Raw genomic sequence first — 51,396 nt, forward strand, 5'->3', positions numbered from 1 at the left:
TACTTATCCTGACTGATTTTCGTCCTCTTTGCAAAAAACTGGGATGCTCCCCTTAGAATCTCGCTGTAAATATCAAACTGACGAAGCCTAAAAACGTCTTCACTTTCTTGAATTTTTGAATCATATTTCTGTTTTGTGAACTTTTCAAAGAGGTCAAAAAATTCATAGAAGGCATTTCTTTCAGTACGACAAAGAAATAGAATTATCACAGCCCAAGATGGAGTCGTATTAGTTTTTGCTCTTTCTTGCATCCACTTGTCAAATCCTTCCATTGGGTAGCCTTCTGGAGTTAATCCTAAGTCACTTAATTGATTTAAATACCCAGCTATAAAAAAATCAAGGCAAGTAATTGATGGCTTATCTATGTATATGACTGGGTTATCTTTAACCTCTTGGAGAAGTCTAGATAGATTCCTCATATTGATTACTCCAATTGAATTTAGCGAGTCGGGTATGTTAGCCTACGGCATAACACACCTTACTCGCTACTTAACCACTATTTTGGTATACTTCTGAACTCTTGTTCTTATTCAAGTATTCTTCAAACAATTCAAAAAATTTCTCTAGTGCCTCATACTCGTCAACAGAATAGAAAAGAATTATTTTAGACCATGACTGACCTGAGTTAATTCCATATTTTTCTTGAACCCATGATTGAAATTCTTCAAATTCCCTTTCTGGCTCTGTTGGGGGAACACCAACCTCTTTTCGGGCTAGACTGTATCCTCGCAAAACCATATCAAGTTTAGTAATTGAACTACTGCCTAAATACATTCCTGGCCTTTTCTTTAGACCACTTAGAATCTCGTTGTAGATATCAAATTTACGGAAACTCAAATCTTGACGAAGCCTTAAAACGTCTTCACTTTCTTTACTTTTTGAACTATTTTTCTGCTTTAAGAACTGATCAAATTCTTCAAAGAACCTATAGAAAGCAATTCTCTCAGTTCCCGAACCAAAGAGAATTATCCCAGCCCAAGATTGACTCACATTAGTTTTTGCTCTTTTTTGTATCCAATCTTGAAATCCTTCCATTCCAGAACCTTCTCGATCCAATCCTAGATCCACTCGACCATCTAAATATCCATTTAAGAATGAATGAAGACAAATAATTGATGGCTTGTCTAGATACATGACTGGGTTATCTTTAATCTCTTGGAGAAGTCTAGATAGATTCCTCATATTGATTACCCCAATTGAATTTAGCAAGTAGGCTGTGTTATGCCGTAGGCTAACGCAGCTTATTAATACTCTCTACTTAACCACTATTTTCGTCTACTTCTAAATTCTTATTCCTATTTAAGTATTCTTCAAACAATTCAAAAAATTTCTCTAGTGCCTCATGCTCGTCTACAGAATAGAAAAGAATTATTTTAGACCATGACTGACCTGAGTTAATTCCATATTTTTCTTCAATCCATGATTGAAAACCTTCAAATTCCCTTTCCTGCTCGGTTGGGAGTACGCCAACCTCTCTTTGAGCTAGACTGTATCCTCGTAGAAGCATATTTAGCTTAGTAATAGAATTATTACCTAAGTACATTCCAGGTCTTTTCTTGATACTACCCAGAAGCTCATAGAGAGGGCGTACAGAAATTATCAAATCATTCCCAAAATAGTTAAGACTTCTTCCCTTCTCATCTTTTTTTGAACCCTCGTCATCTTTTAAAAACCTTTCAAACAGTTCAAAAAAACTATAGAAAGCATTTCTCTCACTCCCACAGGAAAATATAAGTATTCTAGCCCATGATTGTGAAACATCAGTTTTTTCTCTTTTTTGTATCCACTCTTGAAAACCTTCAATTTCAGAACCTTCTCTATCTAATCCCATCTCAGAGCGAGTACTTAAATACCCGATTAAGAATGAATCAAGACTAGTAATTGATAGCTTCTCTAAATACATGACTGGATTATCTTTAATATCTTGAAGCAGTCTAGTAACATTACTCATATTGATGACTCCAATTGAATTTAGCGAGTAGGGTGTGTTATGCCTGAGGGTACGGCATCTTAATACTCTCTGCTTATTACCGATTTTTTTGAAGAACAAAACTGCCGTAAATTATAGATAGTTCAAAGATGTCTGTGGTAATTACAGCAGCTTTCTTATGGGATTCTGCACCGATAGAAAAGCCGATGAGATCAGCTTCTAGTTCATGTACTTCCTCTGAGTCATGCACACTCCACCTTATGTCATGACAGTCCTGAAAAACTAGCACATAAGGCAAACGATCCTCGGTAGGATCATACACACATTCAACTGATACTTTGTTTCCCCATAAAGACATATTTACACTTGTAATTAGCGATGTCAAACCACCAAGTTTAAGTAAATGATAATCGTCCGGCATATTAATTACTCACCATTTCTCCAGTACTGTGTGTTCCAGGTATTTGATTACCAAATATCCAACTGATTTAAAAAAAGATTTATCGTTAATCGCATTAGTTTTAACTCCTTACAGCCCAAACTAAAATAGGTGCAGTTTACATCTAGCTTGTCTGATAGGAGTCGAGAGTAAGGACAGTAAAAATACGAAGATTTAGCAGCTATTTTTTAAAGATTGAACCAAGATAAAAAGGTAAAACAATTAGCTATTAACTCTTAAACTTGGCAGTGGATATGATTGAGTTTGCTTAAAATCGGCAAAGTCACAGATTGAGTTAAATGGGCAAAAGCGGCAGTGAGAGCCAGGATTGGGAGGAAAAATTTTACTGAAATTAGTAGTTTCTTCCTGATACTTTTGCAAATCGTGCTGATGCTTGTGGGCAACATTAGCTAACTCTAATTTTAAGGATTCTAATTCACTATTATTGATGCTAATTAACTCTGACTTTTTACATATTTCTAAATTATAAAATGATGCAACCGCTTGCCGTCCTGGATAAAGATAACGAGCAGCTAATAAATAAACTAATGCCTGTCGTCGGTCAAAAGCCGACTTACCAGTTTTGAAATCTAAAATATGTAAAGTACGATCAGATTCAATGAAAACGCAGTCCATAGCCGCATATAAGCGAAAGCAATAATCTTCTTGTTCAATTACTATTGGTTTAGGAAAGCCTTCATCGCCTGGAGTTAATTGGATAATATCTTTATCCAAAAGCAACGGAGCATCGTGATATTTTTTCAAAATTTGCAAGACGCGTTGCTGGACTTGATTGCTTGAGTTGCCTAATTTCAGTAACTGTGCAACTCTTTCTACACCATCTGCTTGCTTCAACAGATGCCTGTGATGATGAAACTCATAAACACCTTTTTGGGCGAGTATCCCAATCCGCTGGGGTGCGGTGGCTTGCGCTAACAGCGCTTTGACCTGTGGTTCGTGTTGCCGTGCTTTGATAAACCCCCGTCTCATCTGGCAATGCCAGCGTTCTTGCCCGGTTGCTGGGGCAACTAGAGACCAAAGGTGATAACTGGCAAAAGGTCGATCGGGGGTTGACATTGCTCAGAAACAGTGAGAGAAAATACGATGGGGAGAAGTTTAACCTAAGGGCTTCCTTAGAAAAGAACTTCGGAGAATACTTGCTGCTACAGACGCTTTGCGAGAAGCTTTAATAGTACTGATAATGTACGGGAGCAAGTGGCAAAAATGTCCAGCAAAATAAAATTTGGCACCGATGGATGGCGAGGGATTATTGCCGATGACTTTACTTTTCCCAATGTGCGGAAAGTAACAAGGGCAATCGCCACTTACTTAGAAACAGCCTACACAAAAGATAGACCAGTACTTATTGCCTACGATACTCGCTTTTTAGCTGACGAGTTTGCCCAAACAGCGGCCCAAGTCCTGGCAGACTTGGGTTGGACTGTTAAAATTACTGATCGGGATTGCCCTACACCAGTAATTGCCTACAACGCCCGCCACCTAAATTCCGCTGGGGCGTTGATGTTTACTGCTAGCCATAATCCAGCACCCTACTGTGGAATTAAATATATACCCGATTATGCTGGGCCTGCCACTCCAGAGATTACTGATACTATTGTGGCAAATATCGAAAGTGCATCGGATGAGTTGCCTGGGAGCAACCCATCGGGTTCAATTTCTATTTTCGATCCCAAACCAGATTACCTGCAATTTATCTACACCCTACTTGATGTAGAACGGATTAAAAGTGCTAATTTAAAGGTAAAGTACGATGCGCTCTATTCTACCTCTCGCGGCTATTTAGATGAAGTTTTGCAACATAGTGGCGTTCAGTTAGAAAGTTTCCACGATTGGAGGGATGTTTTATTTGGGGGTGGGATGCCAGAACCCAAAGGAGAACAATTAGTTGAGTTAGTGGAAGCAGTAATTCGCGATCAAGCTGATTTGGGCTTGGCAACGGATGGAGATAGCGATCGCTTTGGTATCGTTGATGAACAAGGAAACGTCCTTACTCCTAATACTGTGCTGCTACTCCTAGCACGTCATTTAATCAAAAACAAAGGTAAAACCGGCGCTATCGTCCGCACTGTCGCTACAACCCACCTGCTGGATAATTTCGCTGCTAAAAATGGGCTGCAAATTTACGAAACAGCAGTTGGTTTTAAATACATCGGCGAAAAAATGCGGGAAACTGCTGTATTAATTGGTGGAGAAGAATCAGGCGGTTTGAGTATTATCGGGCATATTCCCGAAAAAGACGGGGTTTTAGCCGATATGCTGGTGGCAGAAGCGATCGCCTATGAAGGCAAACCTCTGAGTCAACTTGTCAAAGAAGCGATCGCTGAAGCCGATGGTCCACTTTACAACAACCGTCTTGATTTGCACCTCACAGAGGCGCACAAAACCGCCGTCATCGATTCCTTTACTAAAAATCCACCTACAGAGGTAGCAGGAATTAAAGTCAAGGAAGTCGGGCGTAAAGACGGTATTAAGCTGTATTTAGAAGAAGGTAGCTGGGTTTTACTGCGTCCTTCTGGTACAGAACCACTGGTGCGCGTCTACCTAGAAACCAACACTCCCGAAAAACTCACCCAAATCGCGCAAGAGTTAGAGAGTGTCATTGCTAAATTAGAAGCAGTAGTTTAATCACTCAGAGTTAGAAGTCAGAGTTATGAGTTAGGAGTTAAGAGTTGTAAATTAGCAATTCTTAACTCCTAATTTATAACTTCGAGCAAAATGTGAATTAATAACTCCTCACTTCTAACTCCTGTACAGACAAAGATTTTTCGCGTCTACTTTTATCAAAGTATGAAAATTGCTCCTTTTTTGACATCTCTAGTTGTAGTTGTTTGGGTAATAGCGATCGCAATTATTTCAGTCCAAAATGCCACACCCGTATCGTTAAAATTCTTAACATTCCAATCGATTCAGATACCAATGGGTTTAGTGCTAGCTTTCAGTGCCGGTATAGGGTTAATTGGCATGGCACTGCTGCAACCTCTCTGGGGACTTGCTAGTTTTGGCCAGCGTAATTCTCGATTGGAAGAGGATGCCGAATTTTTTGTTGACGATGAAGATTTTTGAGGACTGAATAGCTGTGCAGCACCAAAACATTATTACAATCGAACCAGGAAAACGAGGAAGTAAGCCTTGTATTCGAGGAATGCGAATTACTCTATACGATGTTTTATCTTATCTTGCTTCTGGCATGACCTCCCAAGAAGTGCTTGATGACTTTCCTTATTTGACACAAAAGGATATTTTGGCTTGCCTAAGCTATGCAGCTGATCGAGAACGGCTATGAGTGAAACTTATACAGCAGATTTTAATTTGTGGATTGAACAGACAGCCCAACTATTGCGATCGCATCGCTGGCATGAAATTGATGTGGAACATCTGATTGAAGAGGTTGAAAGTTTGGGCGAAAGTGAACGGCGGGGTATTGCTAGTCAACTAACTCGCCTACTGTTGCATCTGCTCAAATGGCAATATCAACCTCAGCGTCGCTCAGATAGTTGGCTGGATTCCATTACTGATTCTCGCACCCAAATTGAGTTAGCTATACTCGATAGTCCTAGTCTTAAAAGCTATCTTACAGAGCAGCTTGAGGAAAGCTATCAAAGGGCACGTCGCCAAGCAGCCAAGCAAACAGGGATACTTTTATCCGTGTTTCCAGTAGAGTGCCCATATTCTGTAGAGTTAGTGTTGGATGAAGACTGGCTACCGGAAGCAAGCGATATTTGGTAATGTCCATATTAATTAACCCATTGCCAAACTCTAATAAGACTATTTGCTACTGCAACTAAAAGTTTTCCGTCTTGGCTGAATGCTATTGCATGAGTTCTACTATGACGAGATTGAAGTTGTTTTGGATATTTGCAAATCATTTGTCCTGTTTCAGTCTCATATAGATATACAGTCCCGTTTTCATCTATGCTCGCAAGTAACTTACAGTCAGGACTAATTGTAATTGCATCAATCTTCTTATCGTGTAACTTTATAAATTTTAAATGCGGTTTTAATGCATTTATTAAATTTTCATGAGATGTATTCCATACTTTTATTGTTTTATCGTTACTACAACTTGCCAAAATCAACCCATTGCTAGAAAAACAGATATCCATAATTTGTTCTTCATGTGCTGACAATTTACATAATAAATACTGATTTGATATTCTCCAAAAACTAATATTGTTATCTTTTCCCGCAGTAGCTAAAATTTCACCTCTAGGATGAATTTTAATTGAATTGAGATTAGTTTTGACATCTATAGTGAACTCTATTTCACAGTCAGGTAGTTTCCAAGCCTTGACCGTTTGATCTGAACTACCACTGAAAATCCGCTTACTATCAAAGCTATAAACTAAAGAATATACAGATTTTGAGTGCCCTGTTAAGGTCTTAAGTAGACTTTTTGTAGTAGAGTCCCAGATTTTAATAGTTTTATCATCACTTCCGGAAGCAAAAAAATTATTATCAGCGCTTAAAGCAAGAGCAGTAACATCTCCGCTATGTCCATCACCAGTTTGTCTTCTAGTACTTGTAACAAAATATTGCAAAGTTTGATTTTCCAAATCCCAAAAATTGATGTAATGGCAACTATCGCCTGTTACGAGTGTTTTGTTAGTTCCGCTAATTATAAGACTGCATATATCTCCACCTTGAGCGTGAATTTTATACTCTTTCCACTGCAAATTGTTTATAAATTCTAAGTGTTTCAGGCAATTCTTTAAACCACTACCATGAAGTAAGTCCTCTATTTTAATAGTAATAAAATCTCCGTATTTATCGAACTGGAAATGAATTTCATTTGCATTAATTTTATCTTTAATAATTTCTGTAGTAATAAATCCTGCCATCACAAGTCTATATTTCGATTCAAACTCATTAAAAATTGGAATTTCCCAATGTTTTTCATGAATCAAGACACATGCCAAAACCTTGTTTTTTTCTATTTCATCTTTAGAAAACTTCCATTGAGCATTAATGTTGCCATATCGAGTTTTAACTTGCATTCCAATATTTTTATTTGAATTAATCTTAAAATCAACTCTCCCATCGCCGTTAGGGAGAATTTCATAACTTACTGAAGTTATATAGTTTCCAAGAGAGTGCTTTACAGCAATTTCCCCCAACTTTCCTTTTAGATGATTAGAGAAATTCACACGAGCATTATTACTCTGATGTTTAAATTTATCAACCATTTTCCAAGCAAACTCTCTAGCATCTCTTAATTCATCCAATAAAATAATTTTTAATTCACTATAATTTCCTTCATATCTAGAACATAACAATTCATCATCCTGATTTGTATTGAGTCTTTGAATGAACTCAATTTGTATTTCTCTCAAAAGATTAGTAGTATTCATAAAATTTAAAGGATTTTTTATGTGTTACAAACTTATGCCAAAGATTTGGCTTTAGCAGAGTTAAGGAAACTGTCAGAAATAAAATCTGCAACTGAGTATATTAATCAATCAATACTCCTGACAGTTTTTTCAGCAAAAATAATTGCCAAGTTTGGGCAAAAAAGCACTGTTTTTTTAAAGTTTACTTGATAAAATTTCAACCCAAACTTCCAGGATCAACACCTAGCGCATTCAACTTTTCAATTAACATTTTTACCTGTTGTTCTGCTTCCACACGTCGCTGTTCTTCAAAAGCTGTGCGTTCTTCCGCTTCCCTGATGCGTTCTTCTGGTGTCAACAATTTTTGCCCTTCCTCGTCATACCAGTACAGCCACTCCCGCACTATACCTTGATAAATTCCCCGTTCTCGTCCAATTCCTAAACCAATCTCTGGTAGCCAAATAGGATTTCCTGACATTAAAATATATTCCCCATCAACTAGGCGATACACCTCCAAAGGCGGCTTTTTACGCCGAAAGGGACTATATACAACGTAGTACAAAATTCCTAATTCTTTGGCATACAATTCTTTCTTGCTGCTATATTCTTCCCGATATATTTGGGAAACAACTTCTAGTGCTAAAATCGGCAGTTTATTTTCTTCCCACAGCACATAACTCAGGCGCAAGTCCTCATCAATGAAGCGTTTAACTCCTAAGCTGAGAAACCCATCAGGGACAATGGCTGGTTTATCTGGGTTATAATAAATACCCATCTCAACACCAAAGAACCAATCCCAGCGATCACACCAAACCAAAGCCAGTGTCGTTTTCAGCAAGCCGGGAATTAAATTTTGGAGTTCATTATCCACAGCGGTATCATCTGAGTCGGGTAATTCTTCGGAAGATGGCAAACAATGTAGCGGATTGTAGTTTAACATGAGCGGTTTTGCCAAATCTTATTTTAGATAGATTGTAGGTAATCTATTGATGTGCGATCGCAGCGCCAGAATAAAGAACCATTTTTAGCGACGCCGATAGCGTACCCCTACGGGGAAGCAAGCTACGCGCAGCGTCTCGTAGAGAAGCGTTAGCGAGTCTTCTCCCAAGGGGAGACGCCAAGCGCGAACGAGCGTCATAGCCCGTCGTAGACATCGCCTGTGGATCTTTTCTCAGTATTCACAGACTTGTGATTGCAAAATTTTACATTAAAGTCATGATTTTTCGGTACTGACTACCAGAGTCTCTAACTGACAATAGCAAAAAAGTGCGGAATATTGTTCAAATCAAACATTTCAGAAGTCACAGAGTATTCAATTTCATGGTGAATCTGGTGGCTGGGCTGACTATCCATACCTACTAGGAGAAAAATACTTCTAAAATAATAGGTAGTTACGAATTTGAAGAGATAGAATGAAAAAAGTTTTTGGCTATTGATGATGTGTTTTGAGACCAAATTAATATTGTCTAAAAAGGTGAGTAAACCTTCTTAGCATTAGAAAAAAATAGAAGGATTTTGAAGATTTAAACTAAAAAATTGACTTATGTCATTTATTTGTGAGGCTGCTCAAAATTTTTTTCTTTCTGTGCTTTGCGTTCTTCTCTACGAGACGCTGCGCGTAGCTTGCTTCTCCGTAGAAGTATGTGGTTCGTTCCTCATATAGTTTGGTGCATCTTCATACAGAATTGGTATTAGCGATCGCCTCCAAGCAATGTACATCAAAAAAGGGCAGGTAGAAAACCCGCCCTCAAAGTAATAAATATTTCAACTAAATTAGCGATCGCAACTTAATTACCAATTGACGGCGCACTCAAAGAAACCTTTAGTGTTTCGTCTTTTTGCTGTGCTAATGTCGGCACGGAATCACGCAATCTTGCTGTCAATTGTACAGTTGTGGCGTCGTACATTTGAGTCAGCAACTTCGGATAGAAACCAATACCAATAATTGGCACTAACAAACAGGCAATGATAAATACTTCGCGGGGTTCAGCATCTATCAAAGCTTGGTGAGAAACTAATTCCTTATTCTCTTCTCCGTAGAAAATTTCCCGCAACATCGACAGCAGATAAATTGGAGTTAAAATTACTCCCACTGCCATCAAGAACACCACAATGACTTTGAAGGTAGAGCTATAAGCATCGCTAGTAGCAAAACCGACAAACACCATTAATTCTGCCACAAAACCGCTCATTCCTGGCAATGCCAAAGAAGCCATTGAACAGGTGGTGAACATGGCGAAAACCTTCGGCATTCTCTTACCGACACCACCCATTTCATCCAACATCAGGGTGTGTGTGCGATCATAAGTTGCGCCAACCAGGAAGAATAAACTCGCCCCAATTAACCCGTGGGAAACCATTTGCAACACTGCCCCACTTAAACCCAAATCGGTGAAGGAGGCGATACCAATCATCACAAAGCCCATGTGAGAAATTGAGGAGTAGGCAATTTTTCGCTTCAGGTTGCGCTGGGCAAAGGATGTCAAGGCAGCGTAGATGATATTAACTACCCCCAAAACCACCAATACTGGTGCAAAAAAAGCGTGGGCATCGGGGAGCATTTGGGCATTCATCCGAATTAAGGCGTAACCACCCATTTTCAGGAGAATACCTGCCAATAACATATGCACAGGGGCTGTAGCTTCACCGTGGGCATCAGGTAGCCAGGTGTGCAAGGGAATAATCGGCAACTTGACGGCGTAGGCAATCAGGAAGCCAGCATAGAGGGCAAGTTGGAAATTCAGGGCGAAGTCTTTTAAGGCGAGCGATCGCATGTCGAACGTCACCGTATCGCCGTAAAATCCCATTGTCAAGGCAGACAGCAAAATAAACAGCGAACCGCCAGCGGTGTATAAAATAAATTTGGTCGCTGCATATTGCCGCCTTTTACCTCCCCAAATCGACAGCAGAAAGTATATCGGCACCAGTTCCAGTTCCCACACCAGGAAAAATAACAGCATGTCCTGGACAGCGAACACGGCAATCTGACCGCCATACATCGCCAAAATCAAGAAGTAAAATAGCTTGGGCTTGAAGGTAATAGGCCAAGCTGCTAAAATCGCCAGCGTGGTAATGAATCCAGTCAAAATAATTAGGGGCATGGATAAGCCATCTGCCCCTACTGACCAATTCAAATCTAGTTGGGGTACCCAGGGGTAACTCTCCACCAACTGCAAACCTGGATTGGAGAAATCATACCTAGTATAAAAAGCATAAACAATTAGTGCAAAATCTATCAGCCCTACGATCAGGGAGTACCAGCGCACTGTTTTGCCTTCTTTATCAGGAATGATGGGAAGAAGTAGCGACGCCGCTATCGGAAACAGAATAATCGTCGTCAGCCACGGAAAATTAGCTGTATTCATCACAATTCGTCTGCTATCAAAATCATGTTTAGCAAAAAGTCACTAGTTATTAACTAACAGCTTTTTCGGGATTTCGTCTTCCTCGTTAGGTTGATTTAATTAAATTGGCAATCTCCCATTTTTTCTCTTGAGAATCTTTTTTAACAGTTGCGGGTGCGGAATGTGGGTTGTGATACTCCCAGTCAAGTCAAAAATTTACCCTAAAAAAGCCGCTAGATTAGAATTTTAGCGATGCGATCGCATAGCCCAACCTATCGCTAAAAATACACGATGCTGTTTGGTGGTTGTTGAAAAAAGCAATTTGGTGCAAAAAAGCATCACAGGAGAAATAACCATAATGATAATCGCACAAATTGAAAGTCAAATTCGTTATGTCACCAACATAGATGGAGAAACAACAGATGTACTCGTCCCTGTAGAACTTTGGCAACAGCTTATAAGTTCCATAAATTCTGATAACGTCAGTGGTTTAGCTTGGATTGATGAACAAGAGTCAAAAGCACAAATATTAGCCGAACTGCAAGAGTCAGTGCGACAAGCAGCAGTAGGACAAACTTTCCCAGTTTCAGGCTTTGGGACTACAGTAGGCGATTTGATTGAGTTTTTTTAGTAAAATAGACAGAGAAAGTTGATAAAGGAAATTCGATTATGTCATCTCCAGCGATCGCTACTGTAATTAAGATGATGGAATCTTTATCTGAAGATGTGCAAGAAAGAGTTGCAGAACATCTCCGAGAGTACCTGGAAGATTTGCAAGATGAATTAAAATGGAATAAATCATTTAAGAAAACTCAACAACAACTGATTGCATCTGCCCAATCTGCTAAAAGAGAGATTGCAGAAGGACTTGCAAAACCAATGAACTATGAAAAGTTATGAAGTCTGCAAGTCTTCCTTCTTTTTGGGATAAATATCAGTGTCTTGACAAGCAAGTTAGACAGAGTGCAAGAAAAGCTTATCAGTTATGGAGAGAAAATCCTTTTTATCCGTCTTTGCATTTCAAATGTATAAATAACGAGGAGAATATTTGGTCTGTCAGAATAACTCGTAATTATCGAGCAATTGGGGTTTTGGAGGGTGATACAGTTACATGGTTCTGGATAGGTAGCCATGACGATTATGAGAGTTTTTTCTCATAACATGATCGCTATTTTATTTACCACTTATAAGAAAGTTCCATATTTTAAATATTAGTAGTTTTTCTTGATCCTGAAAATCCTTAAATGTCAATTCAATAAATAATGTAATAGAATTGAGCGCGACCGTTTTCTAGGTATTTTAGACCTTCACTTCTGACAAGGGTGCAAAAACCTGTGAGGTTAACGGCATCATTGAGAACGCGGAAGTCAGCTTCCATAACTTGTCTTCGCTTTTTAATAGAGAAGGCGCGATCGCTCGTGATCGCATATCATTTATCTACTGTGTAGTCTGTCTCCCATAGCAATAACTTCATGCCTTTCTCCGATTTCACTAATCCTTACCAAAATCCGGCTAACATACCACAGAAGTATCGCCAGCATATAAATCTACAGAAGTTATTTAAAGCTGATGGTTCTTATGTGCGTCCAGCAGAAGACCCTGTAACGATGTGGGCACTTCAGATTTTAGTAGAAGAGTACGGTGTTCCACTAGAGGCAATGGAACTAGAACTAAATTCAGATTTTGCCGAGGGAACTTATCAAAGTGGGCGACGCTATCAAGGACGGGCAGACCTTGTAGTTTACGATGACCGTTATGCTGATTCTGTAGGTAATTTGGATGTAGCCTTCATTATGGTGGAGGCTATGGAACCAAGTAAAAAAGTTGGCGGGACTGAGGGCGAAGGTTGGGTTGATCATCTTAACCGACTCAATGCTTACATGAGTGCTTCACCATCTGCCCGTTATGCCATTTTAACCAGTGGTAAACATACAGTAATTTATCGTCGTGACCTTGAATATCCAAGAAAGTTAGAAATAATTGGTGATTTACAGAAGTATGAAAGCGCCCGTGAAGCCGCAAAGCACAGTTTTTATACTGTAATCCTTAATCCCAGTGAACCAGATGGGATTCAAACAGGACTCACGCCCCTAACCCGTGATAGGTTTCGGGAGGTTTTGGGAGATACGCGTTCTGGTTGTCACTCAATTCTGAGAGATAACGAGGGTTTGCAGCCACAAGAAGCCGTTGATGCAATGGTTAAATTCTTGTTTGCTAAGTGGTATGACGAACAGGCAACAATTGACTTGGTAAAGCAAACAGGAGAATCACGGGCTTATGTATTTAGTGTTAGTAATGAAACTGACCCAGAACGTTTATTAGTTCAAGTAAGAGACACTTTTGAAAAAGCGAAGCAGTGGGAACGAGAAACACTAGCGAAAAAATTTGGTGATGATTTGGGTGTGCGTTTGGCTTTTAATGAGGCTGATGTGCTGCAATTCAAGCCTCACACCACAATGGAAATCGTCAAGCGTTTACAGCCTTGGAGTTTGCGAAAATCTTCAGCAGATGTCAAAGGTGGAGTGTTTGAGGATTTTTTGAGTAAGACTTTCCGCGATGATTTGGGGCAATATTTCACACCTACACCAGTAATTAATTTAATGGTGGGAATTTTGCAACCTACAGTAAATGATTATGTAGGTGATCCTGCTTGCGGTTCAGCGCGGATGTTGACGCACGTTTTGGATTATGTGCGTAAGCAGGAGTATGCAAAAGCAATAGCAAATAATGGTGGTAATCCTGAAGGTCTTAATCCTGAAGAACCAACAGAAGAGTTTATCAAGTTTCGAGATAATCATTTATTTGGTGCTGAATATTCTCGAAATGTGATGCACATAGCGCGAGTTAATACTTTAATGAATGGCGCACAATATGCCGATTTGAAGGTAATGGATTCGCTGGAGCGATTGGGTAGCATTACAGGAGGAATTACAGAGGGGCTTCCAGAACGTCCTGGGTTTTATCTGGGAGGGTTGACGATGATTTTAACTAATCCTCCATTTGGTTCTAAATTAACAAATGAAAGTGTTTTGAAGGACTTTGCTGGACGAGATGGGGTGACAAAAAAAAAAGGCAAGGTTGTTAAAACTGTTCTGCAAGAAGTAGCTTTTTTAAATCGTTGTTTGGAATATCTTGCACCAAATGGAAAGTTAGCAATTGTTTTACCCGATGGAGTGTTGGCAAACAGTTCAATGCAGGATGTTAGAGATTGGATTTTACGCTGGGCTAGATTGAAGGCAATTATTAGTTTACCACAAGCTACATTCGCGCCTTATGGTGCGGGTGTGAAAACTAGCGTAGTTGTTCTACAGAAGCGCGAGATACCTTTGATAGCCGAAGGTCAGCTAGAACTTGGTCAGGAAGTTACGGAATCTGATGAGGATTATAAAGTTTACATGGCACGAATTGATGATATTGGTTATGACGCTAGAGGCTTGCCAACAAACTTAGACGAAACTCAAGATATAATTACTAATTTTACGGAACGCATGAAGTAGTGGTCATGGAACAGATTGTTAAACTTGTGTATAGTCTAAATCAATCTAAACGTTGGGACTATCGATTTCATCAAAAAAAGTTTAGTGATTTAGAAAATAAATTAAAAAAAAGTTCTTATCCGCTTTATTCCATAAAGCAAATTACTGAACAAGTTATTGATGGGACTCATATTACACCCAAATATACAGATAGTTCTGGTGTTCTCTTTCTAATGGCCAGGAATATTAGACCTTTTGAGATTAATTTGGATAATGTCGCGTACATAACCCAAGAGGAACACAAAAAAATAATTAGGTGTAAACCTGAGCCTGGAGATGTTCTTGTAACTAAAGATGGAACAATTGGAGTTGCATCTGTAGTACCCGACTATCTACCAGAGTTTAATATATTCTTCAGTCTAATAAAGATACGACCGCTTTCGATTTTAGATCCGCAATATTTTTCTGCCTTCTTGAATAGCGAACTAGGTCAACTACAAATAGATCAACAAATTAAAGGTTCTTCAATAACTCATATTCATTTGGAAGATATCAGACGACTTAAAATTCCTCTTCCTCCTAGACCTATTCAAGACCGTATTGCTCAAATCATGCAGGATGCTCACAACACATATCGAAATAGATTAAAAGAGGCTCAACAACTAGAAGCAAATGCTAAAGATTATGTTTTACATACACTTGGTGTGAATTTGTCACAAATTGAGGATGTAAAACAGTTCATTATTCCAAGCACTAATTTGATAAGACAAAGGTTTGATGTTTTATACCATACTTTTCATACTCTAGCTTTCTTTGATGGCTTTTCAAAAGAGTTTAATTTAATTCCTTTAGGAAAAATAATTGAAGATGATTCTTATGGAATATTAACACCTGGAGATGTTTATTCTTATGAACATCCCATAACTTATATTCGTGTTACTGATATGCGCGAAAATATGCAGATTAACTTTAAAGAGTCAGTTAAAGTTCCTGAAGAATATTATCGTCATAAACGAGCACGTCTTCAAAAACATGATGTTATTTTAGCTATAAAAGGAGCATCAATTGCTTCTAAGAAATCAGTAGCTTTTGTTGAAGAAAATTTATCAAACACAATAGTTAATGGAACTATTTTTCGTTTTCAAGTAAAAAAAGAACATAATCCTTTCTATGTTGCCGTGATGCTTGACAGTGAAATATTAAAAGGACAAATTCGCAAACTTCAAATTTCAAACAATGCTGTTGCTTACGTTGACAAACCATCTATCAAGATGCAGACGACCATTTAAGATTTATTGCGTCGAACTATTCCCAATGGAGGTTTTGAGATTATGTTTGAACCACCAAATGATGTAAAAGAAGACTTGAATATTTAACAAAATTTAGGGGGTTTAAATCCCCTACTAATTGATTTCTGAATTCTATTCTCGACCAATCCAGTACACAGGCTTACGTTTGTGATGTGCTATAGCTAGAATCCGAATTAAATCATCATCAACAACACGGTATAGAAGTGAATAAGGAAATTTAGGCAGAATCAGCCGACGAACAAATCCTCGAACTACTACACCAGCAGCAGGATAACGCATAAGGAGATTGATTGCACCTTCTACTTCTGTCAAGTAATCTAGCCCTAGCCCCTGATTTTGTTCCTCGTAATAACTTGCGACATCAACCAGTTCTTGCTCTGCCAATGGATGAAATACAATTCTTTTCATTGTAAAGATGCACGAACTCGTTGAAACAATTCTTCAGCCGGAATACCAGTAATTTGATTGGTGTTCATATCTTCATCACGCTTCTGGGCTTCTTCAGCCCAACTAGCCGCAATTTCTTGATCTATTCCACTTTCTTGACCCAATCTTTCCAGTAATCTTGCTAATAAAATCACTTGAGAATCTTTTGGAAGTGCAAGAACTTCGGCTTCAAGCTGTTCAAGGGTCATAGTGAGTACCTAAACTCTCTAGTACAGTACCTCTTATTTTACTGGAAGTACAAACCATAAAACCTCAACAGTTAACACTGCTGAGGAATTCAAGCTAAAAAAAGGAGTCTAAATTAGACTCTTAAAAAACTTAGGGGCGGACGATCGCCCACCCCTATGAAAATCAGGTAACACCAAAGACAATCACTAAGCCCAAAACCGCCCCAAACACAATCAAGGCATAGAATTGAGCGCGACCGTTTTCTAGGTACTTCAGACCTTCACCACTGACAAGGGTGAAAAAGCCTGTGAGGTTAACAGCACCATCGACAACGCGGAAGTCAACTTCCATAACTTGTCTAGCTAGGCGACGCAAGCCGAGGACAAAAACCCGATGGTAAATGTCATCAAAGTACCACTTATTGAGGGATAATTCGTAAAGTGGTTGGATTTTAGCCGCGATCGCAGCCGGGTCAATCTTATGGCGCAAATACATCAGCGAAGCCAAAGTAATCGCAATCAAAGAAATTCCGACTGAGGCACCCGCCATAATATAGAATTCCGTCGGATTGAACTCGGAAGCCTTTTCTATAACTTCGGAGAGAGTTTCGCTAGGAGGAAAGATAAACTCTTCAAAATAATTGGCGTAGGGAGTTCCCACCAAACCAATCAAAATCGAAGGCACAGCCAACAGTGCCAACGGCAGTGTCATCGTCCACGGCGACTCGTGGGGGGAGTCGCTGTGATGCCCGTGGGAGTCATGAGAGTCATGAGAGTCATGATGCTCACCAGTTGCCGCCAATTCTCCTTTCTTCATCGCCCCAGGCCCAAAATTCGGGACTGGTTCTTCTGACTCTAATTCCAGGACAATTGTCGCCGCAGCCTTCTTGAGTTTTTGCTTGATTTTCTCGTCATTACCCCGGAATTCGCCTTCAAATGTCGAGAAATACATCCTAAACATATAGAAAGCAGTAATCCCGGCAGTTAGCCAGCCGATAAACCAGAGAAGTGGGTTAGCCTCAAAAGCCTTCCCCAGAATTTCATCTTTTGACCAGAAGCCAGCAAAGGGCGGAATACCAGAAATTGCCAAGCAACCAATCAAAAAGGTAATTGACGTGATCGGCATGTACTTCCGCAGTCCACCCATTAGCCGCATATCTTGCGCTAAAGCGGGGTCGTGACCGACGACACCTTCCATGCCGTGAATTACTGAACCTGAACCCAAGAATAGCATCGCCTTGAAATAGGCGTGGGTCATCAGGTGGAATAGTCCAGCACTGTAGGAACCTATTCCCATTGCCATCACCATGTAACCGAGTTGGGAAATGGTGGAGTAAGCCAAGCCCTTTTTGATGTCGTTTTGGGTAATCGCAATGGTTGCCCCCAAAAACGCCGTAAACGCCCCAGTAAAGGCAATGACGTTCATTGCGGCTGGGACGTGTTCAAATACTGGGTACATTCGGGCAATCAGGAAAACACCCGCTGCCACCATCGTTGCCGCGTGAATCAAGGCAGAAATGGGGGTGGGGCCTTCCATTGCATCTGGTAGCCAGACATGGAGGGGGAATTGGGCTGATTTCGCCACTGGCCCTAAGAAAACTAAAATCGCAAACAGGACAGCGAGAAAATTGCTGATAGAACCTGATTCGACAAGTTGGGCGAGGCGATCGCCCATGACATTAAAATCAAAGCTTCCTGTTGCCCAGAACAGCCCCAAAATGCCGAGTAAAAGACCAAAGTCGCCCACGCGGTTGGTCACAAACGCTTTTTGAGCGGCATCTGCTGCTGACTTGCGATCGTACCAAAAGCCGACCAGCAAGTAGGAACACATCCCTACCAGTTCCCAGAATATATAAATCTGTACTAGGTTGGGACTAACCACCAGACCTAACATTGAGGAGCCAAACAAACTGAGATATGCGTAAAACCTCACGTAACCTGGATCGTGAGCCATGTAGCCATCGGTGTAAACCATGACTAACAAGGCTACCGTTGTCACAATCACCAGCATTAGGGCTGTCAGGTGGTCAATAGTGTAGCCCATGTTCAGGTGAAAATTACCTGCTGCCGCCCACTCCAAGGTGCGGATATAAGGCGCGTGTCCTTGAATTTGACTCCATAGCAAGGCAAACGACAGCCCCATCGCTGCTCCCATTAGGGAGATAATCACCACAGCGTTAAGCTGCCGTAGGCGGTTTGTCACCTGATTCAACGAGATTAACCCTAGACCGACCAGCATTGCCCCAAAAAGAGGTAACACCGGAATCAGCCAGGCATACTGATAGATTACTTCCATCACTGACGCCTACTTTTAGAATTCATGACTAGCGTGTCGGAACTGTTAATAATTGTGACACACACCCTTTAGGATAAAATAACCCACCCAAGAGTGATTGGGTGGGGTGTTAAGCATGGTTTTAGATTTCGTCACTGGTCATTGGTCATTAGCGCTCTTTTTTTACTCTCATTAGAGAATATTTAAAACATTGTTTCTCCGTGCTTGGTTCCAAACAAGGATTTTTTGGCAATGCTTATCAAGCAAGGCTTTGAAAAAGATTCCAGGTCAGCCTCTTACTTTTTCTCTACTCAGAGACATAAAAGAACGTTAGTCCTAATGCTCAATGCCAATCAAGCAGACCGATACTCTAAGTCAGCTGTTTTCGGACTTTTGTAGATTTCTGGGCAACTCCTGTAACTAGCTTTAATGTCTTCTAAAGCTAGACGTAAATCTTCTCTGCCGCCAAAGCTTTCCAAACGATGCCGAAGAGTGCCATTTTCAATCAATAGTAAGGTTGGTAGTGACTTTAGCCTATAAGTAGTAGACAATTTAAAATTTTGATCGGCATTAATCCCAACTAATTTAATTTCTTCCCCACATTGGGCTTGAAATTGCAACAATAGCGGGTGGATAATCCGACACAAGCCACACCAAGGTGCTTCAAAGTTAACTAAAACAGGAATAGGAGATTCTAAAACTTCTTGAGTAAATGTCTGCTCACTAACCGACAACACCATGACGCCTCTTGGATTATAAGGTTTTTATATTAAACTACCTATCAGCACTGAAGTGAAGGATTGGTAAGTCGTTAACTGTCGATAGATGCTTTCAGGAACCAAATCTCAGGACACAGAATAATTAGGCAAAAATTGAGCGCGTTGATGTGTCTCTGACAAAAAAACCAGCGCGACTCTCACGGTGGCTTTTTTGGATGTTAGACTCCTGATTGCCGTCTCCACCTGTGAATTTCACTGAATTGCCATTTATTCCCGAGGAAAAGCAACTGACCAACTACCAATATAAAATCTCAAACTAACTGAACGCACCTCCACTGAATAGCTGTTTGAACTGATCGTACATTGATTCGGGGCAATTGATAAGGTAAAATTCCCATCTATTTTGGATTTTATGCTGACACTGGGGATCGCGTGAACTACCTACATTTGGGCAAGCGGGAAATGTAGGTTTCCCAATTCATTGGCAACAGCCTCGGCAGTAGTAGACTTGTGCCCATAACGCTTTGGTCTGACGTTGCCTCCAAGGGCAGTATCGTTGGTTCCCAACGACAAGATCCGCAAGCCTTCATTTCTGATAAGAATTGCCGCATTCACATCTCTGTCATGGTGTGTATTGCAGTGAGGACAAAGGAAAGAACGCACACCTGAGTCCATCTTAGGAATTGGCAATAAGCTATTAGAATAGAGATGATTTTGACGTTAGCTGGATATTGAAGAGACTGTCTACCGTGCCTAGTTTTAAAGGTTGGGTATTTAGTCAGACCATCAAAGAAGTTGATAAAAGCTTGAGACAGATTTAAACAGGATTGCTGCAAAGATTAGGAATAACGTTCTTTGAGCCATTTATACTCAACTTTCCAAACTAGAATCTGTTTCTTCATGTCGTAAGCTGACAAGCCCTTACCCGCCTCTTTGTAAGTCTGAGACTACACTTAGAGACTGATTCCAAACCCAGCGAACACAGCTATAGGCTTGTACCAAATGAGCTTGCTGGGCTGTTGTTAGGTAAAATCTGACTTTGACCGCTCTCAACATGAATCGACCTGATTACGCTTGAGTCACCATGATAATATCTCTTCCGCCAACAATCAAGACATTTGTTCATCTCCTCATCCACCTCCTTGATTGTCAAGAGCTACGCTTGTTGATTCATTCGGGGGGTGGAATCGTCGTCTCAGGCGCATTAAATGGAGCAGTGCGGTGAGCCAGACCCTAACAGGGGGTTTCCCGACTTGTCCCTTGCGCGTCTCCCTTAGGAGAAGCGACTGGCGTTAGCGCAGCTAAGGCCAGTCAGACGCTACGCACAGTCGCCTTAGCTGGGCTACCCTTGCGTCACCAGCATCACCCGTAAGGGTCTTGGGGAAATCCCATGAGTGACTACCGTCTCATCACCTCCCTTTCCTGCGGAAGGCTACCGCGAACGGGTAGGCGAGAGGCTTCTGCTCTTTAAGCTAAATTTCCCATCTGATCCTACTAGTTGCTTCCAGCAACAGAGGGTGCGACCACCATAGCAAAACTATAAAAATAGTGACTCCCAAATAGGCAGGGCGGATAAATTCCTGCCATTTGATAGATTGACGGCCGTCAATAATTGCTTTGAAAGGAATAATTGAAGTCCGTTGTTTGGCAATTTCAAAGGATTCCCCATAGCGATCGCTCAGACGGCGATCCCCGTGCCAAACTCCAAACAAGTGATGTAACACCAATCCAATGGAAGTCACAAGGGTAAAGGTAGTACCCAGCCACAGAGTATGGGCAACACACCAAATTATTTGTCCTACCATTTGAGGATGACGGGTAATCCGAATAATTCCTGTTTCGTAGAGATGAACTTGGGGCTTTTGAATGGCAGCAACTTCTAGTAGATTGAAGGTAGCAGGATATAAAAACAAGAACGAGATCGCTGACAGCAGCCAAACAAATTCTCGCACTCCTGGCACCCCTTGTACCTGCCAAAGTTGCAAACCATCATAGCGGTGCCCAAAAAAGTAAATAATTAATATCACAGCCAACGTTAGGCTGACTAATGCAAAGAGAATGCGATAAAGCCTTGGGCCAATGTATTTTTCTGCCCAAGGGCGCAAAGCAGCGCCTCCACTATGAGCGATCGCAAAAACTATTTGTAACCCCAGTATGACAAAATGACTAGGTGTCAACCAAGAAATCAGCAACATATACACGGGTGAAGTAATTTAAAGAAAATTGAATTCAGTACAACCAATACCACAAAGTGTTAAAAAGGGGACTTGAGTCAAGATGTTGTGCTACTGTCTTTTTCAAATTAAGCCTTCAAGTTTAATATGCAACAAATCATGCCTAGCTGATTGCTGCCAAACCTGATTTATTGTGTGCATCCGCTCCTTTCAAAGTTTGTGGGTTGAGCCTTATGTCTGACCTTCCTTTCACTTTAGATCAGTTACGTATTTTAATAGCGATCGCCCAAGAAGGAAGCTTCAAGCGCGCCGCTGATAGTCTTTACGTCTCCCAACCTGCCGTCAGCTTGCAAGTCCAAAATCTCGAACGACAGCTGGATGTCCCCTTATTTGACCGTGGCGGACGACGCGCCCAATTAACCGAAGCAGGGCATCTACTCCTTAGTTACGGTGAAAAAATCCTCAGCCTGTGTCAGGAAACCTGCCGCGCGATCGAGGATTTACAAAATCTCCAAGGCGGTACTTTGATTGTCGGTGCTTCTCAAACCACTGGCACTTATCTTTTGCCCAAAATGATTGGGATGTTCCGACACAAATATCCAGATGTGGCAGTGCAATTACACGTCCACTCCACTAGGCGAACTGCTTGGAGTGTCGCTAACGGACAAGTTGATCTGGCAATTATCGGCGGTGAAATTCCGGGTGAACTATCAGAATCTTTAGAAGTTCTTCCTTACGCTGAAGACGAACTAGCGCTAATTCTACCTGTATTTCATCCCTTAGCCAAACATGAAAAAATCCAAAAAGAAGAGCTATACAAATTACAATTCATTGCCCTAGATTCCCAATCGACTATCCGCAAAGTAATTGACCAAGTGCTAGGACGCTGTGAGATTGATACAAGACGTTTTAGAGTTGAAATGGAACTAAATTCCATTGAAGCAATTAAAAATGCTGTGCAATCTGGTTTGGGGGCTGCCTTTGTTTCAACTAGCGCGATCGCTAAAGAGTTACAAATGGGTGTTCTGCACTGTGCCAACATTGAAGGCGTCGTCGTCAAACGGACACTGTGGCTGATTTTTAATCCCAATCGCTATAGATCCAAGGCCGCAGAAGCTTTTAGTCGGGAAATTTTACCTCAGTTTGCTAATCCTGGATGGAATCAAGATGTGTTAACATTGCCACAAAAAAACATAGTGGTAACTACATTAGATATAGGAACGCCCACCTCCGGCGAAGACTAAAATCTGGCGATTAGTCTTTGAAGTTCTCTACCCTTGTTTTGAGGTCGCCGCTGCGCGTAGCTTGGCTTTTGAGTAGGGTTCCGGGAATAGTAACCAGACCCTTTCTACCAGACACGCTCTCTACGCGGACTACGTTGGCAGAGCCTCTGGTAGAGTTGAGGCTGCGCTATCGCCATCAGTCGGCACTCATACTTCTTTTTTTGTCATTTGTTCTTTGTTTTTTTTGTAAATGACCAATGACCAAATAATTCGTAATCCCCTACGGGAAGGCTGCGCTTACGTAATTCGTAATTATTACCTCATAGCTGTTCGCGCAGCGTAGCATAGCAAGCTAGGGGTTTGACATCAGGAAAAAAGTTTCTTGTTCTTTATAAATAAATTTAGTCGCTCTGTAACCTGAATGAATTACGAATTACATAGCTTGCTTCTCGCCAGAGGCGAGTATTATCAATTACGAATTATTTTGACTAATGACTAATCAGGAAAATGGAAGTTTACTGTACTCGTCCACGTTGCCCACGCCCACAAAACTATTTTGCCGATTTAGATGATATTACGACGCTGAAAACAACGCAGCAAAAGTACTGTACTACCTGTGGTATGCCACTGCTGCTAGATGGTCGATATGTGACAATTAAGCTGCTGGGAAGAGGGGGGTTTGGAGCAGCATTTTTGGCACGCGATCGCCGAATTCCAGGAATGCGTCAATGCGTAGTTAAGCAGTTTCAACCAGCGGGTAATTTAACTTTAAATCAACTGCAACAAGCACAGATAATGTTTGAGAGAGAGGCAGAAGTTTTAGCACAGCTTGGTAACGATCACGAGCAAATTCCTGACTTGTTTGCCTTCTTTCCAGTGATAGTTAACAGTTTGCAGCCAGGACAGCAAGACCAGTTTTTTTATTTGGTACAAGAGTATATTGATGGGCAAAACCTAGAGGAAGAATTAGTTCAACAGGGTAAATTTTCTGAACAGCAAGTGTTGAAGGTGCTGCAAGAAATCCTGAAGGTGCTAAAGTTTGTCCATCATAGAGGCATTATCCACAGAGATATTAAACCGTCTAACATCATGCGCCGTCGTGATGGTAAACTTTTTCTGCTAGATTTTGGCGCAGTAAAGCTTGTGACAAACGCTGCATCTGGTTCTGCTGCTTCTTCCACGGGAATTTATTCTATGGGATTTGCACCACCTGAGCAGATGGCTGGAGGTCAAGTATTTCCATCTACAGATTTATACGCCTTAGCTATAACTCTTATTACTTTGTTGACAAATCAGGAAGCAATTCAACTATTTGATGCCTACAGCAATCAGTGGAAATGGCGATCGCAAGTGACTATCAACCCTCGCCTTGCTGATATTTTAGACAAAATGCTGCTACCTGCTGCTAATCAGCGCTTCCAATCAGCCCAGGAGGTTCTAGATGCACTTAACTCACAGCCTCTAGCCCCGATACAACTTAATTCGCCTTCTGTAACACTCCCAACACAACCGCCTAAAAGTTCCAGTCCCGTCGTCCCCCGCCGTCCACCAACTCAACCAGCGTTTTCTACAGTGGAATTATTGGGTGGGGCGGCATTTAGTGGATTTGAGGGGGCATTGATCGCGATCGCCCTCTTTAGTCTAGTAAAATCACCAATAGCTACTTTCATTGTTGCATGTGTAATTTTGGGGATACTGATATTTGCCCAAACCAGGCGGTGGATTGAAAAGTTCGATTTATTAATTATTCCGACAATTACTTTTGCGATTATTTATTTTCTTCCCTTTTTACAAGGGGGTCTTGGCATTCAAACAGTAGTTTTTTTATCAGTTGCAGCAGGCTTAGTAGCCATTTCACTAACAGCCGTATTTCGACTTATTTATAAATTATTATCTCTATTACTTTAAAAAGTCCTGGTGTTAACAGCCACCTATGTCTCAGAAAAACGAAACACTTAGCCTTTTCTTAGCCGTAGTCATTACCATTGGCTTAATCTTTGGTGGCTTATGGTTTTTTATGGCACGGTGGGCGCAATTAAATAAACTTGTTGCGAACCAGTCGGAGAATAACAATCCCAGAGATGCCATTTCTGTTCCTAAGCCTATAGAGACTGGCAAGACAAGTAATACCATCAGCAAATGTGACGTGCCAAATCTCCCAGAGGGGACATTTAACTATGGTGGTAGCACAACCTGGGCACCTATTCGTAAAGACGTAGACTCCGTACTCCAAAGCCAATGCTCTCAGTTTATTTTACGCTATACTCAACCTCCGTCAGGTGAATCAGGATCTGGAACTGGCATTCGGATGTTGATAGACAATCAACTAGCTTTTTCTCAATCTTCTCGCTCGGTTAAGGCTGAAGAAAATACAGAAGCTAAACAAAAAGGATTTAGTTTCAAAGAAATTCCAGTGGCGATTGATGGAATTGCGATCGCAGTTAACCTCAATCTCAACATTCCTGGTTTAACTGTCGCCCAACTCAAAGATATCTACACGGGCAAGATTACTAATTGGCAACAGGTGGGTGGCCCAAATTTACCCATTACAGTTTATTCTCGCACCAAAGAAGCTGGGGGTACAGTGGAATTCTTTGTCGAAAATATTCTAAATAAAGAGAATTTTGGTACTAACGTTAGTTATATTAACACGACCACTGAAGCAGTACGAAAAGTAGCTGCAAGTCCTGGTGGAATTTACTATGCTTCTGCCCCAGAGATTGTACCCCAATGTATGATAAAATCCCTGCCACTAGGGCGCACAAGCGGTCAATTTGTGCCTCCCTACCAAGAACCCTTTGTACCTCCGTCTGAATGTCCCACTAAGCGTAATCAGTTGAATACTCAGGCGTTTCGTAGCGGGGACTATGCAATTACCCGCAATTTATTTGTAATAGTTAAACAGAATAGTCAAACGGATCAGCAAGCTGGCGAAGCTTATGCAAATTGGCTGCTGACACCTCAGGGTCAAGAACTGATCCAAAAGGCTGGATTTGTCAGAATTAAATGATTAAAGTGGTTAGATTTAGCAAAATAATCAAATAATAAACATTTTTATTTTATTCAAATTTGTTTATGTCACAAAAGAATGAAACCACAATTTTAGCCTTGGCTCTGTTGCTGACAGTTGGAATAGTTGGCAGTGGCGTGTGGTGGTTTACTAATGGCACTGGGTTCAAAATTGGTAATACCATCATTTCAAATCAAGAAACAGGCAGCAATCCATCCCTAGAAAACCGGATTAGTTTTGGGGAAAAAACTTTGACTCCAGGTGACATTTCTCCTGCAAAAAAAGAAGGAGTACAGGCGATCGCTGCTAAAAGTTATGATAAAGCGATCGCCAATTTCACCGCTGCCCTAAAACTCAACCGTAACGATCCAGAAGCATTAATCTTTCTTAACAATGCCCGCATCGGTTCCAAGAGCTACACCATTGTGGCTTCTGTACCATTCGGCACTGACCCCAATGCTTCCTTAGAAATTTTACGTGGCATCGCCCAAGCCCAAAATCAAATTAATCGCTCTGGAGGAGTCAAGGGAGTACCGTTGAAGGTAGGGATAGCTAACGATGACGACAAGCCAGAAATATCGAAGCAAATAGCTTCCAGCCTAGTCAGCAATTCAGAAGTATTAGGTGTAGTTGGGCCTAATACTAGTGATTCCACCTTAGCAGCAGGTACTATTTATAATTCTGGACAACTTGTAGCAATTTCCCCTACCAGCACATCTGTAAAAATTTCTAACTTTAGCCACTACGTTTTTCGCACGGTTCCCAGTGATTTTATGGCTGCTAGAAGTTTAGCTAACTATATGGTGAAAACCTTGCAGAAAAAAAATGCAGTGGTTTTCTTTAATTCTCAAAGTAACTATAGCCAGTCTTTAAAGTCTGAGTTTGTTTCATCTGTTTCCTTAGAGGGTGGACAAGTATCCAGCGAATTTGACTTATCCAAGGTGGATTTTAGCGCGGCTAAAAGCCTAGAACAAGCAACTAAGCAAGGTGCAGAAGTGTTGATGTTAGCAGCTAACACTGAAACTCTAGATAAAGGGCTGCAAGTAGTTCAGATTAACCAGAAACGGTTAACTCTGCTGGCGGGAGATGATGTTTACACCGTCAAAACTTTAGAAATTGGCAGAGAACAAGCTACGGGGATGGTACTGGCAGTTCCCTGGCATATTGATAGTGATCCTAAGTCAGATTTTCCCCAGAAATCACGGCAGTTATGGGGCGGTGATGTGAGTTGGCGAAGCGCCCTCAGCTATGATGCCACTGTAGCCCTGATTGAGGCATTAAAACGCAATCCCACACGATCAGGAGTCCAACAAGCACTCTTCTCCTCTGACTTTTCTGCCACTGGCGCTTCTGGTACAATTCGGTTTTTAGCATCAGGCGATCGCAATGCGCCAGTCCAACTTGTAAAAATTGTTCCTGGTTCTCGCTCTGGCACTGGTTATGACTTTGAACCAGTGCGATAAGCAGCAATAAAAAATTAAAAATTAACCAATAGTTAACCTAAAAAAGCTCTCAAGATGAGAAATTAAGCTTTACGGGAAAAATTGTAGTGTCAACTAGCAATTTTTCCTCACCAGCAATTAAGCCTTGTAGAGAAGTAATAAATAATTCAAATAAAATACTTAGAACCTTAAAGTAGTCAGAAGTTAGGATTTATCATAATTCGTTAACAAAATGCCTGTCCTCCCAATACAATCTCAAGTAGCAAGCACCTATCAAGTCAAGCACTTATATTGAATGGACGCGGGTAATTTAGTATGTCCCAAAAAAATGAAATACCTATTCTTGTTTTATCCATCCTAATCACGGTTGGGCTAATAGCTGGCGGTTTTTGGTGGTTCACCAGAAAGTCTGGTCTTGATCTAAATACAATTAATTCTGGTAGCACCAAAACGCCCCAAACTGCATCAGAACAACCTAGTGGCAAGACTTTCGCCTCAGTACAAGATGTTCCTACAGGATTATTCAATTACGGAGGCAGTACATCTTGGGCACCGATTCGACTGGTAGTTGATCCAGGAATTCAAGCGGCGCGACCAGAACTTCGGCTGCGCTATGTAGAACCCAGCAATGGATCTCCTGGTTCTGGTACTGGTATCCAGTCACTGATAGACGGTCAATTAGCTTTTGCCCAGTCCTCCCGACCAGTTCTAGATCAGGAGTTAAGCCGTGCCCAGCAGCGTGGGTTCACTTTGAAACAAATTCCTGTGGCAATTGATGGTTTGGCAGTCGCAGTTAACCCTAACCTCAATATCCCAGGACTAACGATAGAACAGTTAAAGTCAATTTATACAGGCAAAATCAATAATTGGAGCCAGGTGGGCGGCCCCAATATCCCGATTAAGCCCTATTCTCGCCGCATTGTTGATGGCGGTACAGTCGAACTTTTTGTTCAAGACATCTTGGGTGGTCAAGCTTTCAGCTCCAATGTGGAATTTATCTCCACAACCACCCAAGCCTTGCAAAAATTGGCTGGTAGTCCTGGCAGCATCTACTACGCTTCTGCCCCAGAAGTGATTCCTCAATGCTCAATCAAAGCCTTGCCGTTGGGGCGGACGCAAGGGCAATACATTGCTCCATACCAAGAACCTTCTGTCCTCCCGTCTGAATGTCCTGGTAAACGGAACAAATTGAACACTGAGGCTTTCCAATCAGGAAAATACCCCATTACTCGCAATCTGTTTGTGGTGGTCAAACAGAATGGTCAAACTGAGCAGCAAGCAGGTGTCGCTTACGCCAACTTACTACTAACTGAGCAGGGACAGGAACTGATTAGCCAAGCTGGGTTTGTCAAAATTCGCTGACATGAGCGATCGCATCCGGCGGGGCGTAGCCCAGCGCACTCAGACAGAGTGGCGGAAATCGCCGCTCTGAACTGTGCTTTAACCAGCTCTATTAATCGATTCTGCTGGCAAGCAAATGAGATTATCCCCTTGGGTGAGGATTAAGCCGCGTTGACGCAGCTTACCCATTAAGCGGGTGACGGTGACACGAGTCGAACCAATCGCGCTCCCAATTTGGGCATGGGTGAGGGGGAAGGGCAGACAATAACCGCGAATCACATCAGGATCAGTGTCGCTCATTGCTGGCTCTCCATATTCCTCAATTAACAATGTGAGAAATCCTAAGAGGCGGTCAATTGTGCGGCGTTGTCCCAGGGCACTCAGCCACAGCAGCTTACGCTGGTGCTGATACCTAAAGGCATCCATAACTTCGCGACGGAAGTGAGGCCAGTTGTCTAAGTCATGCCAGTACATCCATAGCACCGCAGTTTGGTCAACATGGGCATAAGCCTGGAGTGTGAATGGTGACTGGGCAACAATTTCAAATGGCTGTCCCGCTCCCACAAAACCCAAGAACGCTTCTTCTGGGGTTCTGTTGATTCGTCGAGACGTTAGCTGACTGGCAGTCGCACTCACTTGGGCGGTTCCTACCATGCGGATCGCACCCCTTTGCACCAAATATAGCAATCCAGGTCGGGCTGGAATGCGCTCATCTTTGCTAAAGGTACGGCAGCGGTAGTGTTCTTGAGCCCAGTCAAGAATTCGTTGCCAAGTTAAAAAAGGCCGTGATGCCTCAGAAAAGGAGGATGGAGATTGCATAGGTAACAAAGAGCGTTCGGCTGAAGACAAAGACGTCATAAAAAGGTGCAAGGAGTGTCTTTGTGTTGGCGAGGCTTAACGCCTAACAGCGCCAGCCAATCCAAAGAATAGAAAGCAAATTACTCTCTACTCTTTTGTTATACTTCCTACTGTACAATGATGGTAGTAAAGGTTACTTACTATTCATCGATTATTCATCAAATTTTATCCTCTTCTCATTTTTCTTCATCTAAATTATATTTATCTCGCAAGATAGATGACAGAAAATCAGTAAATATATTTTACATGGGTGTTTAAACAAAACTACGTGCATTATAAATTACTAGTTAGGAAATATACGTCAATTAAACAGCTATTATATAGTTACTTGGAAAAAGTAATAAGCATTAATACTTATAAAGTAGAAAATATATGCGTAAAAGACGAAAAAAATCATCTATATAAAGATAGAGATGAAGGTAGAGTTTTATATATCTCAAGTGTGGCCCTGCGGCTATCAAAATCTCAGAATCGAAAAGCTATGGAGCTTGCCAGTGCGATCGCCTCTGATTTATCGAAGACTTGTGGCGACGTTTTTAGCGTCCAAATTGTTCCCCCTGGCTGGATACATTTTGAATTAACTCACTCTACCTTAGCGGCTTGGTTACAAAGTCTTGCTGTGGGGAGTTTAGAAGGAGAGGGGGAGCAGGGGACAATTAATGCCCAATACAACTCTTCTCTACGAGAGGCTGCGCCAAGGAGAGGCTGCGCCAACGACGCCGCTCAGTACAAGTGCCCAATGCCTAATTCATTGTTTGCTGTTCAGTATGCCCATGCACGTTGCTGTTCGCTAGTGCTGATGGCTCATCGAGAAGGATTGATTAAACTTAGAGAACCAGTTCCAAATACTAGTCCAGCTTTTTGGAGTGTTATCTTCCCTAACCCTTTACCTTGGCTCAATTGTGATAGAACATTGCGGCTAAATCACCCAGGTGAGCGTCGTCTAATTGCTGAGTTAGTGCAAGTGATAGATAACATCGAGTGCCCTGATGTTAGCGGTTCTGTGAAATGGGAAAAAGTAGCGCTGAATTTGAGCCAAGCTTTTGAAAACTTCTGGTCTAATTGCCGGATTTGGGGTGAGGTGAAAATTACCTCACCAGAGCTAGCCCAAGCCAGACTTGGATTGCTTATGGCTACTCAGTCAGTATTAAGATATGTGCTAGAAGAAAACTTAGGTGTTTTTGCGCCCTTGGAATTATAAATCGGTAATGTCGCTTAGGTAGAAAATAAAAACTTTTATAATAGCTATTGACTGAATGCATGACCTGGGCTACATTAGCAGGTGTGTGAGGAGCGAACCAGCTAGGGCACCGAGACGAAACACGGCCAGTCGTCGGTGTCCTTTCTGATTTATATGGGTTAACTTTGAAAAAGTGCCCTGATGATTACAGCAAAAACTTTTCAATTGCTACTGCTGCTCCGTCTTCCTCTACGCTAGGAGCTACCCACTGAGCGATCGCTTGCACTCCTGCTGGTGCGTTGCCCATAGCTACACCAAGTCCAACATATTTCAGCATTTCCACATCATTGAAGTTATCCCCAATCGCCATAACGTTGGCTGTCTGTAATCCCAGCAATTCTTCGGCTAGGTAACGCACAGCAGTTCCCTTATTCACAGAGGCGTTAGTTGCTTCAAAAAATGTAGCAACAGATGTTGTGAGATAAAGTTCAGCAGGTGTGTATTGGCGGCGCATATTCCCCAATAGCTGATCAATCACATCAGTGTCATCGCACAAAGCGAGAATTTTTGTTGGTTCATTCGTTAAGACTTGGCGCAAATCACCCACAGGAATCGGGGTAACACCAGAACGTTCTGCATAAATTTGGGTTTCTCTAGTTAACTCACGGACGTATAGCTGATCATTGATGTAAAAGTGGACAGATAGGAGCGATCGCAACTCAGGCTGCTCAAAATAGTCGATTAGCTTGTGGGCGATTTCCCTGGAAACAGCCCAATGGCGATAAATTTTTTGGGTGATCGGGTCTTGAATCCAGGCTCCCTGATAGGCCATTAATGGTAGGGTAGAGCCAATGTCTTGGTGGAAGCGTAAGGCTGAACGATACATTCGACCTGTAGCGATCGCCACTTTAATTCCTCGGGCTTGGGCTGCAACAATCGCTTGCTTTACATCTGCACTGATGGCGTTAGAATGTCCAGCGATCGTGCCATCTACATCCAAAACTAGTAGTTTAATGTCTTTTGCAGCAGCCTGATTATCAGTAGATGCCAAATGTGTGGCAGATGCTTTGTGCATAATTTCCTAGATTTTAAGTTCCAGTAAGAGGTTAACAGGCTCTAGAAACCAGTGGGGAGTACTAAAGCTGCAAATAACGTAGACATCAGTTTGTCTTAAATTATGTACAGGAGCAATTGGTAGGCAAAAACTAACTCAACGAGCATCTGAAATTGCTAACTATCTGACAAAGCTTCTGGCTAAAATAGGGCTATGTCTGAAATCACTTCTGCAACTGCAACACGCCCCACGTTCATCCTTGTAGATGGGCACTCCCTGGCTTATCGTTCATACTTTGCTTTCGCCAAAGGGCGAGATGGAGGACTGCGGACTACAACGGGGATTCCTACCAGTATATGTTTTGGTTTTGTTAAGTGTCTGCTGGAGGTAATGGCAACACAACAGCCCCAAGCAATGGCGATCGCTTTTGATTTGGGCGAGGCAACTTTTCGCCACGAAGCCGACGATACTTATAAAGCCGATCGTCCTGAAACGCCAGAAGACTTCATTCCCGACTTCGCAAACCTGCATGAGTTGCTCAATGGCTTCAATCTACCAATTTTCACTGCCCCTGGTTACGAGGCAGATGATGTTTTGGGAACCTTAGCACAGCGAGTAACTACTGCTGGGTATAGGGTGAAGATTCTCACTGGCGATCGCGATTTATTTCAACTGATTGACTCTGACAAAGAAATCACTGTTCTGAATTTTAGTCCAGATGCCCTAAAGCGCTCTACAAATAGCATTACGGAATTTGAAGCAGAACAAGTCAAAGAGAAGATGGGCGTTTTACCTTCACAAATTGTGGATTTCAAAGCTCTTTGTGGTGATAAATCGGATAATATTCCTGGGGTCAAGGGAATTGGAGAAAAGACAGCAGTGCAGCTGCTAAATACCTATGGTTCCCTTGAGCATATTTATGCTGCGTTAGATGAAATTAAAGGCGCAACTCAGAAAAAACTAGCAAGTGGTAAAGAAGATGCCGATAGGTCACAGTATTTGGCAACTATAGTTTTGGATGTTCCTATAGAAATTAATTTAGAAGATTGCAAATTAAACGGTTTTGAGACAAGCATCTTATCACCAATTTTAGAGAAATTAGAATTAAAGTCTTTTTTAGGTAAAATAAACGACCTCCAGCAACGTTTTGGTGGCCAAGTCGAAGACAAACAAGAAGCCAAAAAAGAGGTAATTAATTCCAACTTTGCTAACTCAGAATTCAGCGCTAATGAAGATAATGATTTGTGGTTTTTCAGTGCTAGTGATACAGCAGCACTTTCACAAGAATCTACTTCCCCAATTACACCACGCATCATCAACACTGAAGCCAAATTAACTGAGTTAGTGAAACTTTTGCAAAAATTCACTACCCCCAAGACTCCCGTTGCTTGGGACACTGAAACCACTGATTTAGAACCAAGAGACGCTGAGTTAGTAGGAATTGGTTGCTGTTGGGGAACGAAACCAGATGAGGTAGCGTATATTCCTCTGGGGCATAAAACTGGGGAAAATTTGAATAAAGATTTTGCGTTAGAAACACTACGCCCAATTCTCGAAAGTGTCGATTATCCCAAAGCTTTACAGAATGCCAAATTTGACCGCTTAGTTCTAAAGTGTCAAGGAATTAATTTGGCGGGAGTAGTGTTTGATCCGATGCTGGCAAGTTACATTCTAAATCCAGATTCGAGTCATAATTTGATGGATTTGGCGCAGCGATATTTGGGATTGATCGCAAAAAGTTACTTAGATTTAGTTCCTAAAGGCAAAACCATCGCTGATATAGATATTCCTGCCGTAGCAGATTACTGCGGTATGGATGCTTATTCTACCTTTGGTTTAGTGCCGAAATTACGTGAGGAACTGGATAAAATTCCAGCTTTATCTAAGCTCTTAGTGGAAGTGGAACAGCCACTAGAAGCAGTTTTAGCCCAAATGGAATACACAGGTGTCCGCATTAATTCAGCTTATTTACAAGAACTTTCGCAGCATTTAGAAACTGAGTTAGCCAGGTTAAAAGAGGAAGCAACTGAAAAAGCTGGGGAAAATTTTAACTTGGGTTCTCCTAAGCAATTGAGTCAAATCTTGTTTGAAAAGTTGGGGTTAAGCACTAAACATTCTCGTAAAATTCAAACAGGCTACTCTACAGATGCAGCAACATTGGAAAGACTCCAAGAAGATGATAAAACTGGTTTGGTTGAGGTGATAATTGAGTATCGCACCCTATCTAAATTAAAATCAACTTATGTTGATGCATTACCTGCATTAGTGCGTCCAGATACCCAGCGGGTGCATACTGATTTTAATCAAGCTGCGACATCAACTGGTAGGTTATCTTCTTCTAATCCGAATTTGCAAAATATCCCGATTCGGACAGCTTTTAGTCGCCAAATTCGCAAGGCGTTTTTGCCAGAACCTGGTTGGTTAATGGTGGCTGCTGATTACTCACAAATTGAATTGCGTATTTTGGCTCATTTGAGTCAAGAGCCGATATTAGTGCAAGCATATCAGCAAAATGAAGATGTTCATACTGTTACGGCGCGGTTAGTCTTTGAAAAAGAAAATATAACCTCAGAAGAACGAGGGATGGCAAAAACTATCAATTTTGGCGTGATTTATGGAATGGGTTCTCTAAGGTTTTCGCGCTCAACTGGGATAGATAAGACTATTGCCAATGAGTTCATTAAGCGGTTTAATGAACGATATCCTAAAGTCTTTGCATATTTGGAGCGAGTCAAAAAAGAAGCGATATCTCTTGGTTATGTAGAAACTATTCTCGGTCGTCGTCGTTACTTTGATTTTACTAATAATAGTTTACGCAAATTAAAAGGCAGTAACCCAGAAGATATTGATCTGAGTAAATTAAAGAATTTAGGTGCTTACGATGCAGGTTTACTACGCTCGGCTGCTAATGCACCAATTCAAGGTTCAAACGCTGATATTATCAAAATTGCAATGGTAAGACTGCATGAGGTTTTGAAGAACTATCAGGCGCGTTTGTTGTTGCAAGTTCATGATGAATTAGTGTTTGAAATCCCCCCTCAGCAGTGGGAAGAATTACAACCACAAATTAAGTCGGTAATGGAAAATGCAGTCCAGTTGAGTGTGCCGTTGCTGGTGGAGGCGCGTGTCGGTGAAAATTGGATGGAGACGAAGTAAGTTGAACTGGGGACTGGGGATTCGGACAATTACGTTGGTATAAAAGTACTTTTGTCTTATAGCAATTCGCTATGAAGATGCACTTAATTTTATTAAACGAACCGCCATCTCTGCGAGAGGCTTTCGCCAACGCGCAGCGTCTCCTTGGCGCAGCCTCTGGTAGAGAAGAGTTGGAAGAAGAAATCATTAAGTGCAAGTTTGTGGAAAATTGATATTAGTAAATACATCAAGTTGACAAAGTAATCAAGAGTCAAAAGTATTGACTCTTGACTCTTGATGATGAAGCAGGCAATAGTTAAGAGTTAAGCGCCACGCTGAAGCGCTGCTTCAACTTGCTTTAACTCCTTCTCTAAACGATTTTTGAGTTTTTCGGGTACAGAACGATTTGGGTAAGAACTGTAATGTCCAGCTAGGGAGTTGAGGGCTGTTCGCATGGTTGTAAAGGAGCTAAGACCAGAAACAGAGTTAACCCGCTGATAGCGAGCTGAAAAGTCATTAATTTTTTGACGCGCTTCTGCTTGAACTGCTGCTTTGTCTGGTGAATCTTGTGATATATCCAGAGCTTGTCTCATAACATTGACCACAGCTAAGGTGTCTTGGCGATAATCCCCACTCAAACTATCTGGACTGCCAGAACAGCCCATTAAGCCGATAGCTACAACCAAAACCAGCGCAAGCAAACGCGACCAATAGCGCTTCATATGCATTAAGTAAAAGAATATGTAAATCAACGTCCATCCTATCTTGGATTGGTAACTTGGGGATCAATTTATTGCTGAGTCAGGAGTGAGGAGTGAGGAGTTAGAAAACTCCATTTATCCACCTCAGAACTCTGTTCATCTAATTTAGATACTCGTCCACGAGTCTTTGACTTGACTCCTAACTCCTAACTTTTTGATAAAGAGTATCCCGTTGTTGGTAAGGTCTTCCTAAAGAAGCGATCGCAGCTTGTAAGGTTTCCACTTCCATACATGTACCACCCAAAGCACCTGCCATTGTGGTAATATGCTCCTCCATTAATGTGCCGCCGATATCGTTGCAACCCCAAACTAAGGCTTCGGTTGCACCACTAAGCCCCAGTTTTACCCAACTCTGCTGATGGTTGGGAATCCAATTACCCAAGTAAATCCGCGCCACAGCCCCCAGTAGGAGTGCATCGGTTAAAACTGGTTGATCGCGTCCGACACGGCGACGTAAGGGTTTGGGCGCTTCTTGTCCAACGAACGGTAATAAAATAAACTCTGTGATGCTTGCTGGATATCCCTGATTGATGGAGGTTTTTTGGAGCGATCGCAATTTTTCTAAATGCCCGATTTGCTGTTCGTGGGTTTCAATATGCCCAGATAACATCGTGCTAGTAGTATGCAAGCCTAATTTGTGAGCTGTGCTGACAATTTCTAGCCAAGTGGCTGTGTCAATCTTCTCTGGACAGAGTATCCGCCTTACCTTATCGTCCAACACTTCTGCTGCTGTTCCCGGCATTGAGCCAACACCAGCATCGCGCAAAGCAATAATCACATCAGCATACTCAAGTCCGTCAAGTCTGGCGATAAATTCCACTTCCTGGGGAGAGAAAGCGTGGAGATGTATCTGAGGAAATTCTTGTTTAATGGTTTCTACTACCTTGAGATAATAGGACAAAGATTTACCATTTATCTGCGCTTCTGGATTTAATCCCCCCTGCATACAGATTTCCGTCGCACCCCGCCGCACCGCATCTGTCGCCTTTTCCAAAATTTGTGCCGAATCTAACCAGTAAGCACCGACATCACCATCATCTTGACGGAAAGCACAAAAACTACAGTGCTGCTCACAAATATTAGTAAAGTTGATATTACGATTAATTACGTATGTAACTGTATCGCCTGCTTGAGTGTGGCGGAGTGTGTCAGATGTAGCACGAATTGCGGCGATCGCTTCTGGCTCACTTTGTTCTAACAATACCACTCCCTCTTCGAGAGATAAATCGTACCCCATCAAGGCACGTTCAAGAATTTTTTCAACTGCAATTTTTGTCAGCATTACTTTCTTAATTTCTCAGTAAATATTAATTTTCTGATCTTGCAAATAATAAAATTCTACTTAATAAATACACTAAGTATTGGAAAATTACAATTTTATACTACTGATTGAAGTACGAGGTGTTGGATTATCCAAGACAATTGAAGCCAAAACTTTGAATTCTGCGAGAGTTTTGTTGGCCTTGTATGCGAACCTTGGGAGCAATACTCGCGGTCTATCGATATTGTTTCAGGAATTTTTCAACAAAACTCAGGAGGACTCGAAATCGTTTTGCTAGCTGACGCTCTCGTTATTTTACCTCAAAGTATGTATCGATGATTTTCTGACTTAAGTCAAGCTAATATGCCTTCATTTGTATTTGACTAAAATGCATAACCTATCTCTCGAATGTACCTTAAAAGACCGGGAAACGCTATATGAAATTTAGCTGCTTTTTTGTTCTAGCCGCCACAGCCTACTATACTGCAAAACATCGACCAGTTTGTATTTCTTCTCAAGCTCAGAGCGAAATATTTTAGAAGGATTATACAAAAACAGATTGCTGAAACTATCAGGAATATTTGGTATACTTGGTTCAATTACCAATTGCATCTGCACTTTTTCATCTAGCAGATGAATGAGAGACATTAGCTCACCAATATTTAGAGAATAATTACTACTAATTAATAGTGGGTGATTAGCTTGATTGATGATCCGAGCTATTTGAGGGTTGGCATGGCTACCTTTATTCCACCATGTCTCGGCTTGAGAACTGATGGTACAGGATACAACTCCAGTGGAAATTATTACTACCATTACTAATTGCCAAAATTTGCGGGTTATTAACTTAGAAGAAATAATTTGAGTCGCCAGCAAGTAAGCAACAGCTAGCTGAATGCCTAGATAACACGGAATGACATATCTAGGTCGCAGACTGAGCTTACCTCCAATAATCAAATCAGGCAATATGAGAGCTAAAGCAGGTACTCCACTTAAGAGAAAAACAAATAACCAAACTCGTTTTCCTGCATGACTATAAATAAATAAGAAGGAATATACTACCAAGATTAGTATTAAGGGAATTAAAAATCGACCCCAGCGTAAAACTGGCAAATTCAAATCTGGAAAATATATTTCATAACGCCAAAAATCACCAAATAAATAGCTAATATTTTTAATCCAATCAGAAACCAAAACTGACAGAGATTGTCTGGTTTGAGCGCTGGTTGTTGTACGATCAATTTCAGACAAGCTATTAATAACAGTTAAAATCCAAGGAACAAAAGCTAAAAAGCCGACGCTAGTTGCTATTAGATAAGCTTTAACGCTTTTAGTGAATCGAAAGCGTTCAATGGCAAATACATAAATACCGTGGGCGATCGCCAGCAACCCAGAAAACAAAAAGGTGTACAATCCTAGTGCCACTGTTACTGCATAAATCCCCCAAAGCTGCTTGCTACCTAGCCTTATTGCTCGCAGCAGTACAGCACTCCCGAGCAAAGTAGTCACCATCCACAAACCGAACTCCCTTCCCTCTTGGGCGTACAGCACATGGAAGGGCGAGACTGTTAGAAGAGCTACGCTTATCCATGCCGTTATGGGTGACTGAAATAATTCTAAGCACAGCCAATAAATGCAAGGAAAGGCTAGCAGGCTAATTATGGCTGACAAGCTTCTCGTAGTCGCTACTGAATTGCCAAAAAATTGCATCCATAATCTAAGCATCACGTAATAAAGTGGAGGATGTTGAGCATCCTCCACCGCCAAAGAGTTGATTGTATTGATTAAACCTTTATCAGAATTAGGCTGTTGATATTTTTGTATATCTCTAACAGCAAACACGCGCCCATTAAACACTTGTTGAACAAATTCTGTCTTAGTGTAACCAGAGATTCGTAATGAGGTATAAGCTTCATCATGCCAGTAGACTTTTCGATCCAGATAAGCAAAGCGAAAAAATATCCCTAAGATTAACAAAATAATGATTAAAAATCGTAGCCAAATAGGAGGAAAATATTTTGCAAATACTGATTGTCTGTTTATCATAAATATCGAATTATAACGTTGATTACAGGTTCATAAGGTACAGTAGCAGCAGTTTGTACAGTTTTTTAGACGTTTAGGATTAATAAAGTCAAGAGCCGTTGCAAGCTGCTTCAGAACAAGTTAAGGAAATTTATCTTTTAAGGTAGGAAGGAGAAGCAAAGGAAAAAAAAGCTTAACCCAAGCCTATTGGTTTACATAAACTACTATCTAAAAAAATACTGTGGTTTTACCACAACTATTTTGACCTATTAAATAAGTGGGCGTCAATGGTTAGATCCTGGTAAAGGAGTTGTTTCCACCTCAATTTTGTGGGGTGAACCATCAAAAAATTGTTCAAGCCATGTTAACTTAACTTGTTGGTCGGGAATACCTTTGTAGTCAAACACTGTTAAATTATCTTCTGTGGCGATCGCTTTCACCTGCAACACTACATCTCTAATAGGTTGTCCAATTGTGGCATCTTCCACCTGTAACGCTAAATTCGCACGTTTTCCGAAATTTCCAATCCCTAAGATTTTTGAGATGATGGTGCCGCAGCTGTGCCCATCCTAGACATCGCTTCGGTACTATTTGAGTAGTGTTCACTGTCATGACCTTCTGCAACTTCTGCACTAATGTTAATAACTAATAGGGTTACTTTAGCCAATACTGTCAATCCACTTAATAAAAGGCGCACTGAATGTGGTGCAATTTCTCCTTGTTGTAGTTCTTGTTGTCCACCAATAACCCAACCACCCAACACTCCAAGTGATAATAAAATAGCTGTTATAATAACAAGATATTTATATTGATTGGATTTTCCTGAACATTCAAATTTAAGGTTTCTCCAAATACTCCGAAAGCAATAAGCATATCAGAAATAGGCATAAAATAATTAGTTTTCTCTGAATATGATTTATACATAAATTCACGTATAAATACCGTTAAAATTCAGAAACTTTTGCTAGAGTCTTCCGAGACTGATTCTCGCTTGTTCTGGATTTAACAACTTAATTAGCAGTTTTGATGTAATATATAGTTATTGAGAATAATTATTCATTCCTCTATTTAGCAATTGCAAATCTTTTACAATTCTTTTTTGGTGCTAACCGTAACTAAATGTCATGCCCAACAACTTCGCTCTAGGTAACGAAAAACCGTGGAGCCGCCGTGAATTCTTGAAGCTAGGACTAGCAGGTGCTGGAGTGATTGGTGCAGCTGGACTTTGGCAGATGCTAAATCTACAAAATAAGTCAATCGTCAAAGTGCCACCACTGGATATGGAAGCACCAGACGACGGTACTAACCCGATGAAGATGTTAAGGGATTTTGATTATGGGACGGTAAAGCAAGAAAATGGGCGGACTATCCGAGAATTTCAGTTAACTGCCGATACTTCCATAATAAAACTCAATAGTGCTGTATCTTACAACATCTGGGATTTAAACGGTCGCATACCAGGGCCAACGCTACGGGCAAAACAGGGCGATCGCGTGCGAGTGCTTTTTCTCAACAAAGCAGGACATTCTCACTCTTTACATTTTCATGGCGTTCATCCGGCGGAAATGGATGGGGTTCGCCCAATCAGCAACGGCAAAGCCACAATTTATGAATTTGATGCTGAACCCTATGGAGTACACTTGTACCACTGCCATATTGAACCAGTTACCCGTCACATCGCCAAGGGACTGTATGGGATGTTTATCATCGATCCACCTACGCCCCGTCCCCCGGCTGATGAGATTGTACTAGTCATGGCTGGGTATGACGTGAATGATGATGGCCATAATGATTATTATGCTTTCAACGGTTCGCCCCATCATTACATGCATCATCCCATTCCTATTTACCAAGATCAGTTGATTCGGCTATATATTCTCAACATCATTGAATACGATCCGGTAGTGACGTTTCACCTCCATGCCAACTTCTTTGATGTCTATCGCTATGGCATGAGTATGACTCCTAGCGAGAAAGCTGATGTGATTACGATGGGTATGGCCGAAAGGCACATTTTGGAATTTGCTTTTCGCTACCCAGGTAAGTATATGTTCCATCCCCATCAGGATGCGATCGCCGAAAACGGTTGCATGGGTCAATTTGAAGTAGTTGCTCAAAGCAAATCTCAAAAGACTGTTAACAATTCATGACAAAATAATTAGTAATTTTTATTCAAGCTAAGTACAAGGTACACAATTGGTAATTAATAAAATTTTAAATCAAATAGTTGATAAAAAATATCATTATATGCGAAAGTAAAATCTATGACGATTTCTTAAACAAACTATGTTTGAGTAATAGTTTGAAGCATTTGAACCAATACCTTTTAAATTGTGCCAGGATCAGAAATGAAAAAATTTCGCTATATCTGTTTAACAGTGGCAGCTGCGGCAATAGTTACCTTAAGTTCCTGTAGCAGTACACCAACCGCAGAAAATCCATCAGCGCCAGTTATTAGTCCTCAAGCTACAGAGGCAGTAAGTGAAAACAGTCATAGTGGTCACGGTAGCAAAGAAAAAATTAACATTAACAGTGCAATATTGTCAGAATTGGATAAGTTTGAAGCCAAGTTAGGTGTCCCGGCTTTATCCAACAAAATTCAGGCAGGTCGTCCCTATGGCAGCCCAGAAGATTTAGTTAGTAAAAAAGTAATTACTCAAGAGCAGTTCGACCAAATTAAAGACCAGGTTGGTGTTCAAGAAGTGGTACTCACAGGTGAGGCAAAAGATGTTGACTATATGTCTAAATTAGGCTTAATGAAAGGGCATCTTTTGGTAGCACAAGAACTGCTGGATCAGAATCAGCCGAAACAAGCAGAACCTCATATAGGACATCCAGTTGAAGAGATTTACGTTGACGTAGAAGAACAATTGAATGAGCGCAAAGTTAAAGAATTTAAGACAACTTTGGTGAGTTTGCAAGATTTAGTGAAATCTAATTCAAAAGATAGTAAAGTTAAAACTAATTTTGCTTCTTCGATGCAATCAGTTGACGGAGCGATCGCAGCTTTGCCAGCAGATCAACGCTCCAAACCAGGATTTGTGCTACAGATAATTAACGAATTGCTAGATTCAGCTAACTCCGAATATGGCGCTGCGATCGCAGATGGTAAAATAACCGCGCCAATTGAGTATCAAGACTCTCGTGGTTTTGTCGTTTACGCCAATGATTTATACAAAGGAATTTCTAGTCAAGTAGCTCAAGCCGATCCCGAAGCACACAAAGCGATCGACAGTAGTTTCGCTGAACTAATAAAAGTTTGGCCCGCCGCCATCCCACCAGCAAAAGCAGTCAAAACTCCTAATGATGTTACCAAGCTAGTGAAAACCATTGAGGAAAACTCTCAAAAAGTGGTTGACAAATCTAATACCAAAGCATAGCGATAACACTTTCATTTAATGGGAAGGGTAGGGTAAAGAGTTTAAAATGAGGAAATCATTAGGAGTTAAGAATTACGAATTACGTTAGCGTAGCGGTAGCGAGTCCGCGAGCGTCATTACGAATTACTTACTCCTAACTCATTACACTCCATTCGTTACTTGAACTAACAACTGATGCAAGAACTTGACCAGAAAAAGACCATTGACCTGCTGAACGCCATCATGGAATTTGAACTAGCAGGGGTAGTGCGCTATACACATTATTCTTTGATGGTGACTGGTCCTAACCGTATTCCAATTGTGGCTTTTTTCAAAGCACAGGCAAGTGAGTCTTTACTTCATGCCGAACAAGTGGGAGAAATTCTCACCGGTTTAGATGGGCATCCTTCCCTGAAAATTGCCCCAATGGAAGAAACCTACCAGCATAAAGTCAAGGATATCTTGGCAGAAAGCTTGTCTCATGAAAAAAAGGCATTGGATCTGTATAAAGATTTGCTCGAAACTGTCACCAATGCCAGCATTTATCTTGAAGAATTCGCTCGCGGCATGATTGGGCAAGAAGAGATGCATAATCTCGAACTGAAAAAGATGCTACGTGATTTTGGTCAATAGTTATTAGTCATTAATTATTGGCTAGGGACTAATGACAAAGATAGAAGTCTGAACAGAGCGAAAAACTGGAGCGGAGGTTTCCTCTGCTCTGGATTTTTCAATTTTTGGCTTCCGGCCATAAGAACTTCTCCTAAGGGAAACGCTTGCGCGTAGCTTGCTTAAGAGAAGGGGTACAGGGACAAAAGACAAAGGATAAAAGATGAATTTTAGTACTGCTCTACCTACTTTTGTAATAACACTTCGAGAAGGAGTGGAAGCTGCCCTTGTTGTTGGCATTGTCCTAGCTTTGCTGAAAAAAGCTAAACAATCCCGACTCAACTCTTGGGTGTATGCTGGTGTCGGCGTTGGCATTGTCGTCAGTGCCTTAATCGGTGTGTTATTCAGTTGGATAATTCCAGTACTGGGAGCAGTGAATCCTCAATATACCTCCGTAGTTGAGCCAGGGTTAGAAGGTGTGTTTAGTGTATTAGCGATCGCCATGCTCAGTTGGATGCTAATCTGGATGACCAAACAAGCCAGATTTATGAAAGCTACAGTTGAGGGAGCAGTTACACAAGCACTGACACAAAACTCAAATGCTGGTTGGGGTGTTTTTACTTTAATTTTAGTTGCCGTTGTCCGCGAAGGCTTTGAAACTGTTCTGTTTGTTGCTGCTAATTTTCAACAGGGATTAATGCCAGCATTGGGTGCTATTGCTGGTTTGGTAGCGGCATCCGCCATTGGGGTGCTGCTATTTAAATGGGGTGTCAAAATTAACATCCGCCAGTTTTTCCAGGTAATGGGTATTTTATTAGTGTTGATTGTCGCTGGGTTGGTAGTTTCAGGCTTGAAACATTTTGACGACGCTGTAGCTAACCTTGCCCTTAGCAGTCGTGCCACAGAAAGCCTTTGTTTCTATTACGAACGTTTTACTAAAGTCCACTCCTGTATTTTGGGGCCAATAGTTTCAAATACTTCCACAATCTTGCCTGACGAACAGTTTCCTGGCATTATTCTCAAATCTTTATTTGGTTACACAGAGAATCTCTATCTTGTACAAGCAGTGGGATACGTGGCATTTTTACTTATCATTGGAGGACTGTATTTCCGCAGCCTTGGAGGTGCTTCTCCTGAAGGTAAAAAGAATATCCCTTTTGCTCAAAAATAATTAGTTCTGCGAAAGATTAAAAGCACAGTCAATTTTATATTTTTTGCCTCGTTCCCAGTCAGAGACTGGGAATGCCTATTGGGGGGCTGCCGCCTACCCTATTCATCATTCAAGGTAGAAACTGCAAATCAGATTTTAAATTATATTTATTGAGCTAAGTACAGTTTTGCATAAAATCGTAGCGTTTTTAAATGCAGAGGGACGCATTGGCATTGCAGAGGGACGCATTGGCATTGCAGACGAACGCATTGAGATTGTAGAGGGACGCATTGGCATTGCAGACGAACGCATTGGCATTGCAGAGGGACGCATTGACATTGTAGAGGGACGCATTGACATTGTAGAGGGATACATTGACATTGCAGAGAGACGCATTGGCATTGCAGAGGGATACATTGGCATTGCCACCCGTCAATTTTAGATTTTGGACTTTCCTGCGGAACGCTACGCGAACGGCTACGCTCAGTCGAACGATTTTGGATTTTGAATTGAAGAATTGTTAAAATAAAAACACGGCGACTCTAAATATTTTCTTCCAATCTAAAATCTAAAATTTAAAATCTAAAATTGATTGCCCCGTACCTTGTGCTCAGGGTCAGCACTGAGCGAACGTAAGAGCGTCTCTAAAAGTTGCCGAAGTGTCAACCCAAAATTGCTTGACCTTTGCTAATACGGAGAATATCCTTGAATCTTGAGTCATTCTTAAATAATTTACTACCAGTGATTCCGATAACTTTTGTTTGATCAAGTCGAGAGATAATGTCAGCAAAAAGAGAAGAAAGAGCAACAACTCTTTTTGCTGATCCTTTAGGTAATTGCTGAGAATTTCTCTTTTAGTCTCAGTAGGGTTTGTGACTTTTTTTGTGGCTGCTGAGTGATTGCAGTCGTGCAAGCAGCTAAAACTATACTCATCTTTATAAAAAAATGCAGCAACACAAATAGGGCTTTGGCAGTCTTGAAAAAATAGGTTTTAAAACCCTTACTACTTAACTATATAATTCGATACACGTTGCCCACAATTATCTAAATTGGGGTCGATGATTATTGTGTCCATCTACTGGTAGGTATGTCTAACCATCCCTTGAACGTTGCAAGATCAAGATTATTTTGGCGGCGGCTATTCGCTGTTGTTTTCACTAGTAGTTCGTTGCTCCCCAACTTTGGAAGCGAACCAGCAAGGGCGCAAGTAACCCAATATTGTCAGTTATCATCAGCGGCGGCGCAAGAAAAAGAAAACTTACGTTTGTCAGCCCTCAAAGGCAAGCAAGATGCTCAAACGCGCTACCAAAACTTGGTAGAAACACAAGCACAGGATTTACATGAGTGCCGCGCTCAGACTTGGCCACAAATCCAAGCCGTCTGGTTGCGCTTGTATCCTTGTGACATTCAGCCAGGAATAATTGATCAAATTATGGATCGGGCTGTTAACCGTGGCTATAACCAAGTTTATTTAGAAGTATTTTACGACGGTCAGGTATTATTACCAGCAACAGCTAACCCGACGGTTTGGCCTTCTGTGATTCGCACTCCAGGATCAGAAAACGCCGATTTACTCGCCACGGCTATAAAAAAAGGTCGGCAACGCGGTTTGAAGGTTTACGCCTGGATGTTTACCACAAATTTCGGCTATACTTATGCCCAGCGCCAAGATAGAGAACCAGCGATCGCTCGTAATGGCAAGGGTCAAACCAGCCTATATGTCGTAGATAACGGCTCTCAAGTATTTATCGACCCCTACAACTTGCAAGCAAAACGCGATTACTATCAATTAATACAGCAAGTTTTGCGCCGTCGTCCAGATGGTTTGCTATTGGATTATGTGCGCTATCCGCGACAAGCAGGAAGTGATTCCATAGCTACTAAAGTCTCAGATTTATGGCTATTTAGTCCCGCAACCCAAGAAGCTTTATTTAAACGGGCACAAAATTACAAAGGGCTGGACTTGATTCGCCGCTTTTTGAGTCGAGGATACGTCACCACTGGAGATATCGCCGAAGTTGACAAACTTTATCCCCAGGAAGGGGAACCCCTCTGGCAAGGACGCATTCCCCGACCAGCCCAAAAATCAATCGTCTCTGTAATTGATAGACAAGTACTTTTACAATGGGAATTGTGGCAGCTCGCCGTTGCCCACGCCATGCAAGGAATCCTAGATTTTGTCACCATAGCGAATTACCCAGCAAAGAAGCAAGGAATTCCTACAGGAGTGGTGTTTTTCCCCGATGGTAACCAAACTGTAGGACAAGGGTATGATTCCCGCTTACAACCTTGGGATCGATTCCCCACGACATTAGAGTGGCATCCTATGTCTTATGGAAATTGCGGTAATGTCAGTTGTATTGTGGCACAAGTGCAACGGGTTTTGAGTATGGCAAAACCTGGTACGCAGATAATCCCTGCTTTAGCTGGTGTGTGGGGAAAATCCATCAGTAATCGTCCATCCCTAGAAGCGCAAATGCAAGCACTTCGCCAATACGCTCCCCAACTCAAGGGAGTTAGCCATTTTGCCTATTCTTGGCAATATCCTCAGAGTGATAGCGATCGCAAATTTTGTCGCACTCGCTAAATAGTAGAATTCAGGAGTCAGAATTCAGAAGGAAAATTCCCCTCATCCCCCACTAATTAATTCTGAATTCTGTATTTTGTATTATTCTTTAATTAACTTACAGCTATTTTTAGGTAAATAGACCACGCTCTACGGGCACAGCAATGCTGTGCCCCTACGATAGATGTGGTTCAAATACTTGAATTCTGCTGTAAAGCCAAGTCCTGTGGGGTATTACAGTTAAACAGCATTTCGGGTTCTGCTAAGGGCAAAACTTCTACAGGATATTGCCGAAGCCACTGCTGAAACGATCGCCCCCCTCCATTGATAAACTCTAGAAGTTGTGGCAAACAGCGACGGCGATAGAAACCACATAGAGGTTCCCAGCCTTTAGGATGATCGGCTAAAGCTGCGATCACATTATCCCCCACGCTATCAAGTCTAGTTACCCAATCTTGCAACACCTCAACCCGCAACCTCGGCAAATCGCAAGCTAGCAACAGCACCCATTCTGTTTGCACTTCGGCTAGTCCTTGGGAAAAACCAACTAAAGGCCCGTGGGCTAGAGATTCCTTAGATAAAGGTACTTCCCGAATAAACTGACAACCAGGCAAAAGCAAGTCTTGATAGCGTTCTGGCCAGGGAGTTACTACATAAACAGTATCGGCACAGCTTTGAGCAATACCACAAACTCGCTGCAACAAAGGCACCCCTTGAATGGGAATCAAAGCTTTATCTTGACCCATGCGAGAACTTTTACCGCCTGCTAATACAATGGCGGTTAATTTGCTAGGCGAGTCAATAGTCATTCGTCAAAAAAATAGAGGGTAAAAATATATCTTGCACTTGTGTGCATCACCCGCCAGCGATTTGAATCGCTAGCTTAATAGCCAAAGTGCATTGTAAATGGACTGAAATTCTTGTTTAGTCGTCTTTTAGAGGACTTAAGTTATTAGCCAGGGGTTTATAACCCCTGGTGGTTGAGGATCTCAATCAAAATATTGAGTATTTAATCCCTTCTTGAGAGCGATTTCACGCCCTCACCTGACTTTGCTGGACTTGCTGTAACAAATGTTCTACACTTTCTGCTGGTGCAAGACACTTCAAGCCTTGGCAAACTAACCCAACGCTTCCCTCTGGTATATCAGATACCACAGCAAACACAGCCGCTGGTAGAAACTTGGGGATCAAAGTGTTAATTTGCTCAGTTGTGCTGCGAATCAACGTAGAATTACGATACCAATCCAAAGCTGTAAATAAGCTGGGACAAGCTTGAGGAGCGTCATGCATTACACTTCTAAAAGCTTTCAAACCATGTTCAGCTAAATCTAAATAATCTAGATTATCAGTGAGTAAGGCCAGACGGACAAGGTTAGCGATCGCAATTCCATTGGCTGAGGGTGTAGCATTATCAACATAACTACGCTCCCGCACAATTAAATCTTGACTAGAATCACTAGATGTGTTATGGTAACCACCTAATTCTCCACTCCAGAGAAATTCGTTGAATTCATCTTGGATAGCGATCGCATTTTCTAACCATTGTTTATGCTCAGGGTCGGAAGCTTGTAAATCCAGGAGAGCTTTAATAAAAAAGGCATAATCTTCAGACTGCGCTAAAACGGTCGGTTCTCCTTGATAGTTGAGTCGGTGGAAACGCCCATCGACAAACTGATTTTCCCAGATAAAATTCGCCGCTTGTGCTGCTAATTCCAGGTATAACGGTTGTTGGAACACCCCAGCAGCTTTAGCCAACCCAGAAATCATCAAGCTATTCCAGGCGACAATCATTTTTGTATCTGTCACTGAAGGAATGCGACCTAGCCAGTTAGTGGTTTTTGCTTCCTGGTTATTACGAGCCGGGGGAAAAGTTTCTAGTGACTCAAGACTAACGCCATAACGGGCTGTAAAAAGCTTGCTCAGTGCCGTTTCCAGCGTTGCACTCAGTTGCCCTAAATTCTTTCTTTGTAAGACATTACGTCCTTCAAAGTTACCGTTAGGCGTCACCGTAAACTGTTGTTGTAATTCCCTAAGTTCTTCAGGTGTTAACAGTTGTTGTAGTTCGCTGTAACTCCAGACATAAAAGGCTCCTTCTTCTGGTTCTACTGCCGTGGGTTCAGTGAAGCTGTCGGCATCTTGAGCAGCATAGAAGTAACCTTCAGGCGCGGTCATTTCTCGCTTCAGCCATTGTACAGTACCAGCAACTGCCCTTTCAAAGGCTGGTTCTTGTATTCCTGCACTCCACAAAGAAGCCAGATACTCCATAATCTGTCCATTGTCGTAGAGCATCTTTTCAAAGTGGGGTACTGTCCAAGTAGGGTCAACAGTATAGCGATGAAAACCACCACCCACATGGTCATAAATGCCTCCCAGCGTTAAGTTTAGTCCCCGCTGGGTAGAAACTTGGTTGCCGTCATACTGAGATTCAAAATTAAATCGAGTTCCCCGCAATGCTAATTCTGTATAGGGAATCATCGGAAAGCTATTGCCAGATTGCCTAGTAGTAATTACACCTGTGCTGGTTTCCCAACCTTGACGGAGTAATTCCCGGTCTTCAAGCTCGGTAGTTGTACCGGATTGCAACACCGCAGACGTGAGCAAAGACTCAATAATTAGGGCTTTGCGTTGCTGTAAGTCTTCTTTTTCTGTATCGTAATAACGGCGAAGCGATTGCAACACCTGCAAAAATCCAGGACGACCATAGCGCGGGTCTACAGGGAAATAAGTACCAGCGTAAAACGGCACTAAATCTTCTGGGGAAAGAAAAATATTCAAAGGCCAACCCCCTTGACCGCTCATCATCTGCAAAGCCTGCATATAGATGCTATCGAGGTCAGGTCTTTCTTCCCTGTCTACTTTGATGGGAAGATAATTGGCATTCATGTACTGGGCGATCGCAGTATCAGAAAAAGCCTCGCCTTCCATAACAGTACACCAGTGGCAACTAGAGTAGCCAATGGAGAGAAAAATCGGTTTATTTTGCGCCCTTGCAGTTGCAAGTGCTTCGTCACACCAAGACCACCAATCAATTGGGTTTTCGGCGTGTTTGCGGAGATAGAGGCTCTTAGCTTCAGCAAGGCGATTAGTCATGATCAAATAGCAAGTAAGTTGCCTTCTTTGCTCAGTCTATCCTGTTCCCAGGAATGTTAGCCCTTAAGTTAACAGGTAGTAGTGCATGTCTTTGATATCGCCGACACCTGTGCAATTTGTGAAACATTCTTACTGAAAAGGTCGCAATAGCAAGCTAACAATATTTGGTGGCGTTTCTGGCATAGGTGATGCTGTCTTTGTCTGAATCAAAGTATTTGGGCTAAGTCCTACTATCAGGTGGAGCAAGAAGGTGATGATGGCGGCTTGTACAAGTTTTTCCAGCATGGCACGTCTCTCTCTGTGTGGATAGCATTTCAAGTAAGACTGGTTATTCTAAATACACCTCGTACTACCGATTTACCGAATCTAACAAAAATAACTTAATAATTGCTGAGGTAAATCCTAAGAAAATGTTTAAAATTTTACTGGATATTTAACATAATTCCCTAAGCAAGCCGGATTTCGGTTATCAGTTTAATTACCACATCGCCAAGGTAGTCCAGCAAAAGCCGAGATATGAGGTTGGCGATAATTGGAGTTTTTTGATTTGTTTTTCCTTAAATGGAGATATTCTCTTAGACATTTTTTACCGCTAAAAAGTGCCCTTAAGGATTAAATCTATTAGATAAGCACCTTTTGCCCTCTTTTTGGGTAAAGAAAAACCAGCAAGGTTTAATTTATCTGCCTGGGAACACTAGAGATAAACCCCAGTTTCGTGCCGTCATCGATAAAATGTATTTAAAGTAGCCACAAACACGCTTCCATGATTCCTATCGTTATTGAACAATCGGGTCGAGGTGAACGCGCCTTTGACATCTACTCACGGCTGTTGCGTGAGCGCATCATCTTTTTGGGACAACAAGTTGACAACAACATTGCTAACTTGATTGTTGCCCAACTGCTGTATTTGGATGCTGAAGACTCGGAGAAAGACATTTATATGTATATCAATTCTCCCGGTGGTTCGGTGACGGCTGGCATGGGCATTTTTGACACTATGAAACACATTCGCCCTGATGTCTGTACAATTTGTACCGGATTGGCGGCGAGTATGGGCGCTTTCCTCCTCAGCGGTGGTGCTAAGGGTAAGCGAATGAGTTTACCCCATTCTCGGATTATGATTCATCAACCTCTAGGTGGCGCTCAAGGACAGGCGACTGATATTGAAATTCAGGCGCGGGAAATTTTGTACCACAAGCAACGGCTAAACAACTATTTAGCCGAACATACAGGTCAACCAATTGAGCGGATTGCTGAAGATACTGAACGTGACTTCTTCATGTCACCAGAGGAAGCGAGGGAATATGGCTTGATTGACCAAGTTATTGACCGTCATGCCGCTGGTAGCCGTCCAGCAGTTGCTGTTCTTAATTAATAGTCACGATTTGCAAATGGTGATTTACCACTTTTAATTTCCTTAAACCCCAAAATAACCCCTCTTCATAAGTAAAGAGGGGTTATTTTTGGAATGGGTGGCCTGCTCAAGTACTTAATACCGATTTGAAAAAACAGGATGCACCAGCCAATACGGTTCGGAAAAGAGAAAGTTATCTATTAAGGTGAGCTGGCGTTGCAGGGGGAGAAGAAAAGCAGGGGGAAAAAGATTTATTAGACCTCTTGCAAAAATCCTTGAATCACCCCTCCCCAACACATCGGGGAGGGTTGGGGAGGGGGCAAGATTTCAAGTTTCCCCCCTTTATAAG

Annotated in this window: 48 protein-coding genes and 1 pseudogene; 23 read left to right on the forward strand and 26 right to left on the reverse strand. The window is 41.6% G+C overall.

Features of this window, described 5'->3' with window-relative positions; translation table 11 throughout:
- The 5 genes and pseudogenes from Q0541_RS20240 to Q0541_RS20260 all read right to left on the reverse strand — a co-directional run.
- Positions 1 to 419: pseudogene (locus Q0541_RS20240) on the reverse strand (hypothetical protein); the annotation flags it as partial.
- A 70-nt stretch (positions 420 to 489) separates the two neighbouring features.
- Positions 490 to 1,182: a hypothetical protein gene (locus Q0541_RS20245; RefSeq protein WP_298914235.1), complete on the reverse strand. Its 693-nt coding sequence runs from the start codon at positions 1,180 to 1,182 to the stop codon at positions 490 to 492.
- 76 nt (positions 1,183 to 1,258) lie between these two features.
- Positions 1,259 to 1,951 (reverse strand): hypothetical protein, encoded by a 693-nt coding sequence (locus Q0541_RS20250; protein WP_298914238.1) that lies wholly within the window; start codon positions 1,949 to 1,951, stop codon positions 1,259 to 1,261.
- A gap of 76 nt (positions 1,952 to 2,027) precedes the next feature.
- Positions 2,028 to 2,351 carry a hypothetical protein gene (locus Q0541_RS20255; protein WP_298914240.1) on the reverse strand — a complete coding sequence of 108 codons (324 nt, stop codon included), beginning with the start codon at positions 2,349 to 2,351 and terminating at the stop codon, positions 2,028 to 2,030.
- A 240-nt stretch (positions 2,352 to 2,591) separates the two neighbouring features.
- The gene (locus tag Q0541_RS20260) at positions 2,592 to 3,446 is read right to left on the reverse strand and encodes a PD-(D/E)XK nuclease family protein (RefSeq protein WP_298914243.1); all 855 of its coding nucleotides are present in this window, start codon (positions 3,444 to 3,446) and stop codon (positions 2,592 to 2,594) included.
- A gap of 147 nt (positions 3,447 to 3,593) precedes the next feature.
- Here Q0541_RS20260 and Q0541_RS20265 point away from each other — a divergent pair, with 147 nt between their 5' ends.
- From Q0541_RS20265 to Q0541_RS20280, 4 genes are all read left to right on the forward strand, one after another.
- Complete coding sequence (locus Q0541_RS20265; protein WP_298914246.1) at positions 3,594 to 5,015, forward strand: phosphoglucomutase/phosphomannomutase family protein; 1,422 nt, start codon at positions 3,594 to 3,596, stop codon at positions 5,013 to 5,015.
- Positions 5,016 to 5,177: 162 nt separating this feature from the next.
- The gene (locus Q0541_RS20270) at positions 5,178 to 5,453 is read left to right on the forward strand and encodes a LapA family protein (RefSeq protein WP_298914249.1); all 276 of its coding nucleotides are present in this window, start codon (positions 5,178 to 5,180) and stop codon (positions 5,451 to 5,453) included.
- A 13-nt stretch (positions 5,454 to 5,466) separates the two neighbouring features.
- The gene (locus tag Q0541_RS20275; protein WP_298914252.1) at positions 5,467 to 5,673 is read left to right on the forward strand and encodes a DUF433 domain-containing protein; all 207 of its coding nucleotides are present in this window, start codon (positions 5,467 to 5,469) and stop codon (positions 5,671 to 5,673) included.
- Positions 5,670 to 6,116: a DUF29 domain-containing protein gene (locus tag Q0541_RS20280; protein ID WP_298914254.1), complete on the forward strand. Its 447-nt coding sequence runs from the start codon at positions 5,670 to 5,672 to the stop codon at positions 6,114 to 6,116. Before Q0541_RS20275 ends, Q0541_RS20280 begins: the two co-directional genes overlap by 4 nt.
- 8 nt (positions 6,117 to 6,124) lie before the next feature.
- On the opposite strand, the gene Q0541_RS20285 is transcribed toward Q0541_RS20280, so the two are convergent.
- The 3 genes from Q0541_RS20285 to ndhD1 all read right to left on the reverse strand — a co-directional run bounded on the left by Q0541_RS20285 (position 6,125) and on the right by ndhD1 (position 11,082).
- Positions 6,125 to 7,738 carry a WD40 repeat domain-containing protein gene (locus tag Q0541_RS20285; RefSeq protein WP_298914257.1) on the reverse strand — a complete coding sequence of 538 codons (1,614 nt, stop codon included), beginning with the start codon at positions 7,736 to 7,738 and terminating at the stop codon, positions 6,125 to 6,127.
- Between the two features lie 196 nt (positions 7,739 to 7,934).
- A complete protein-coding gene (locus Q0541_RS20290; protein ID WP_298914261.1) occupies positions 7,935 to 8,657 on the reverse strand; it encodes a Uma2 family endonuclease in 723 nt (240 codons plus the stop codon).
- Positions 8,658 to 9,504: 847 nt separating this feature from the next.
- The gene (gene ndhD1 / locus Q0541_RS20295) at positions 9,505 to 11,082 is read right to left on the reverse strand and encodes a photosynthetic/respiratory NAD(P)H-quinone oxidoreductase subunit D1 (protein ID WP_298914264.1); all 1,578 of its coding nucleotides are present in this window, start codon (positions 11,080 to 11,082) and stop codon (positions 9,505 to 9,507) included.
- Positions 11,083 to 11,419: 337 nt separating this feature from the next.
- Here ndhD1 and Q0541_RS20300 point away from each other — a divergent pair, with 337 nt between their 5' ends.
- Positions 11,420 to 11,692 carry a hypothetical protein gene (locus Q0541_RS20300; RefSeq protein ID WP_298914267.1) on the forward strand — a complete coding sequence of 91 codons (273 nt, stop codon included), beginning with the start codon at positions 11,420 to 11,422 and terminating at the stop codon, positions 11,690 to 11,692.
- A gap of 38 nt (positions 11,693 to 11,730) precedes the next feature.
- Positions 11,731 to 11,961 (forward strand): hypothetical protein, encoded by a 231-nt coding sequence (locus Q0541_RS20305; protein ID WP_298914270.1) that lies wholly within the window; start codon positions 11,731 to 11,733, stop codon positions 11,959 to 11,961.
- Positions 11,962 to 12,313: 352 nt separating this feature from the next.
- On the opposite strand, the gene Q0541_RS20310 is transcribed toward Q0541_RS20305, so the two are convergent.
- Positions 12,314 to 12,439 carry a hypothetical protein gene (locus tag Q0541_RS20310; RefSeq protein ID WP_298914273.1) on the reverse strand — a complete coding sequence of 42 codons (126 nt, stop codon included), beginning with the start codon at positions 12,437 to 12,439 and terminating at the stop codon, positions 12,314 to 12,316.
- A 94-nt stretch (positions 12,440 to 12,533) separates the two neighbouring features.
- Here Q0541_RS20310 and Q0541_RS20315 point away from each other — a divergent pair, with 94 nt between their 5' ends.
- A complete protein-coding gene (locus Q0541_RS20315; RefSeq protein ID WP_298914277.1) occupies positions 12,534 to 14,558 on the forward strand; it encodes an N-6 DNA methylase in 2,025 nt (674 codons plus the stop codon).
- Positions 14,559 to 14,563: 5 nt separating this feature from the next.
- Positions 14,564 to 15,826, forward strand: a complete 1,263-nt coding sequence (locus Q0541_RS20320) for a restriction endonuclease subunit S (protein ID WP_298914279.1) — start codon at positions 14,564 to 14,566, stop codon at positions 15,824 to 15,826.
- A 132-nt stretch (positions 15,827 to 15,958) separates the two neighbouring features.
- Here Q0541_RS20320 and Q0541_RS20325 read toward each other — a convergent pair whose 3' ends face one another.
- From Q0541_RS20325 to Q0541_RS20355, 7 genes are all read right to left on the reverse strand, one after another.
- Positions 15,959 to 16,255 (reverse strand): type II toxin-antitoxin system RelE/ParE family toxin, encoded by a 297-nt coding sequence (locus tag Q0541_RS20325; RefSeq protein WP_298914281.1) that lies wholly within the window; start codon positions 16,253 to 16,255, stop codon positions 15,959 to 15,961.
- The gene (locus Q0541_RS20330) at positions 16,252 to 16,482 is read right to left on the reverse strand and encodes an addiction module protein (protein ID WP_229497572.1); all 231 of its coding nucleotides are present in this window, start codon (positions 16,480 to 16,482) and stop codon (positions 16,252 to 16,254) included. The genes Q0541_RS20325 and Q0541_RS20330 overlap by 4 nt, the downstream gene beginning before the upstream one ends.
- Before the next feature lie 163 nt (positions 16,483 to 16,645).
- Positions 16,646 to 18,757, reverse strand: a complete 2,112-nt coding sequence (locus Q0541_RS20335) for an NAD(P)H-quinone oxidoreductase subunit 5 (protein ID WP_298914288.1) — start codon at positions 18,755 to 18,757, stop codon at positions 16,646 to 16,648.
- Between the two features lie 332 nt (positions 18,758 to 19,089).
- Positions 19,090 to 19,476, reverse strand: coding sequence for a thioredoxin domain-containing protein (locus Q0541_RS20340; protein WP_298914290.1), 387 nt, complete (start codon positions 19,474 to 19,476; stop codon positions 19,090 to 19,092).
- A 420-nt stretch (positions 19,477 to 19,896) separates the two neighbouring features.
- Positions 19,897 to 20,130 carry a zinc ribbon domain-containing protein gene (locus Q0541_RS20345; RefSeq protein WP_298914293.1) on the reverse strand — a complete coding sequence of 78 codons (234 nt, stop codon included), beginning with the start codon at positions 20,128 to 20,130 and terminating at the stop codon, positions 19,897 to 19,899.
- 246 nt (positions 20,131 to 20,376) lie between these two features.
- Positions 20,377 to 20,511, reverse strand: coding sequence for a helix-turn-helix domain-containing protein (locus tag Q0541_RS20350; RefSeq protein ID WP_298914296.1), 135 nt, complete (start codon positions 20,509 to 20,511; stop codon positions 20,377 to 20,379).
- A gap of 416 nt (positions 20,512 to 20,927) precedes the next feature.
- A complete protein-coding gene (locus Q0541_RS20355; RefSeq protein ID WP_298914297.1) occupies positions 20,928 to 21,650 on the reverse strand; it encodes an NnrU family protein in 723 nt (240 codons plus the stop codon).
- A 212-nt stretch (positions 21,651 to 21,862) separates the two neighbouring features.
- Here Q0541_RS20355 and Q0541_RS20360 point away from each other — a divergent pair, with 212 nt between their 5' ends.
- From Q0541_RS20360 to Q0541_RS20380, 5 genes are all read left to right on the forward strand, one after another.
- Positions 21,863 to 22,873 carry a LysR family transcriptional regulator gene (locus Q0541_RS20360; protein ID WP_298914300.1) on the forward strand — a complete coding sequence of 337 codons (1,011 nt, stop codon included), beginning with the start codon at positions 21,863 to 21,865 and terminating at the stop codon, positions 22,871 to 22,873.
- Positions 22,874 to 23,359: 486 nt separating this feature from the next.
- Positions 23,360 to 24,760, forward strand: coding sequence for a serine/threonine-protein kinase (locus Q0541_RS20365; protein ID WP_298914302.1), 1,401 nt, complete (start codon positions 23,360 to 23,362; stop codon positions 24,758 to 24,760).
- A 25-nt stretch (positions 24,761 to 24,785) separates the two neighbouring features.
- Positions 24,786 to 25,862: a PstS family phosphate ABC transporter substrate-binding protein gene (locus Q0541_RS20370; protein ID WP_298914305.1), complete on the forward strand. Its 1,077-nt coding sequence runs from the start codon at positions 24,786 to 24,788 to the stop codon at positions 25,860 to 25,862.
- A gap of 65 nt (positions 25,863 to 25,927) precedes the next feature.
- On the forward strand, positions 25,928 to 27,325 hold the full coding sequence (locus tag Q0541_RS20375) for an ABC transporter substrate-binding protein (RefSeq protein ID WP_298914308.1): 1,398 nt from the start codon (positions 25,928 to 25,930) through the stop codon (positions 27,323 to 27,325).
- 294 nt (positions 27,326 to 27,619) lie between these two features.
- Positions 27,620 to 28,666 (forward strand): PstS family phosphate ABC transporter substrate-binding protein, encoded by a 1,047-nt coding sequence (locus Q0541_RS20380; RefSeq protein ID WP_298914311.1) that lies wholly within the window; start codon positions 27,620 to 27,622, stop codon positions 28,664 to 28,666.
- 78 nt (positions 28,667 to 28,744) lie between these two features.
- Here Q0541_RS20380 and Q0541_RS20385 read toward each other — a convergent pair whose 3' ends face one another.
- The gene (locus tag Q0541_RS20385) at positions 28,745 to 29,503 is read right to left on the reverse strand and encodes a Crp/Fnr family transcriptional regulator (RefSeq protein WP_190899985.1); all 759 of its coding nucleotides are present in this window, start codon (positions 29,501 to 29,503) and stop codon (positions 28,745 to 28,747) included.
- 481 nt (positions 29,504 to 29,984) lie between these two features.
- On the opposite strand from Q0541_RS20385, the gene Q0541_RS20390 reads away from it, so the two are divergent.
- Complete coding sequence (locus Q0541_RS20390) at positions 29,985 to 30,704, forward strand: DALR anticodon-binding domain-containing protein (RefSeq protein WP_366941904.1); 720 nt, start codon at positions 29,985 to 29,987, stop codon at positions 30,702 to 30,704.
- Between the two features lie 184 nt (positions 30,705 to 30,888).
- Here Q0541_RS20390 and Q0541_RS20395 read toward each other — a convergent pair whose 3' ends face one another.
- Positions 30,889 to 31,758 (reverse strand): Cof-type HAD-IIB family hydrolase, encoded by an 870-nt coding sequence (locus Q0541_RS20395; RefSeq protein ID WP_298914323.1) that lies wholly within the window; start codon positions 31,756 to 31,758, stop codon positions 30,889 to 30,891.
- A 192-nt stretch (positions 31,759 to 31,950) separates the two neighbouring features.
- Between Q0541_RS20395 and polA the strand changes: the two genes are divergently transcribed.
- Positions 31,951 to 34,893 (forward strand): DNA polymerase I, encoded by a 2,943-nt coding sequence (gene polA / locus Q0541_RS20400; RefSeq protein WP_298914326.1) that lies wholly within the window; start codon positions 31,951 to 31,953, stop codon positions 34,891 to 34,893.
- Between the two features lie 77 nt (positions 34,894 to 34,970).
- Positions 34,971 to 35,105, forward strand: a complete 135-nt coding sequence (locus Q0541_RS20405; protein WP_298914328.1) for a hypothetical protein — start codon at positions 34,971 to 34,973, stop codon at positions 35,103 to 35,105.
- 90 nt (positions 35,106 to 35,195) lie between these two features.
- Here the strand turns inward: Q0541_RS20405 and psb27 are convergent, their stop codons facing one another.
- The 5 genes from psb27 to Q0541_RS20430 form a co-directional block, all read right to left on the reverse strand.
- Positions 35,196 to 35,600: a photosystem II protein Psb27 gene (gene psb27, locus Q0541_RS20410; RefSeq protein WP_298914382.1), complete on the reverse strand. Its 405-nt coding sequence runs from the start codon at positions 35,598 to 35,600 to the stop codon at positions 35,196 to 35,198.
- Between the two features lie 172 nt (positions 35,601 to 35,772).
- Positions 35,773 to 36,915 (reverse strand): 7,8-didemethyl-8-hydroxy-5-deazariboflavin synthase subunit CofH, encoded by a 1,143-nt coding sequence (cofH, locus tag Q0541_RS20415; RefSeq protein WP_298914332.1) that lies wholly within the window; start codon positions 36,913 to 36,915, stop codon positions 35,773 to 35,775.
- Between the two features lie 423 nt (positions 36,916 to 37,338).
- The gene (locus tag Q0541_RS20420) at positions 37,339 to 38,940 is read right to left on the reverse strand and encodes a glycosyltransferase family 39 protein (protein WP_298914335.1); all 1,602 of its coding nucleotides are present in this window, start codon (positions 38,938 to 38,940) and stop codon (positions 37,339 to 37,341) included.
- A 263-nt stretch (positions 38,941 to 39,203) separates the two neighbouring features.
- Positions 39,204 to 39,407: a hypothetical protein gene (locus Q0541_RS20425; protein ID WP_298914338.1), complete on the reverse strand. Its 204-nt coding sequence runs from the start codon at positions 39,405 to 39,407 to the stop codon at positions 39,204 to 39,206.
- A gap of 41 nt (positions 39,408 to 39,448) precedes the next feature.
- Positions 39,449 to 39,679, reverse strand: a complete 231-nt coding sequence (locus Q0541_RS20430) for a hypothetical protein (protein WP_298914341.1) — start codon at positions 39,677 to 39,679, stop codon at positions 39,449 to 39,451.
- A gap of 364 nt (positions 39,680 to 40,043) precedes the next feature.
- Between Q0541_RS20430 and Q0541_RS20435 the strand changes: the two genes are divergently transcribed.
- From Q0541_RS20435 to Q0541_RS20460, 6 genes are all read left to right on the forward strand, one after another.
- Positions 40,044 to 41,069 carry a multicopper oxidase domain-containing protein gene (locus tag Q0541_RS20435; RefSeq protein WP_298914346.1) on the forward strand — a complete coding sequence of 342 codons (1,026 nt, stop codon included), beginning with the start codon at positions 40,044 to 40,046 and terminating at the stop codon, positions 41,067 to 41,069.
- Between the two features lie 198 nt (positions 41,070 to 41,267).
- Positions 41,268 to 42,299, forward strand: coding sequence for a helix-hairpin-helix domain-containing protein (locus Q0541_RS20440; protein WP_298914349.1), 1,032 nt, complete (start codon positions 41,268 to 41,270; stop codon positions 42,297 to 42,299).
- Positions 42,300 to 42,473: 174 nt separating this feature from the next.
- Positions 42,474 to 42,911, forward strand: coding sequence for a ferritin-like domain-containing protein (locus Q0541_RS20445; RefSeq protein ID WP_298914352.1), 438 nt, complete (start codon positions 42,474 to 42,476; stop codon positions 42,909 to 42,911).
- A 199-nt stretch (positions 42,912 to 43,110) separates the two neighbouring features.
- Complete coding sequence (locus Q0541_RS20450; protein WP_298914355.1) at positions 43,111 to 44,058, forward strand: FTR1 family protein; 948 nt, start codon at positions 43,111 to 43,113, stop codon at positions 44,056 to 44,058.
- Between the two features lie 166 nt (positions 44,059 to 44,224).
- Positions 44,225 to 44,479, forward strand: coding sequence for a hypothetical protein (locus Q0541_RS20455; RefSeq protein ID WP_298914358.1), 255 nt, complete (start codon positions 44,225 to 44,227; stop codon positions 44,477 to 44,479).
- A gap of 645 nt (positions 44,480 to 45,124) precedes the next feature.
- Positions 45,125 to 46,624, forward strand: coding sequence for a family 10 glycosylhydrolase (locus Q0541_RS20460; RefSeq protein WP_298914363.1), 1,500 nt, complete (start codon positions 45,125 to 45,127; stop codon positions 46,622 to 46,624).
- A gap of 170 nt (positions 46,625 to 46,794) precedes the next feature.
- On the opposite strand, the gene Q0541_RS20465 is transcribed toward Q0541_RS20460, so the two are convergent.
- From Q0541_RS20465 to Q0541_RS20475, 3 genes are all read right to left on the reverse strand, one after another.
- Positions 46,795 to 47,412, reverse strand: coding sequence for a molybdenum cofactor guanylyltransferase (locus Q0541_RS20465; RefSeq protein WP_298914367.1), 618 nt, complete (start codon positions 47,410 to 47,412; stop codon positions 46,795 to 46,797).
- Between the two features lie 223 nt (positions 47,413 to 47,635).
- Positions 47,636 to 49,693 carry a thioredoxin domain-containing protein gene (locus Q0541_RS20470; protein WP_298914370.1) on the reverse strand — a complete coding sequence of 686 codons (2,058 nt, stop codon included), beginning with the start codon at positions 49,691 to 49,693 and terminating at the stop codon, positions 47,636 to 47,638.
- Positions 49,694 to 49,822: 129 nt separating this feature from the next.
- Entirely contained in the window at positions 49,823 to 49,978 is a 156-nt protein-coding gene (locus Q0541_RS20475; RefSeq protein ID WP_273768851.1) for a hypothetical protein, read from the reverse strand.
- Between the two features lie 478 nt (positions 49,979 to 50,456).
- Between Q0541_RS20475 and clpP the strand changes: the two genes are divergently transcribed.
- Positions 50,457 to 51,068: an ATP-dependent Clp endopeptidase proteolytic subunit ClpP gene (gene clpP, locus Q0541_RS20480; protein ID WP_298914379.1), complete on the forward strand. Its 612-nt coding sequence runs from the start codon at positions 50,457 to 50,459 to the stop codon at positions 51,066 to 51,068.
- Positions 51,069 to 51,396 lie beyond the last annotated feature (328 nt).

Source organism: uncultured Nostoc sp. (genome assembly GCF_937863485.1).
Lineage (GTDB): Bacteria > Cyanobacteriota > Cyanobacteriia > Cyanobacteriales > Nostocaceae > Nostoc.

What these genes read in the sequence shown, in the direction of transcription:
- Q0541_RS20245 (WP_298914235.1), bottom strand. Translation starts at nt 1,182, where the DNA reads ATGAGGAATCTATCTAGACTTCTCCAAGAGATTAAAGATAACCCAGTC.
- Q0541_RS20250 (WP_298914238.1), bottom strand. Translation starts at nt 1,951, where the DNA reads ATGAGTAATGTTACTAGACTGCTTCAAGATATTAAAGATAATCCAGTC.
- Q0541_RS20255 (WP_298914240.1), bottom strand. Translation starts at nt 2,351, where the DNA reads ATGCCGGACGATTATCATTTACTTAAACTTGGTGGTTTGACATCGCTA.
- Q0541_RS20260 (WP_298914243.1), bottom strand. Translation starts at nt 3,446, where the DNA reads ATGTCAACCCCCGATCGACCTTTTGCCAGTTATCACCTTTGGTCTCTA.
- Q0541_RS20265 (WP_298914246.1), top strand. Translation starts at nt 3,594, where the DNA reads ATGTCCAGCAAAATAAAATTTGGCACCGATGGATGGCGAGGGATTATT.
- Q0541_RS20270 (WP_298914249.1), top strand. Translation starts at nt 5,178, where the DNA reads ATGAAAATTGCTCCTTTTTTGACATCTCTAGTTGTAGTTGTTTGGGTA.
- Q0541_RS20280 (WP_298914254.1), top strand. Translation starts at nt 5,670, where the DNA reads ATGAGTGAAACTTATACAGCAGATTTTAATTTGTGGATTGAACAGACA.
- Q0541_RS20285 (WP_298914257.1), bottom strand. Translation starts at nt 7,738, where the DNA reads ATGAATACTACTAATCTTTTGAGAGAAATACAAATTGAGTTCATTCAA.
- Q0541_RS20290 (WP_298914261.1), bottom strand. Translation starts at nt 8,657, where the DNA reads ATGTTAAACTACAATCCGCTACATTGTTTGCCATCTTCCGAAGAATTA.
- ndhD1 (WP_298914264.1), bottom strand. Translation starts at nt 11,082, where the DNA reads ATGAATACAGCTAATTTTCCGTGGCTGACGACGATTATTCTGTTTCCG.
- Q0541_RS20300 (WP_298914267.1), top strand. Translation starts at nt 11,420, where the DNA reads ATGATAATCGCACAAATTGAAAGTCAAATTCGTTATGTCACCAACATA.
- Q0541_RS20305 (WP_298914270.1), top strand. Translation starts at nt 11,731, where the DNA reads ATGTCATCTCCAGCGATCGCTACTGTAATTAAGATGATGGAATCTTTA.
- Q0541_RS20310 (WP_298914273.1), bottom strand. Translation starts at nt 12,439, where the DNA reads ATGGAAGCTGACTTCCGCGTTCTCAATGATGCCGTTAACCTCACAGGT.
- Q0541_RS20315 (WP_298914277.1), top strand. Translation starts at nt 12,534, where the DNA reads ATGCCTTTCTCCGATTTCACTAATCCTTACCAAAATCCGGCTAACATA.
- Q0541_RS20320 (WP_298914279.1), top strand. Translation starts at nt 14,564, where the DNA reads ATGGAACAGATTGTTAAACTTGTGTATAGTCTAAATCAATCTAAACGT.
- Q0541_RS20325 (WP_298914281.1), bottom strand. Translation starts at nt 16,255, where the DNA reads ATGAAAAGAATTGTATTTCATCCATTGGCAGAGCAAGAACTGGTTGAT.
- Q0541_RS20330 (WP_229497572.1), bottom strand. Translation starts at nt 16,482, where the DNA reads ATGACCCTTGAACAGCTTGAAGCCGAAGTTCTTGCACTTCCAAAAGAT.
- Q0541_RS20335 (WP_298914288.1), bottom strand. Translation starts at nt 18,757, where the DNA reads ATGGAAGTAATCTATCAGTATGCCTGGCTGATTCCGGTGTTACCTCTT.
- Q0541_RS20340 (WP_298914290.1), bottom strand. Translation starts at nt 19,476, where the DNA reads ATGGTGTTGTCGGTTAGTGAGCAGACATTTACTCAAGAAGTTTTAGAA.
- Q0541_RS20345 (WP_298914293.1), bottom strand. Translation starts at nt 20,130, where the DNA reads ATGGACTCAGGTGTGCGTTCTTTCCTTTGTCCTCACTGCAATACACAC.
- Q0541_RS20350 (WP_298914296.1), bottom strand. Translation starts at nt 20,511, where the DNA reads ATGTTGAGAGCGGTCAAAGTCAGATTTTACCTAACAACAGCCCAGCAA.
- Q0541_RS20355 (WP_298914297.1), bottom strand. Translation starts at nt 21,650, where the DNA reads ATGTTGCTGATTTCTTGGTTGACACCTAGTCATTTTGTCATACTGGGG.
- Q0541_RS20360 (WP_298914300.1), top strand. Translation starts at nt 21,863, where the DNA reads ATGTCTGACCTTCCTTTCACTTTAGATCAGTTACGTATTTTAATAGCG.
- Q0541_RS20365 (WP_298914302.1), top strand. Translation starts at nt 23,360, where the DNA reads ATGGAAGTTTACTGTACTCGTCCACGTTGCCCACGCCCACAAAACTAT.
- Q0541_RS20370 (WP_298914305.1), top strand. Translation starts at nt 24,786, where the DNA reads ATGTCTCAGAAAAACGAAACACTTAGCCTTTTCTTAGCCGTAGTCATT.
- Q0541_RS20375 (WP_298914308.1), top strand. Translation starts at nt 25,928, where the DNA reads ATGTCACAAAAGAATGAAACCACAATTTTAGCCTTGGCTCTGTTGCTG.
- Q0541_RS20380 (WP_298914311.1), top strand. Translation starts at nt 27,620, where the DNA reads ATGTCCCAAAAAAATGAAATACCTATTCTTGTTTTATCCATCCTAATC.
- Q0541_RS20385 (WP_190899985.1), bottom strand. Translation starts at nt 29,503, where the DNA reads ATGACGTCTTTGTCTTCAGCCGAACGCTCTTTGTTACCTATGCAATCT.
- Q0541_RS20390 (WP_366941904.1), top strand. Translation starts at nt 29,985, where the DNA reads ATGGAGCTTGCCAGTGCGATCGCCTCTGATTTATCGAAGACTTGTGGC.
- Q0541_RS20395 (WP_298914323.1), bottom strand. Translation starts at nt 31,758, where the DNA reads ATGCACAAAGCATCTGCCACACATTTGGCATCTACTGATAATCAGGCT.
- polA (WP_298914326.1), top strand. Translation starts at nt 31,951, where the DNA reads ATGTCTGAAATCACTTCTGCAACTGCAACACGCCCCACGTTCATCCTT.
- Q0541_RS20405 (WP_298914328.1), top strand. Translation starts at nt 34,971, where the DNA reads ATGCACTTAATTTTATTAAACGAACCGCCATCTCTGCGAGAGGCTTTC.
- psb27 (WP_298914382.1), bottom strand. Translation starts at nt 35,600, where the DNA reads ATGCATATGAAGCGCTATTGGTCGCGTTTGCTTGCGCTGGTTTTGGTT.
- cofH (WP_298914332.1), bottom strand. Translation starts at nt 36,915, where the DNA reads ATGCTGACAAAAATTGCAGTTGAAAAAATTCTTGAACGTGCCTTGATG.
- Q0541_RS20420 (WP_298914335.1), bottom strand. Translation starts at nt 38,940, where the DNA reads ATGATAAACAGACAATCAGTATTTGCAAAATATTTTCCTCCTATTTGG.
- Q0541_RS20435 (WP_298914346.1), top strand. Translation starts at nt 40,044, where the DNA reads ATGCCCAACAACTTCGCTCTAGGTAACGAAAAACCGTGGAGCCGCCGT.
- Q0541_RS20440 (WP_298914349.1), top strand. Translation starts at nt 41,268, where the DNA reads ATGAAAAAATTTCGCTATATCTGTTTAACAGTGGCAGCTGCGGCAATA.
- Q0541_RS20445 (WP_298914352.1), top strand. Translation starts at nt 42,474, where the DNA reads ATGCAAGAACTTGACCAGAAAAAGACCATTGACCTGCTGAACGCCATC.
- Q0541_RS20450 (WP_298914355.1), top strand. Translation starts at nt 43,111, where the DNA reads ATGAATTTTAGTACTGCTCTACCTACTTTTGTAATAACACTTCGAGAA.
- Q0541_RS20460 (WP_298914363.1), top strand. Translation starts at nt 45,125, where the DNA reads ATGTCTAACCATCCCTTGAACGTTGCAAGATCAAGATTATTTTGGCGG.
- Q0541_RS20465 (WP_298914367.1), bottom strand. Translation starts at nt 47,412, where the DNA reads ATGACTATTGACTCGCCTAGCAAATTAACCGCCATTGTATTAGCAGGC.
- Q0541_RS20470 (WP_298914370.1), bottom strand. Translation starts at nt 49,693, where the DNA reads ATGACTAATCGCCTTGCTGAAGCTAAGAGCCTCTATCTCCGCAAACAC.
- Q0541_RS20475 (WP_273768851.1), bottom strand. Translation starts at nt 49,978, where the DNA reads ATGCTGGAAAAACTTGTACAAGCCGCCATCATCACCTTCTTGCTCCAC.
- clpP (WP_298914379.1), top strand. Translation starts at nt 50,457, where the DNA reads ATGATTCCTATCGTTATTGAACAATCGGGTCGAGGTGAACGCGCCTTT.